Genomic DNA, 41,112 nt, shown 5'->3' with positions numbered 1-41,112 from the left:
ATGACTCTGACCTTACCTGTTCCCACCCCAGCCCTCCCGAGCATCGCCCGGATTGATCCTGGTCCAGGTGCGATACTGGTCAGTTCGCCAAGCTCTTGAGCAAAGATCAAAGGCCTGGCCAGATCTGGCACTTTGCTAAAAGGCTTTTCCACCGTTCTGCTGTAGCCACCGGTCAGCCACCAGAGCATCTGCAGCTCCTCTTCACCAAGCCTGATGCGGCGATAAAGCTCTTTCACCACACTATTTTGCCCCGCCACGACCCTCTCGATCGCGGTTGACGTTTCAGTGCACAGCTCCTCAAAATGAACCTTGATTTTCTCGGGCTGCATTGTCGCAAGCTCGTCAGCGTCGACCTCGAACTCAACCTTTGGAGCTGACAGGATGACCTCATCGTCGTTCTGCCGGATATGCTTGCTGGCCGACAGAGCGACAATTGCATTCTCTGCCAAGCCTACTAGATCCATCGGCAAATCTGGCCGCCGCAACCCTCCGACTGCCGTAGTCGTGATCACCAATGCGGCATCAGGCATAGTGCCCAACAGGCGCTCCAACGTCGCCGCTGCAAGCACCTGCAGCTCTCGCACGTCCCGCGCGCCGTCAAATTGCGGATCATCTCCAGAAATGGTTGAAATGACAGTTTTATATTCGTCATCCAGGCTCTCGCCCTTCCTCCCAAATGCCGGGACGGCCGTCTGGAATGCAAGTCGCGCCAATACCTCGATAGTGACGTGATTGGCCTTTCCAGCCTGCTCCACTAGGCCGTTCCACCGCATATCGCGCCGATCACCATCATCCATGAATGCGTCGGAATACCATCTGGCAAAATTACTGCTCATCCCCTGCAGCTTGGCCATTATCATTTCTCCAGCCTAGCGACTGCGGTCGCTACTTCGTTGATAAGATTTCGCTCACCAGCTCGAATCAGCGCCCGACCATATCGCTCAGGCTCTGGCAGCTTCAGTTCGTCCCTTTCAAGCAGGCAAAGATCCAGCGCAATCTTGCGACGCTGCCCGCTCGTCAGGCGCCAGAATCGATAAAGCAGGTCCCTGTTGTCAGATTCACCCATGGCCGCCTCCGCATCTTGGGCGTCAACCGTTTCCGGGCCATTACTCTGAGAAACCTTGCGACACACCGCCGGCGCGGCGATCTCGCACGCACCGATGACCGGCAGTGGCTCCTCCTCTGGGACTAGGATGCTCGCGCGGAAAACTGTTGCCTTCTGCTGCGTCAAGATTGGGACAAAGATCTCGGGATTGTCCTGCAAGCGCCGCTGATGAAGAGACACTTCGATGCGACGATCTGCACCAGCCCCCTCCACCTCCAAATTGATCAAATTATAGCCAGGAAGATAAGGCTGCTCGGCTCGTGACGGGTTAATGGCACCAGCGCCGATTCGAACGTAGTTGTCCGCCATCACGGCCCGCTGCTTGTGCTTGTGACCAAATAGGTGGAACGAAGCCCGGCCGGTGAGCGCGTCGTCTACCGCATCTCCATCCACAAGCCAGTCGATCGGATGGTGAACCAGCACCATATTCGCTGTATTCGGGATGGGATCCAACACAGTTTGCTTGGGGCCCAAGTACAATGTACCCTGCACATCATCCCTACCGTCTCTGCCTGACAGCAGCGTGGACGTGAGCCCATGAATGCGCAGTTTCACGCCCCCCTCTAACTCAATGTCCTGATGCCAGAATGGTTTTGCTGGCCAAATCTGGCACATAAGTGGAGCTGCAAACTCATTATAGGCGGCATGTGGCAACAGGAGAGACTGCCCGCTCGCTTCATGACTCAGCTGCTGCGAAAGACGCCATTCCCTATCGGCAGCTGCGGCAGTCGCGACGACGTGCTGCGCATTCTGGGTCGGCACGTTCTTCGCGACGACCGATCTATCAACGTCGTGATTACCTGGAACAACAAAAATCCGTTCAAGAGGACACTTCGATATCTCAGCAAGCTGCTGTATCCACACCCAAGCTGTCGCATACTCGTCCGGAGCCCCCTTGAAGGCCACGTCGCCACCAATGAGGATTGCGCCAATCGGTCCGAGCGCTCGAACCTGCTCGGCGAGATCGCGCATCATACGGGTACGGATCGCGGAATCTGGATCCTGCTCGGGCACCAGACACTGCGGCGACTTAAAGTGGATGTCGGAGATATGTAGCATCAACATCTTCGGCGCGATTCCTTTAGCGACCAAGTCAAAATGTAGTATTCGCGTGAAAAGTACACTTCATATGGGTTAACTTCAAGCCGAGACTGAAGTCTACAACCTCTGCGCACAAACGCCTCAGGAGGAACACCACCACATCCCCCATTTCCTCAAACGCTTTGTATTCCGCCGTTCCCCACGCGAGAGAGAATCGACGGATCACCCGTCCAGCCTGTGGCGAGGCTGCGAGCCGATACATGTTACGGGTCGCATCCATGTCCAGTGCGGATTGCGAAGCTAGATTAGCGTTCATATGCGTTTGAATGCGAAAGACATCCCCCTTACGCGCTCAGGACAGAACCACTTCGCAAGCCATCGCTATCGAGATGTCACCCCAACCCTAGCACCAGAACAGGTAGCGCCGCGCGGCGACTGTGATGGACACCAGTCGCCGCCAAAAGAGCTAAGCAAGCTCATTCCCACTCGATCATCAACAGCTCACGCAAGTCCGCGTGGTTAAAGGGATTTGCTTTGATCGACATAGGCCGTTACCGTCGCTTTTACCGTCAGAAAAACAGGTCCTTTGCTGGCGCGGGTTTACGCGGCATCGGCTCATCATCAATCAGCGCTTAGGATACCGCAGCAAGTCGCGTGGCGAGCAAGTCGGCCTGCTCGGCAAACTTCTTCGCATCGGTCTTCTGCAACTGCGCCAGGTTGTGCAGCTTCCAGCGGATGCCCGGCAGTTGTTCGAGGTGTGCGATGTCCAGCAATGACCACTCCGGCGTGCCAGCGGCCAGCGACAGCAGGAAGCGCCGCTCGTCGTCGTCCAAACCCTGCTGGATTTCGCGCACCATGCGTTCTCGCGCGTCGAGCAGCGCATCAAGCGGCACCGGCTCGGTCGTCATGCCTTGGAAGTTGTGCTCGTAGTCGTGCCGGATGTCCCGCAGCGTCGTGAACAGCACTTCGTGGATCGGCCGATTGCTGCTGGCCAGGTAGACCACGAAGGCGCGCCGGATGCCGGGCGTGATGCCCTCGTGCGCAAAGAGCTGCATCACGTCGAACAGATCACGCGGATGCTGCCGATCCAGCGCCGCCACCAGCTTGCCGCCGTACACGTCTTCCAGCGACACCACCGGAATCTCCAGATCGGCCATCAGCACATCGCAGGCCATCGGCGTCAGCGAGGCGCGGTGCACCGGCTGCACCGTGCCACGCATGACGAAGTTGACTTCGACCTTGACCTGAATCGAGCCACGACGCACCAGCAACTTCGTCTCCCCTGCTGCTGCCGCCGGCGCGTGTGTCTGGAACCCTCGCTTCTTCAACCGTTCGGCAGCTTGCCGGACGGCCTCGCTGATGCGCGCCAGCGCCTCATCACGCGGCAACGTGTGATCGGGAAAGACCAGATCGAAATCTACCGACAGGCGCGGCATGTCACGCACAAACAGGTTGATCGCCGTACCGCCCTTCAGGGCAAAGGTATCGTCAACAAACACCAGCGGTGCCACCTGCGTCAGCAGGCGCGCGGTATCGAGATAGGTCTGGTTCATGGCTTGAGCACCAGCAGGCCATCGGCCGAGCGGGACACCCAGGGCCGGTCGCTGCCTGTCGGCAGCGTGGACGGGTCGAGCTTGGCCACCCAAGGCAGCGACGCCTCACGGCCGAGTTGCAAGCACAGCCGCACGGTCTTGACGTTCGTGCAACGCTGCAACAGCTCGCGCAGCACATTGGCGCGCAGGCTATAGGCGCTCTCCACCAGTTCGCGGGCTTCCTGTAAGGGCTGGCGCACGCCAACCTCACTCAACAGTTCCAGCAAGGCGCGCTCCGGCGCGGACACCTGCGGCGCCCCGCTGCGCTTCTCGAACGGGCCAACGTGCAACAAGGCGGCCGGCTGCTCGTCGAACAGCCGTTTGCGGTGGTATTCAGCTGGGAATCGTTCCGTGAACCATTCCGGCAAGCGTGCGGCCTTCCAGCCATACAGATGCAGCACCGGCTGCTGCGCTACGTACTGCCGCACACCGTACCAGTCCAGCGCCGACTTGCCGCCGACGTGCAGCCCCTCGAACTGGCGCTGCAACAGCAGCAGGCTGGGATGAAGCGCCGGGGGATCGTTGGGGCGGCAAAACACCCCCCGCGCCAGGCGCGTGAGCCACCCTGCCCGGACGTAGTGAACAGCCAGGTCAGCAGAGATGCCCAACGCCGCCAAGTCCAGCGAGGTCAGCGGCGTTCCCGGTGCCAACCGGGTGTAGAGCACATTTAATCTGCTTGAATTAGTCGTAGCCACACTACGATATATATATCTTTTCCAAGAAAACGTCAATTTGATGTGGAACCACCAATCGTAGGCTGGATACGACAATGGAATCTAATCCACACAATCACCCTTTCGGCATAGCCGTGCGGGAAGAAGGTCGGGTGTCATCTCCCCTGCCCCGCCGGAATCCTCGATCCCCAGCGATAAACGCCTCCAGCATGTGCGGGATCAGCGTCATGGCATCGACCGTCTCGCCATACGCCTGCGCGTGCAGCGTGGCGTAGCGGTCAAGGTCGGCTTTCAAGCTGACCGGGCACGCAAAGGTCAGCTTGATGCTCTCGGTCTTGGGCAGCGGCCCGAGCCGCAGATTCTTGGTTGTGCTCATTGGATCGCCCCCCGTTGGAAGAACATCGGCTGGTAAGGCCGCAACACCAAATCGCGGTTGACGATGATGCGCACCGGCAGGCCCGGCCGCGTGGTCAGCGTCGGCTGGATATTCATGTTGCGCCGGGTGATCTCTTGGCCGACCTGATTGATGCTGTCCTGCGCGCTGTCGCGCCCGGCAATCACGATGCGGTTGCCGTCCTGCCGGTTCTCCGGCGCGGCCAGTTCGGCGCCCACGCCCAGCAGCGTCGTCAACACCGCGCCCGCAACGATGCGATTCCAGTGCCAGTTCACGTCATCCTCCAGGCCGGCGTAGCCGGCCGGATCGGTGCCCACTAGGTTGTCGAGCGTCAGCGAAGACGTGTCGGGCAAGATGATCCGGTTCCACACTACTTGCACGCGGCTCTGCCCGTAGCTGACCTGGCTGTTGTAGCGCCCAAGGATGCGCGCCCCCTGCGGAATCAGCAGGAACTTGCCCGTGGCTGTGTCAAAGACCGGCTCTGTCACCGTGGCGATCACGTCGCCCGGCAAGTCCGACTTGATGCCTGTCACCAGCGCGCCCGCGATCACGGTTCCAGCCATCACCTGATAGGGCGACGCCGGCAGCGCCAGATTGCCGGAATTGCGGGTTTCCGTAGAACCGGCTTTCAGGAACGCCTCTTTCTGGTCTTGCCGGTTCTGCACGGCGGTCGGGTCGGCGGGCTGGGCCGCCGTCGAGGCAGGCCCGGCAGCGAGAGGATCGAAGGCCGCGAGCGTGCTTGCAGCACCCGGCGCTGCCTGCGCGACCGTGGCGGCGGTCTGACCTTGGCCGCCCGAGCGGAAGAACACCGACGAGGCCGCCGCCGCGTCCGCCTCCTTGCGCAAGGCATCCTCGGGATCATGGCCTGGCGGCGCATAGGCCGGCGTCACCGGCTGCTGCGAAGCGACGATGGCAGGGCCAAGGTCGCCTGGTAACGGCGGCCCTAATTCCGGCACTTTTGGCGGTAGCTTCGAGTAGTCCGAAGGCAGGCCATCCAACCCTTCGGACTTCGACACACGATCGACGTTGTAAAGCTCGGTCTGTTCATTGGCCCCGCGCCGCTGCGGTTGCAATGACCAGATCGTGGCCCCGAGCACGGCGACCGACAGGCCGCCAACGAGGATGGCCAGCACGCGCCGGTTCAGGCGCATGACGGGGCGTGGCTGGGCGCGCAGCGGCACCGCCTCGGGCGCAACCTTGCCCGCCTGCGGCGTGGCGAGGTCGGTAGTGTCGTCTTGGCTCATGGTCAATTCCTCCGCGCAACGCCGTCCGTGCGCTCGATCCGTACCACGTCGCCCTTGTCACCGCCCAGGCGCAGTTCGGCCGCGCCGAACAGCCGATCCACGATGTAGTACGGCGAGCGGAAGCGGTAGTTCACTAGTTGCCCATCACCTTGTGGCCCAATGACGAACAGCGGCGGCAGCTCGCCTTGCGCGATACCAGGCGGGAACTGGATATAGACCTTCTCGCCGTCATCGAAAGCGCGCAGTGGCTTCCACGGCGGATTGCTGCCCGAGACGGTGTAGCGGAAACGGATCTTCTCCAGCGACAGCCCGCTATCGACCGGCGCGGCGGCACTGGCCGCCTGCGCCTGGCGCTGCAAGGCCAGCATCTTGTCCTTCGGGTACTCCCAGGACACCGACGCCATCCACGTCTTCTCGGTCGAGGTCAACTCGATCAGGTAGGTGCGTCGGCTGGTCGTGATGACCAGATTGGTCTTCAACCCCGAGCGAATCGGCTTGACCATTACGTTCACGCGCAACGCATCACCGCTGCCGCTCGATGTGTCGCCCACGATCCAACGCACGGTATCGCCGGCGGCGACCGTCACCAGCTCCTCACCCGGCTGGAGCGCGATTACGGTCACGCGACCCACGGCCGCATAGACCTGATACAGCGCACCATCGGTATAGGGCCACACCTGAATCGCATTGACGTAGCCCTCGCGCGTGGGCGCGATGCGTGCCTCGGCGTTGGCCCGAGACACGCGCACGGTCTCGTCCGCCGGCTCCGGCGCGGGCTTGGCAGCCTCGGACTCGGGCAATGGCTTCAACTGCGCTGGCATCGGCAGCACCTCGGGCACGGCCACCATCTCCACCGGCTTGGGCGGCTCCGGCAGCGGCTGGGCCTGCACGGGCTCATCGAGCGAGATGGTCGGCGGCGGCTTGCCCTGTGTGGCGCAGCCCGCCAGGGCCGCAAGCGCCAGCACGGAAACATAAATACGGAAAGACGATTTCATGGTTTGGCTCCTTCGGAAGAATCCAGTTCACGCGCCCAGGACAGGCCGTTGACGTAGATGCCCAAGGGGTTCTTGCGCAGGCGCTGCTCGGTGCGCGGGGTCTGCTGCACGATGGAAATCACGGCGTTCCAGCGTTCAGTCCCTGCGGCAGCGCCGTTGACGAAGCGCTGCTCCGTCCAGCGCACGTTGAAAGACGTGTCGCTGGCGCGAGTCACGCTGGTGATCTGCACCGTCACCGACTCCTTGCCGATGCGTGCGAACGGGTCGCTCACGCGCGCGTAGTCGTTGAGGACGGCCGCGCCTTTGTCGGTCGTGTAGTCGTAGGCATCGAGCCAGTTCTGGCGGACAACGATGGGGTCGATTGACAACGAGCGCACCAGACCGATGAAGCGGCCCAGGTGGTACGCAGTCTGTGCATCGCTGGGCCGGTACGGCGTGGCGGCTTCGCCGACCGCGCGCACCTGGCCGGCGTTGTCCACCTCCACGACGTAGGGTGTCACGATGGACTGCGCCGAACGCCACACCAGGCCGCCGGCCATCAACAGCGCGAGCGTCAGGCAGCCGAAGGCCATCAGCCGCCAGTTCTTCGCCTGCACGCGCGGCGAGCCGATGCGGTCGTCCCACACCTGGCCGGCAGCTTGGTACGGCGTGGCAGGCTGCGGCGTGTCGGCATAGCGCACCTGCGGTTTCTTGAATCGCATGGTCAGTTCTCCTTATGAATCGCTTCAGTCGTCGGAGCCGCGCAGGCTCGGCCCTTGGCCAGAGCCGCCGCCATCGCCACCGCGCAGCGCGTGGGCGGTGGTGGTCGCGGCATGGGTGATTTGTTGGCGGCGGTGCAGCCGCTTGGCCCAGGCAGGTTGTTCCGGTGCCTGGGCCGCAGTGGCACTTGCCGGGGCGGGGCCACCTGACGCTCCCGCATCCCCATTCCAGCCTGCGCGGAAGGGAGCGGCCATGCGTTGCCCGGCAGCGGAGGCTCGGGACGCAGCGCCTCGCCCAGCTGCCTGCGCACCCGTCTTGACGACGCTGCCCAGTCCCGCCATTGCGCCTTTCGCACCACCTCCTGCGGCGGCGGAGCCGGCCTGGAATGCCGACTTCGTACTGCCAGCCGCCGATGTGGCCGCACGCGCACCAGCGCCGGCCAGCTTGGCGGCTGCCGGTGCCATGCGCGCGCCAGCCGCCACCGCACCACCGACGCCGGTTGCTGCAGCACCGATAACGACGGCCGTGCCGGCTGCACCGACAGCGGCACCCGCCATCGCACCCGCGCCGAGCTGCGGCGCACCGGACACGAGGCCTGTGGCGATGCCAGGGCCGAAGATGCCCAGCGCCAGCAGCGTGAGTGAGGCCAGCATGATGACCAGCGCGTGGTCGATGGACGGCTCGGCGGGATGAACCTGAAACTGAGAGAACAGGCCCGATCCAATGCCCACGATCACGGCCAACACCAGCACCTTGACGCCGGAGGCCACCACGTTGCCCAAGACCTTTTCGGCCAGGAACGAGGTCTTGTTCCAAAGCGCGAACGGCACCAGCACGAAGCCCGCGAGCGTGGTCAGCTTGAACTCAATCAGCGTGATGAAAAGCTGGATCGCCAGCACGAAAAAACACAGCACCACGATCAGCCACGCGAGGAACATCACCACGATGGGGTCAAGGTTCACGAACACTTCGGGGAACCCGGCCATGTCGCCGATCTGCTTCAGGATCGGCGCACCCGCGTCAATGCCCATCTTCGCTAGGCGGCCCGGCTGCAAGAAGTTCTCCATCGTGATGGCCGAACCGGTGGCGGTGATACCCAAACCCGCAAAGGAGCGGAACACGATGCTGGCCAGCCAGTTGAAGTTATTGAGAATGTAGGCGAAGGCACCGACGTAGAGCACCTTGCGCAGCAGCTTGGCGATCACGTCCTCGCCCTGGCCAGTGGCGTGGCTCATGGCCCAATACAGTCCGGCGATCGTCATGTCGATGACGATCAGCGTGGCCGTGAGGAACGCCACTTCGCCCCGCAGCAGCCCGAAACCCGAGTCGATGTAGGTGGCGAAGGTGTTGAGGAACTGGTCGATGATGGTCACGTCATTCATGGCGTGCCCTCTGGTTCATCGAAGCTGGGCGGGATCGGCGGCAGGTCCGCCAGCGTCCGGTATTCGTCCGGCCCGGACTGGCCGGCGAAGAAGCGCCGCCGGAATACCTCAGCTGCGGCGCGGCAAGCGTCCTCGCCCGTGGTCGGCATAACCTGTTGTGGATGGGCCGCGCATTGCGCGCGCAATGCCTTGAGCCGCACGGGATCGACGGACAAGGCATCCGCAAGGTTGTCGGTCGGCTGCTCGCCGCACGCAGCCAGCAGCACGACAAGCATCACAACAGACGGGGCGAGGACACATCGCATGGCGACCTCCCGTCAGTCGCGGTAGAAGTTGATGGACTGCGGTGTGTACGGCGTGCCTTCACCGAGGAAGCGTCGTCGCACCTCGCGGGCACGCTCCGTGGCCGCCGCTTGTCGCGCCAGCTCCAGCGAGGCGGCCCGGTCTTGCGTGATCTGGAGCCGCTGTGACTGGATCGACTGCTTGGCCTGCAAGGCCAGCAACTGGTTCATGGCCTGCATGGCTTGCAGCGCACCCTCGGCCGACTGGCTCTTGCCCACCAAGTCGGCCAGCACGCTTTCGTCATCGCTCAGGTTCTGCGACGCCTGGGCCTGCATCTGCATGGTGGTTTGCAGGCCGTTGAGCGTGTTCTTCCAACGCTCCTGCGCATCGAGGTACATCTGATTGCCGCTCACCGTGGCGGCGTATTTCTCGGGGTACAGGCGTGCGAACTCCCGGTCGATGCTCGTCACGTCGTAGGCCAAGCCCTTGGCCTGCGCGATGAGGCGCTGGGTGGTCGCCAGGTTGGCGCGCAACTGGCCCACCACGCTGGACGGCAGGCTGGCCAGGTTGCGCGCCTGGTTGATGAGCATCTGCGCTTCGTTCTGGAGCTGGCGGATCTGGTTGTTGATCTGCTCCAGCGTGCGAACGGCCGTGAGCGTGTTCTGAATCAGATTGGTCGGGTCGAGCACGATGTCGCCGACGCCGAACAAGGCATGGGCGGGCTGCGCGATACCGAAGGCGAGCACGCAGGCAGCGGTCAGCGCGGCGAGTTTCGAGGCATGGGTTTTCATGGCAGGTTCTCCTGGGGGTGGTCAGCGGTACGGAGGGAACCCGGCGCAAGGCCGGGGAACGAGGGCAGCAGGTCAGCCGCCCAATTGAGGCCGCGATGGCGCAGCCACGCGCCCGCGAAGCTGGGCGTGCCAGCGTCGGCGAGCACCGCGTCCATGTCGCGCTGGTCCTGCGGCGTGGACGCGCCCGCAAACGCCAGCGCCGCCAGCCCCAGGTCGAGGTCGAACAGGCGGTTGCCGAGCCGGGATTGGTAGTAGTAGTCGCGCTTGGGCTGCGCGGTGGCGACGATATCGATCTGCCGCCTGTTGAGGCCGAAGCCTTCGTAGATCGTGCGAATCTGCGGCTCGGTCGCCTGCGGGTTCGGCAGGAAGATGCGGCTGGCGCAGCTTTCGATGATCGCGGGCGCGATGCTCGAATCCTTGATGTCCGCCAACGACTGCGTGGCGAAGATCACCGAGACGTTCTTCTTGCGCAGCGTCTTGAGCCACTGGCGGATGCGTGCCGCAAACACCGGGTCATCGAGAAACAGCCACGCTTCATCGAGGATCAGCAGCGTAGGCGCACCATCAAAGCGTTCGTCGAAGCGCGCAAAGAGGTAATGCAGCACGGCCATGACGGCGGCCTTGCTGTGCATCAGTTCTTCCATCTCGAAGCATTGCACGTCGGCCATGCCCAGCCGGTCATGGTCGGCATCCAGCAGCTTGCCGTGCGCGCCACCCAGCACATACGGCGCGAGCGCCTGTCGCAGTGCATTCGATTGCAGCAGCACCGACAGGCCTGTCATCGTGCGCTGCTCCACCGGCGCACCGGCCAGGCTTCCCAGCGCCGACCAGATAGCCGTTTTCTCGTCGGGGCCGACGGTCACGCCTTCGTGCAGCAAGCGGCCTTCGATCCATTCGGCGGCCCAAGTGCGGTAGCCCTCGCGGTCGATGCGGGCGAGCGGCTGGAAGGCGATTTCGCCATCCGTGCCCAGGTCGTAGTGCTCGCCGCCCAGCCCGAGGATGGTGGCCCGCATCGAGCGGCCCATATCGAACGCGAAGATGCGCGAGCCGGGATAGCGGCGGAACTGCATCGCCAGCGTGGCGAGCAGCACCGACTTGCCCATGCCCGTGGGACCAGCCACCAGCGTGTGGCCCACGTCGCCAATGTGCGTCACCAGCCGGAACGGAGTGGCGCCATCGGTGCGCGTGACGATCAGCGGCGGGCCGTCGAGGTGGTCGTTCTTCTCCGGCCCGGCCCACACGGCAGACACCGGCATCATGTGCGCCAGGTTCAGCGTCGAGACGATGGGCTGGCGGACATTCGCATAGGCGTTGCCGGGGATAGACGACAACCACGCATCCACGGCGTTGAGCGTTTCGGGGATGGTGACGAAGCCGCGTCCCTGGATGACCCGCTCCACCATGCGCAGCTTCTCGTCGGCTGCGCCGGCGTCCTCGTCCATGACGGTGACGGTCGCCGTCAGGTAGCCGAAGGCGACTTGATCGCTGCCCAACTCCTGCAAGGCCGCGTCCGCGTCGGCAGCCTTGTTGTTGGCGTCGGTATCGACCAGCGGTGATTCCTGCTGGAAGATCGTTTCGCGCAGCAGCGCGATGACGTTCTTTCTTTTCGCAAACCACTGACGGCGCAGGCGCCCCAGCTCCCGTTCCGCCTCGGATTTGTCCAGGCACAGAAAGCGCGTACTCCAGCGGTATGCAAATCCCAGGCGGTTGAGGTCGTCCAGAATTCCCGGCCAGGTCGAGGTCGGGAAGCCGCGCACCGATGCCACGCGCAGGTGCTGGTCGCCCAGCATGGGCGCCAGGCCACCAACCAGTGCAGAATCGGTCAGCAGCGCGTCGATATGGAACGGCACTTCGGGTACCGCCAGCGAGTAGCGCCGCGTCGAGACGGTCGAATGGAGGTAGGTCAGCGTCTGGCTGTCATCGAGCCAGGTGATTTCCGGCATCACGCCATCGAGCAGGTCGAAGACGCGATCCGTCTCCGCGCTGAAGGCTTGCAGCCGCTCGCGCCAGTCCACGCCATTCGTCGGCGTGTTCTCGTAGAGCATCTTGGCTGCGCGGGCGCGCGACTCCTCCGGCGGCAGATACACCAGCGTCAGGTGATAACCGCTCTCGAAGTGGTGGCCCGATTCCTCAAAGGCGGCCCGGCGCTCTTCCTCCACCATCCACGAAAGCGGCTCGGGGAACTCCGAGCGCGGGTAATCGGCGGCGGGACGGCGCTCGGCTTCGATGAAAAGTGCCCAGCCCGATCCCATGCGGCGCAGCGCGTTGTTCAACCGCGCCGACGTGGCGACCAGCTCGCCTTGTGTCGCGCTGTCCAGATCAGGCCCGCGAAAGCGTGCCGTGCGCTGGAATGAGCCATCCTTGTTCAGCACGACGCCCGGCGCGACCAGTCCGGCCCACGGAAGCCAGTCGGCGAGCAGCGCGGGCCGCTGGCGGTATTCGACGAGGTTCAGCATGGCATCACCTCACACGTCCAGCAGCGATCGGTGCTTGATGTGCCGCGCGAACACGGCCATGAACTGCGGATCGACGCGCGCGCCCCACACCGCCAGCGAATGGCCAACGATCCAGAGCACCACGCCGGGAATCCACAGTTGCAGGCCCAGCCCGACAGCAGCGGCCAGCGTGCCGTTGGCGATCGCCACGGTGCGCGGCGCGCCGCCCAGCAGAAGCGGCTCGGTCAGCGAGCGATGCAGCGGCACCTCGAAGCCGTCTGCGAAGGTGTCTTGGGCGCTCATACGACAGCCCCGCCAGAGAAGCTGAAGAAACTCAGGAAGAAGCTCGAAGCCGCGAACGCGATGGACAGGCCGAACACGATCTGGATCAGCTTGCGGAAGCCGCCCGACGTGTCGCCGAAGGCAAGCGCGAGGCCGGTGGCGATGATGATGATGACCGCAACGATGCGCGCCACCGGCCCTTGAATCGACTCCAGGATCGACTGCAAGGGGCCTTCCCACGGCATCGAGGAACCGGCGGCCTGTGCGGTTCCAGCCAGGAGCAGCAGCAGCGCGGCCAGCAGCAGCCCTTGCCCCGCAGGGCGAGCAAGGCTGCGCAGTCGCGCAAGGCGCAAAGCCGGATTCGGAAAAAAACGGAAAGCAGGAACGATCATCTGCGTCATGGCAGTTCTCCAAGTGAGTCAGGGGATGGGGAGGTCGCCGCAGCGGGTGCGGCATCGGAAAGTGGCGACAGCTCGGAAAGCGGCGTTTTCAGCGCGTCCGCCCCCCAATCCACCAGCCGGTAGCCCATACCGTCAAAGCCGACGACACGGGCGATGCTCTCGATGCGGCGCTTGCGCCCGCGTCCGGCGATATGGATCACCACGTTGACCGCCTCGGCGATCAACGCACGGGGTGGGTTCACCGCCACTTCGAGGATCAGTTGCTCCAGGCGCAGCAGTGCCCCGAGCGCGGAGCCCGCGTGGATCGTGGCGATACCACCGGGGTGGCCCGTGCCCCACACCTTGATGAGATCCAGCGCCTCGGGGCCACGCACCTCGCCAACGACGACACGATCCGGGCGCAGGCGCATTGACGAACGCACCAGCTCGGTCATCGACACGACGCCATGCCGCGTGCGTAGCGGAACGTGGTCGCGCGCCGCGCATTGCAGCTCCACCGTGTCTTCGAGCACCAGCACACGGTCGCCGGTGGCGGCGACCTCGGCGAGCAAAGCATTGGCGAGCGTGGTCTTGCCGCTGCTGGTGGCGCCGGCGATCAGCACGTTCTGCCGCTCGCGCACGGCGCGAACGAGAAAGCCCGCCTGTGCGCTGGTCATCATCCCGTCGATGACGTACCGCTCCAGCGGGATCACGCCGATGGCGCGCTTGCGCAGCGCGAAGGCCGGCCCCGGCGCGGCCGGTGGCAGGATGCCCTCGAAGCGTTCGCCCGTTTCGGGCAGCTCGGCGGACAGTAGCGGCTGGCCGCGATGGACTTCCGCGCCGACGTGGGCGGCCACCAGGCGGATGATTCGCTCACCGTCCGCCTCGGACATCTCCACGCCCATAGGCGCTCGGCCCGACGACAGGCGATCCACCCAAAGGGTGTGATCCGGGTTGAGCATGACCTCCACCACGTCCGGGTCTTCGAGCGCAGCGGCGATCAACGGCCCCATCGCCGTGCGCAGCATCTGGATGCGCCGGTCGAGCGAGGCCGCTGCGGACGAGCGCGGTTCGGGCGGGAATTGCGGAACGACACTCATGACGCACGCTCCTGTGCTTGCGCAGCCGCCGCCGCGTCCTCCATCCGCATTGGGTCTGGATGCAGTTCCTCCACCACGTCGCGCACCAGGCTGCGCCCACGCAGCAGGTGGCGGCCCAACTGCTCCACGAATTGCTCGAAGCGCGCCTTGCCTTGGGCGCGCGCGGCCTCTTGGTGCGCTTCGGGAACTGGCGTGCTGACGGTCAGGTAGTAGCGAATGAACAGCGCCAGCGTTTCGATGGCGATGTTCTGGTCGCGCTCCATGCGCTCGGCCTGGCGCGAGAGGCGATCCAGCCGCTTGGCAATGGCCGCCTCGCGCTGGTCGGCGGCATCGGGCGACAGCCACGATGCGAGCGCCGCCGCGACGATGGACGACTTGGACACGCCTTTCTTGGCGGCCAGCTCGTCCAGGCGCTTGGCGTGCTCCGACTGGATAAAGAGATTCAGGCGGTATTGGCTCATAGCTCGATTCCGTCGTTTGGGTTCAGCGATGCCAGCCGGGCCGTGCGCTGCATGGCAGGGTCAAGCTGGCGAGGAAGGGGAAGTGGCAGGTCGTCGTCATCGAGCAGTGCGAGGTCGGCTGCGGACGCGGCCAGCTCAGGGTCGTAGGCGACGGTTTCGGAGAGTTCGGGCTGACGGCGCGGGCCGCCGTCGTCGGCGCTGCCCATGTCATCAATGGGAACGGTGACCGGTGCGACTGGCACGGCAGGAATCGCCAGCGCGCTCCAATCGTCCGGGCGCAGCGGGGGCACGTCGGAGTACTGCCCGTCCGCCAGCGCAGGCGGCGGCAGCACGCGGCGGCTGAAATTGGTGTCCGCGTAGTAGCGCAGCTTCTTGGCCTTGATCGGCGGACTGCTGCCCACCATCACCACGGCCTCGTCGGGCGGAAGCTGCATGACCTCGCCTGGCGTCAGCAGCGGGCGCGCGGTTTCCTGACGCGACACCATGAGGTGGCCCAGCCACGGCGCGAGCCGGTGGCCCGCGTAGTTGCGCTGGGCGCGCAGCTCGGTGGCCGTGCCCAGCGTCTCGGAGATCCGTTTGGCGGTGCGCTCGTCGTTCGTGGCGAACGTCACGCGCACATGGCAGTTGTCGAGGATCGAATGGTTCTGGCCGTAGGCTTTGTCGATCTGGTTGAGCGACTGCGCGATGAGGAAACTGCGGATGCCGTAGCCCGCCATGAAGGCCAAGGCGGTCTCGAAGAAGTCCAGGCGCCCCAGCGCCGGAAACTCGTCGAGCATCAGCAGCAGCTTGTGGCGGCGTTCGATGCCGTCGGACCCATCGAGCGATTCGGTCAGCCGCCGGCCGATCTGGTTGAGGATCAGACGGATTAGCGGCTTCGTCCGCGAAATGTCCGAAGGCGGCACCACCAGATACAGCGACACCGGATGCTTGGCCGCGATCAGGTCGGCAATGCGCCAGTCGCAGCGAGACGTGACTTCGGCCACCGTGGGGTCGCGGTACAGGCCGAGGAAGCTCATGGCCGTGGACAGCACGCCGGAACGCTCGTTGTCCGACTTGTTGAGCACCTCGCGCGCAGCCGAAGCGACAACCGGATGCGGCATACCTCCTTGATCCAGGCCCAGGTACGGCGTGGTCATCATCCGATGCAAGGTCAGCTCGAACGGGCTGGCCGGGTCGGAGAGGAAGTTCGCAACGCCGCGTAGCGTCTTGTCCTCGCCCGCGTAGAGCACATGCAGAATGGCCCCGACCAGCAGCGCGTGGCTGGTCTTTTCCCAATGGTTGCGCTTCTCCAGCGCGCCTTCGGGATCGACCAGGATGTCCGCGATGTTCTGCACGTCGCGCACTTCATGCGCGCCGTGCCGCACCTCCAACAGCGGGTTGTAGGCGGCCGACCTCGCGTCGGTCGGGTTGAACAGCAGGCAATGCGAGAAGCGCGAGCGCCAGCCTGCGGTGATTTGCCAGTTCTCGCCTTTGATGTCGTGGATGACGGCGGATGCGGGCCAGGAAAGCAGCGTCGGCACTACGAGGCCAACGCCTTTGCCGCTTCGCGTGGGCGCGAAGGTCAGGACGTGTTCCGGCCCTTCATGTCGCAGGTACTGGCGGTCGTGCTGGCCGAGGAACACGCCGGCCGGCTGCGTGAGGCCCGCCCTACGAATGTCCTGCGCGTTCGCCCAGCGGGCCGAGCCGTAGGTGGTGACGAGCCGCGCTTGGCGCGAGCGCCAGACCGACATGGCAATGGCAACGCACACGGCGACCATGCCACTGGCGCCGGCAATCGCGCCGCCAGTGTCGAACACCTCCGGTGCATACGCGCCGAAGAAGAACCACCACTCAAACAGCTTCCAAGGGTGGTAGATAGACGTGCCAAGAAAGTCGAACCAGGGCGAGCCAAGGCGTAGCTGATAGCCAAGGGCCGCTGCTGTCCATTGTGTGGCGCCCCACACGCCGGCGATCACGATGCCGAACACTACGGCGATCTGACCGAACAGCACGTTCGTCCCTTGCATGACCTGGCCTCCGATTTCTCCTGCGCTGATTCCTCATGGGAAAAGCGGCACAAGGGCGTGCCGCAGGCGTCAGGATCGGTGCCGGGTCAGTGCCGGTCAAAGACCGTTTCGGGCAGAAAGGTCGAGCAAAAAGACAGAATGCGCGCGATGGCGAACCAAAGAAAAGCGCCGCAAGTGCAGGCGCATTGCGGCGTGTCGAGCAGAAAGATAAAGTCGATGCGACGAACCGCCAACAATCAGAACTTGGGGGATTCCTTCGGTGGTGTGTATGGGGTTTCGCCGTCGCCATAGAACCGCTTGCGCGTGGCCTCGGCTACCCGATTGCACAGCACGTCGCCCAGCTTGGGGCGATCTGTCTTGCATTGCTGGCGCAGTTCCTTGAGCCGGTCGGGGTTGGCCGCCAGTTCTTCCACCGTCGGGATATTCGCTTCCGATGTGTTGGCCTTCTGAGGCGTTTCGGACTGGCCGCAGGCAGTCAGCGCGGCTGCAAGCAAGAATGGGATGATCCTTTTCATGGCGCAGGTTCCTCCAGGGAATCGGAGTAATGGCCCGGCTTGGGCCTTGGGGCTTCCGGTGACTCGATGGCCTGCACGCGCTCAATGAACCGTGCAAGCACATCGAACGGCTGACCTTCAGCGTGCAGCAGGTAGGTCGTCAGCGGCGGCACGCGCAAAGCCAGCGGTCGGGCCACCACGCCCGAGTCGGGGTTGGCCGCAATGCGCGCTGCGCCCGTAAATCCAAGCCCGAGGCCGGCCGATACCAACGCCATCATCAGATCGCACGTAGCGACCCGTTCTGCGACCAACGGCTCCATGTCGGCCCGGCGCAGCACCCGATCGACGAATTTGGCATGGCCTTCGCACACTTTCGGATCACATAGAACCAGCGGATAGCGCAGCAGTTCCTCCAAAGGGATGCGCTTGAATGCAAGCAGCGGATGCCGGGCTGGCACCGTCACTATGAACGCGTCCCTCCAGACTGGTATGGCGACGATGCCGTCGCCCACTTCGTCGGATTGGGCAAACCCTACGTCGTACAGATCGTCATGCAACCCTTTGATCTGCTGCGACAGCGGCACCTCGAAGAAGCGGATTTCGACCTCGGGTTCTTCTAGGCGACACAACGCCAGCAAGGTCGGCAAGCGCGACGGCGTGATGCCATCCGACAAGGCCACGCGCAACTGCCCATGAAAACCGTTTGCTGCCGCTTTCACGCTTTCACGCGCTTGTTCCAAGGCAGCGAACACACGGCGCACATGCTCCAAGAACAATGTTCCGGCACGGGTCAGCCGTGTACTGCGCGTGGTACGGGCAAACAGCAACACGCCTAGTTCTTCTTCCAGCTCCTTGATGGCGCGCGACAGTGGCGACTGCTCCATATGCAGCCGCTCGGCTGCACGGGCAAAGTGCAGTTCTTCTGCAACAGCGAGGAAACAGCGTAGATGTCGGAGCTCCATTGTTTTACCTCTTGCCAACGCTTCCTGCCCGATCTTCACGCATGCCTTATGACCGGCAGCAATCTTGAAAAATTCGCATGAGATGCGTAATTATCACCCAAACATGAAAATTTTGTACAATCCTGCCATTGTTTGACCTCCAAGGCACCCACGATGCCCACCGACAACAACGAAGGCGAAATCCTCACCATCAGGCAGGTAGCCGACTACCTGAAGGTCACGGAACGGACGATCTACAGGTTGGCCGGGGCCAAGAAAATCCCAGCCTTCAAAGTTGGAGGGACGTGGCGGTTTTCGCGCGCAGACATTGACAACTGGATCAAGCAGCAGTCCTTGGAAGGACTCGACGCTGCGCGCGAGGGTGTCCACACGGCCAATGGCCAAACCAACGATGGAGTGCGTAAGTAATGCTTGGATTGACTCTTCGGGATGAGTTTCGGGGCAAGCGCCTCAAAGGGACGGCCATTGAGCTTTCCAACGACTCGAACACGGGTGCCACCCAGATCGCCGCACAGGCATTCTTGGAGATCACCTATCCCACCCACGATCTGCTGAAGGGCATCGAAGCCGTAGGCCCCAACCAAGGGCGGCCAGTGGTCGTGATCGGCGAGCGCGGCCTGGGTAAGTCGCACTTGATGGCAGCGCTCTACCACGCGGTCAACGATGCCGCATCGACGGGCGCATGGCTCAACTCCTGGTCAAGCACGTTGGGTGATCCCGGCATCGGCAAGATAGCACTGCGCGATGGCATGTTGGTCATTGGCGAGAGCCTGCACCGGCAACGCTACAAGTTCCTGTGGGACTTGCTGTTCGAACGCCACCCTCGCGGCGAATTCATCAAGGGCAAGTGGGAAGGCATGGGAGCGGCCAAGACCGACATCCCCTCAGACAAGCTCATCATCGAGCTGCTTGAGCATCGGCCCGCGATGCTCCTCCTCGACGAATTCCAGACTTGGTACGACGGCCTGACCAATACCAAGCAGTACCCCTGGAAGCAATGGGCGTTCAACTTCATCCAGATCCTGTCGGAGATCGCCAAAGAGCGCCCCGACCTACTCGTGTTGGTGATCTCCGTGCGCAATGGCGGAAGCGATGCTTACCAGCAGGTGCACCGCGTCAACCCGGTGGCCATCGACTTCAAGGCGGGAGGCAATGCCGAGCGTATCCAGCAGGATCGACGGCGGATGCTGTTGCATCGCCTGTTCGACAACCGTCTGCAGATTGCAGACGGCACCATCGAATCGCTGGTTGCGCAACACGTCTCCGAATACTTCCGCCTGCTGGATGTGCCGCCCGCCGAGCAGGATCGCAAGCGCCGTGAATTCACTGAGTCCTGGCCTTACGCACCGCACTTGCTGCGCCTGCTTGAGGAACAGGTGCTGATAGCCACGGATGCGCAAGAAACGCGCGACATGATTCGCATCCTGGCCAACCTCTACAAGAGCCGGGGCGAAGCGGTGCCTGTGCTCACTGCCGCTGATTTCCGGCTGGATGACGATGCCTCGGGCATTGGAGCGCTGCTGGATTCAGTGTCCAACGAACACCACCGCACCCTGCGCGAAAAAGCGCAGCACAACATCATTTCGGTGACCGAGGCGGTGTACGACCACGCCAACCTTGCCCCACACCTGCAAGAAATCCTGAGCGCGCTGTGGCTCCGCTCCATCGCCGTCGGCAATCTTGCCGGGGCCGATCCTGCCACGTTGCAGGTGGACATCACCCGCAGCAAGCCGGTAGATGGCAATGCCTTTCAGGTCGAACTGGCGACCATTGTCGAAAACAGCTTCAACATTCACCAGGATGGTCCACGGTTGGTCTTCCGCGAGGAAGAAAACCCCCGCGCCAAGCTGATGGCCTGCGCGCGCAACGACAAGCTGTTCACCGATGGTTCCGATCAGGTGCAGCTTGCCAAGCAGGTGCGCTACGTCATCGGAGGCAGCGATGAGGTCGCTAAAACCTTCCGCGTGATTGCCCTGCCAAAATCGTGGCAGAACGATCCGTGGACATCGCTCGACGAAGCCGAGCAGCCGGAGCGCTGGGATGACCGGCTGCCCATTCTGGTGCTGCCAGATGAGCCGGAAAAAATGGACCAAACACTGGGCCGCTGGCTCAAGGACCACCTGCAAAAGCGCCGCAACACCATTCGCTTCTTGTTGCCCCGTGCCGGCTCCACCAACGCCTTTCAGGACCGTGACCTCCTCATCCTTGCCCGCGCCGAAATGAAGGCTCAGGAATGGAGTGGGCAGAACCCCGAATACAAGAAACTTCATAAGGAATTTGAAGGCACGCTGCGCGAGAACCTGAAGAAGCGCTTCGATCGGTTTGCCATCCTGCACCGCTATGACCACCAGAACCCGCAGCAATCCCTGTTCAGTGTCGAGCACCTGAAAAAGCAAGGTGCTCAAATCCCCGAGGGCATCGAAGAAACCCTGACCAACGACCTCTTTGTCCCCGAAGATTTCGAAGACCTCGTTCTTGAAGCCGCCTCGGAGAACGCCCCCCTCGGCAAGCTGCTGCGTGAACTGCAAGAGCCTCGCCCTGCTGGTCAGGATTGCATCCCCTGGCTGGGGGAAACCGCGATGAAGGAACGCATCCTGCGCTTGTGCGCGCGCGGCAAGATCGCCATCAACCTGCGCAATCTGGAGCACCTTCAAACCCACGCGGGCGAGGACGAGGAAACTGCATGGCGGCGCTTGCGCCCCAAGCTCTCCTACACCGGGCGTCAGCTTGATGAAGTGTTCCTGATGGAACCCTCGGCGGTGCCCGCGACCGGAGGCACCACGCCACCCGCGCCGCAGCCGCCTGCAGGCGGCAACGGTGGATCGGGCGGCGATACTTTTGGTGGCGGCACTACCACTCCGCCCGTCTCCCCTTCCGGTGGCGACAACACCCCCGGCGGTGGTGCATCACCGAATGGCGGCGACATCTTTGGTAGTGGCACAAGTACCACTACCAAATCACGCACCCCGCTCTCTAACCCGCCAACCTCGCCGCTCAACCTGATCGGCAAGCTCGAAGGCTGGGGCATTGGCCCAGCCACGCCTGTGGCAGAAGTCTCGATCAAGGTGTCTGCTGGTCAGAACACGCAGATTACGGGCGCGCAACTCAAGGAACTGCTCAAGAAGCTGCCTGATGGCATGACCTTTGAGCTGAGTCTTGAGAAGGAGGACAACTGATGGCGTTGGATGCTCAAATCTTGCAGCGCCTGACCCAGGACAGCCCGAGAGAAGCGTGGCGCATCATTACCGATCGGGTGCTGGAGATTGCCTCGAAACCGCTGGCCGAAGGCAATGCCCCCAGCGAGGTGGTCAAGCGAGACCGCGAAATTGCCGAGCTCGATTTGTTTCTGGCCTCCAGCGGCTGGGATCTGTGGCGGGTCTTTGGCCAACCCGAAATCTGTGGTGTTGAACGTACCTCAAACCGGCTTACGCGTTGGTGGAGCGAACCCGGCTATGGCCACAGCGTCGCGCGCGCCGTGCTGATTCTGGATGCCCTCTCGCTGCGCGAACTGCCCTGGCTGCTGCAAGGGGCCAAAGAGCGTGGATTCACCCTGCACACAGTGGGCGCCACAGCATCTGAACTGCCCAGTGAAACCAACCCGTTCGCCCGCGCATTGGGGCTGACCAGCCGTAGCCAGCTACAAGCCAACGGCGGCGGTTTGGCCCACAAGCTGCAACCGGCGCAGACCGAAACCATCGACTTGCCGTGGAAGGACTGCGAGGGTTTGGTGGACAACGCCTCGGGTGCGAAGAATTGGGTGTTCTGGCATCACTGGCCAGACGTCAAGCTGCACGACTACGGCGCGGGCCAAGGTCTGGAGCTGCTGACCAGAGATGCCGCGCAGCAACTTTCCAGTGACGACTTTTGGAGCTTTATTGAGCGCCTCGCCACTGGGCGGCGCTTGGTCATCACATCCGATCACGGCTACGCCGCCACGGGCTACTTCCCCGATGCCGATGGTGAGGTTGCCTCGCACCTCAAGCAGACTTTTTCAAGCGGTCGCAGCAAGGCAGGCAATGGCGACGCAGGCCCCTTCGTTCCTCCCGTCGCCTTGCAAATCGACAGCCCGCATGGCGCACACCTGCTGGCGCTGGGGCGCAGAAAGTGGCGCAGCCAAGGCGGCTACCCGACTTTGACGCATGGTGGTCTCTCGCTGCTGGAAGTGCTGTCACCTTGGCTTGAGATAAGTAGATGAACGGGTTGGAACATTTTTTTCGGAGCATGGGCTAATGGCACAAGCTGATTTATTGGTTGATTTGGTCAAAACCGCGACCAGTGGGGATCAGCTTGCCTTCCGCAAGGCCGCAGAAGGATTGATCCAAGAAGAAAAACAGAAGGGACACCGTTTGCTCGCGGAGCGACTGACCAAGGCATTGCAACCCAATGTCACTCAAGCTGCCCGCTCCCCGGTCACCAAGATGAGCGGCAGCGCCCCACAAAAAGATCTGTTTTATGAAACCACACCAGAGCGCAATCTGGATAGCTTAATGCTGCCTGAAAAGATCAGGGTGCAGATAAGAGAGCTTGTGGAAGAGCAACATCGTGCAGAGCTACTTCATGCACACAACCTTCGTGCCAGAAACAGCATTCTGCTCGCAGGCCCCCCCGGAAATGGCAAAACAACGCTGGCCGAAGCGCTGGCGTTCGAGCTGATGTATCCCCTCATCGTCGTCCGATACGAAACTTTGGTGGGAAGCTATCTTGGTGAAACTTCCAGCCGATTGAAAAGCGTGCTGGACTACGCTAGGACACAGCGCTGCGTCCTATTCTTTGACGAATTCGAGACACTGGGCAAAGAGCGCGGCGACACCCATGAAACGGGAGAGATCAAGCGCGTCGTCAGTACCTTGCTGATGCAGTTGGATGAAATGCCAGACTATGTAGTGGTGGTCGCTGCCAGCAATCACCCTGAACTTTTGGACAAAGCCGTCTGGCGGCGCTTTCAATTGCGCATTGAGTTGCTAACACCTACCCGAGCACAACTGACGCAATACATCGCCTCGATTGGCCAGCGGTGTGACGTGAATTTTGGATATGAGCCGGCAACCTTGGCGAAGCACCTGTTGGGGTTGAATTTCGCAGAAACCGAAGAGTTTTGCCTTAGCGTAGTTCGCCGCGCCGTTCTCGACATGAAGACGGAAAATGCCCAGCAAGTGACCAAGCTGAAGCTGGAGCAATGGAAAGGCCGTTTGAAACCAACCACCGGCAAAGGCGCGGCGACTGTCAAGGAAGCAGCCAAAGAGGGAGGAGATAGCTGATGGCAACCTCTCTTCCTCTTCTCGTATTCCCACAAGCGAGAACCATCGCACCACCCGCAGGTAACGGATTTCCGTCAAGTCAGCCCCATGTTCCAGGACATGGAAAACAGGTGGCTCGACTAGGCACGCAACTGACCACACTCCAACAGGAATTTGATCGCTATAAAGCCAGCGTTAGCGGCTCCGTGGCTGGATTCGAGCCTGAAACCGTTCTGGTGATTGAAATAGCAGGCAGCGTCAATGAGTTCCGACAGGCCGTCGAAGCCATTGGACTGGAGTGGCTGGGGGAATGGGATGTTGATGACATTCCCCCCGACGAGGATTTTTTTGAAGTCAACACCAAAGGGGAGCGTGCGAACAAGGCGGTCAAGGGGCGGATGTTCCTGTCTCTCAGCAATGAGGCAGGGATGCGGCAACTCCTGTCGCTATGGGAGCAATGGAAGAACAATCAGGCGTTGCCGATGGGGAAAACCAAGTGGCGCGATGTGTTCAATCAAACTGTTCAAATCCGCCGCTGGGGCATTGAAGAAACCCTGCGCGAGACAGGCATGCTGGGGCGCTGGAGAGATGCCCTCGACCCCAACAACTCGGAGGAATCGATCCACTGTCAGATCGAGCTGTTCTATCGCAAGTCAGAAGACAGGCGCAGACAAAGCGAGCGCAATATTGCCGCATTGCTGGAAGCGGCTGGTGGCCGAGCATTGAGCAGCTTCATCGACATGCCAGAGATCGCCTTTCATGCGGTCAAGGCAGAATTGCCCGTAGAACGTATCCGGCAGCTTTTATACGATCTGGATTCCGAGGCGCACGATACCGACATTCAGCTCTTCAAGTTTCATGGTGTCATGTATTTCCGTCCCACCGGGCAAAGTCTCGCCGTAACGGAAGATGGCGAAGGCGTTGACACTGAAATTGCCGAGGGAATAGTTGAGCTGCCACCTGTTGCAGCCATTCTCGATGGCGTGCCCAACATCCAGCACCAAGCGCTGAAGGGGCGCCTATTGCTGGACGATCCGGATAATCTTTCTTCGCAGTATCAACCAGGAGAAAGAAAACACGGTACGTCAATGGCTTCTTTAGTTGTGCATGGTGAGCTGGTGGATGGCGAACCTGACCCATTGCCACGTCTGGTGTATGTGCTTCCCATCATGCAGCCAGATCCTCATTCCATGAACCGAAGCGAGCATGTGCCCGATGAGGTTTTTTTCGAGGATCGCATTGCGCGCGCTGTCAGGCGAATGTTTGAGGGCGAAGGCGCAGTGCCAGCGCAAGCACCCGGTGTTTGCGTCATCAATCTCTCCATTGGAGACCCGGCACGCCCCTTTATCCACACGCCCAGCCCTTGGGCTAGGCTGCTGGATTGGTTGTCATGGAAGTACCGTGTGCTTTTCTGCGTCAGTGCAGGGAACTATCAGGACGCCATCGACATTGCTTTATCGGGGCCGGACTATCTGGCATTGACCGACTCCCAAAGGGTCGATCATGTGCTGAAGTGCATTCAGGCCCAACTGTCCGTGCGGCGAATTCTATCCCCGGCAGAATCCATCAATGCCATCACGGTGGGAGCGACACACGCCGACGGCGTTGACAATTACTATCCGGGGCAACGTACAGATCTTCTGCCCAACACGGTGCTGTTTAGCCCTGCTGCTCGGCTGGGGCATGGGTTTCGTCGTTCCATCAAACCGGAAGTATTATTTCCAGGTGGCCGACAACTGTATCGCACTCCAATGCTGGACAGCCAGACGGTCTATCACGTGGATAGCAGCATTGCCGCGCCAGGGCAGAAAGTAGCATCGGACAGCAACCAAGCCGGTGCTTTTTCTCAGACCATTCATACGCGCGGCACCAGCAATGCTACAGCGCTTGCCACCCGCAGTGCCGCACGTATTTATGAAGTGCTGGATGCACTGCGCGCGGAAAACGAAGAGAACATTCCGCCAGGGCTGATTTCCGTTCTCATCAAGACGCTATTGGTGCATGGAGCCAAACAAGATGGCGATGCCAGCAAGGCAATCACTGCGGCACTGAAAACATCCGATAACTCACGCCAGTTCAAAGAGCTGTTGGCACGTTACCTTGGCTATGGCGAGGTTCAAATCGAACGAGTACTGGCATGTACCGAGCAGCGCGGTACGGTGCTGGGCTGTGGCGAGATTCGTGAGAATGAAATTCACGAATATCGGTTCCCCCTGCCCCCAGACCTTTCCGGCAGTCAGGCGTGGCGCCGGTTGGTAGTGACGTTGGCATGGTTCAGTCCAATCAACCCAGACCACCGAAACTTCCGTGAAGCCAAGCTGGAACTATCCCCCGTTGGCGGCTGGAGTGGTGTACCCCTCAAGCTGGCGCGCCAAGATGCAGATCACAACCAAGTGTTGCGTGGAACCGTGCAGCACGAGGTGGTGGAAGGCTCTAAACAGATCGCTGCATACCAAGATGGTGACAGCATTCTGCTGCACGTTGCCTGCAAGAAAGATGCGACGGCCCATCTTGACGATGCCATTCCTTACGGCCTCGCTGTGACCCTGGAGGTTGGCGAGGGCATTCAAATTCCAATTTATCAGCAACTTCGCACCCGACTGCAGCCGCAAGTCGCTGTCGGCGCAGTTGGAGGACAGCCTTGATGGCCACCAAAAAAGAACTACTCGCACAGCAAGTCGCCAAAGCCGTAGGTGCGGGAAAACCTGTCGCGCTGGAAACCGTCGATTTCAACGATCCCAACCGTCCCAAGACCTGCCTGGAGGTTGATTTCCCCATCCTGCCCGTCAATCAGGTAGCGATCATCGAAGGCAACGCGGGCAAGCCGATTTACCAGATGTCCAAATGGTGGGCGCGGCGACGCTCCAGCGTGTTCCGCTCGATGCTGATCGCGGCAGCCACCAAGGCCCCGGAAGACAAATCGCACGCGGCCAAGCTGGTGTGGGATAACTACTACGCCAACCACCAGAAGAAAGGCGCGTTCAAGCACCTGAAGGTGGCGGACATCTTCATGGGCGGCGGCACCACGCTGGTCGAAGGCTCGCGCCTGGGTATGCAGATGGTCGGCAACGACCTGAACCCGGTGGCGTGGTTTGTGGTCAAGCAAGAGCTGGCCAATGTCGATCTGGAGCAGGTAAAAAAGCTGCTCGCCGACATCGAGGCCGAGGTCAAGCCGCAGATCATGCCGTACTACTACTGCGACGGCCCGGAAGGTGAGAAAGGCACGTGGACGCATTTGCCGACGAACAAGGCCATGCCCGCCGATTTCGACCCGCTCACCATCCCGCAGGGCGAGCGCAAGGACTACCGTTACGAAGGCCCGGAGGCGATCTATACCTTCTGGGCCAAGCACGGCCCTTGCCAGGTGACGGGTTGCGGCCACCGCACGCCGATCATGACCAGCCCGGTGATGGCGGTGAAGACCATCAGCGTGAAGCACTGGGAACACACATGCAGTAAATGCAGCGGCGAATTCCACGTTGAAGAGGAAGCCGCAAGGATGGCGCCGGATGCGCCGCTGGTTGTCGCGCCGGATGAACACCCGTTCTCCGTGCTCGACAAAAGGCGCGGCGTGATCTGCCCGCACTGCGGCCACACCGCGCTGGTGAATCTGGGCAAGGGCAAGAACAAGAAGGTGGAACTGAGCCTGCTGGTGCATCCGCAATGGCTGGCGGGTGAAGCCAAGCAGGATGCGAATAACCAGCCCTACGGCGGCTCGGCGCAGGACGATGTGGCCGCTACAACGCGCTGGGACAGTGCGCGCGCCTCCAAGATTCGCCTATTGGAGGTGCGTGGCACGCTGCCGGAGGTAGTGACCTGCCCAGAAACGAAAATCACCTTTAAGCCTGATGTCGGCACGGTTCCTAAACGGTCTAACTATGCCTGTGCTTCCTGCGGCACAGTGCAGGATGTAATGAACTCCATCAAGGCGACCAAGAAGAGCGGGCAAATGGCTGCTTACGCGGTGCAGGGCTATGCACCCAAGCGCGATGCAGCGGGCAAACCCTACAGTGGCCGCTTCTTCGCGGCCTACGGCGAAGCGCACGCGCGGCAGTACGACGCCGCATTTGCTGAATGGGATGCACGCAAGGACACCGACCTGAAAGACTACTGGCCTCGCTCTGAAGTGCCATATGGGTTCATGACCGCAGTTGCCAACAGCGACATCCGCGAGAACTATGGCTTTACTCACTGGTGGACGATGTTCAACCCGCGCCAATTGCTGGTGCAGGCGCAACTGCTCAAGGCCGTAGTAGAGGTTGGCACCTATGACTGGCAGGTGCGGGAGTATGTTCTTGGTGCGTATCAGCAATATTTGCGCAACCAGAACATGTTCTGCTTCTGGGACATCAGTAGAGACTGCCTTGCTCCCCATCTGAGCAACAACAATTATCACCCGAAGAACAATGTCGTCGAGAACTGTGTGTTCCCTTTGCTGGGCCGCGGTAACTGGGCTTCTTGTGTCGAGGGAATCATCGAAGGCCGCGAATGGGCAACTCAGCCGTGGGACTCGTTGAGTAACGAAGCGCTGAAGCGTCGCGACCCCGTGTTGGCTGACCAGTTGAGCGGCAAAAGCGAAAAGGTCTTCCCCAGTGACCCAGTGCTGGATGTGGCCGTGCATCAGGGCTCGTCCACCGATCTGGCGCAGCTTGAAAACTGCAGCCTCGATCTGGTCATCACCGATCCACCCTTCGGTGGCCTGCTGCACTACTCGGAGCTGGCCGACTTCTTCTACGTCTGGCTGCGCCTGGCGCTCAAGGGCAAGTACCCAGAGATATTTGGCGCGGAGTACACGCCCAAGTCGCTGGAGGCGGTTGCCAACCGCGCCCGCGAGCCGGAAGATCCGGATGGTTTCTACCAACGTCTGCTCACCCAGTGCTGGCGCGAGGCGCATCGCCTCTTGAAGCCCAGTGGCATCCTGGCCTTCACCTTCCACCACAGCGAGGACGAGCCGTGGGTGGCGGTGCTGGAGTCGTTGTTCGATGCCGGGTACTACCTCGAAGCGACCTACCCCATCCGCTCCGACGAAACCAAGGGCGAAGGCGAGTTCGGCTCCAAGACCATCGAATACGACATCATCCACGTCTGCCGCAAGCGCACCGAAGAACCCAAGCCGGTGAGCTGGGGCCGGATGCGCCGCGAGGTGATGGCCGACGTGCGCCAATTGCAGGCCATGCTGGAGAACCACGCCAAGGAAGGTCTGCCAGCGGCGGACATCCAGGTGATCCGGCGCGGCAAGGCGCTGGAATACTTTTCGCGCCACTACGGCAAGGTGTATGTGGATGAAGGCCGCACCATCTCCGTGCGCGATGCACTGGTGGGTATCAACCAGCTCATCGACGAAGACGCCGACAAGGGCAAGGAGCCGCCGCCCGTGAATGCCGAGCCGATGACGCGCCAATTTCTGCGCACCTTCGGCACGGCCACGGAGATGAAGCGTGACCAGCTGCAGAAGTTTCTGCGCGGCACCATCACCACACCGGATGACTTTGAGCAACGCGGCTGGTGCAGCGAAGAGAAGAAGGTGTTTACGCGCACCGCGCCGCTCGATTTCGCCCGAGATTGGCAAGGCAAGCACAAGCGCAAGCTCACCTCCGATCTGGATCAGGCTTTGGTGCTGATCGGTGCCTGTGTCGATGGCAGCGGCATCAATGCCTCGGACACGCTGACGAACGACAACTTCAAGCCGCACATCGCGCTCAAACCGCTGCTGGAATGGCTGCAGAAGAACGGCTCGGATCAAACCACCCGCAACGCAGCCTCGCGCGCGGTGTCGATCTTTTCGGCCTGGCAAGCCAGCCAGGCACCCAAGCCACTGCAGGTTTCGTTGTTCGATGACGATGGGGAGTATGCGCAATGAGGCAGGTGCTCGATACGGTATGGCAACGGCGCGGCACCAGTTGGCTGTGGGACGAGGAAGCGCGCAACACCGTGTGCGCGGCGGACGAGGTTTGGAGCCTGCGGCAGTTTTTGCAGGCGGCAGCCCCCGGTGCGCAGGGCTGGCCGGATGACCTGCCCAGCAACGGTGGGCAAACGCTGGTGGTGGCCGGGCTGGAGGGCAGCCTTGATTTGCTGGCTCCCGATCAGGCCGACATCTGGCTGGGCGACACAATCAAACGCGCCATCCTGTCATTTCAGGATGAATACGCAGGCGAAGCAGCCTTGATCTTCTGGCTGCCGCAGGGCCAGGGCCGTTTGCGCGTGCAGGCCTCCACCGACGCAGTGACCTGGCTGTGCGAAGCGCCGCATCGGGGTCAACTACTCGACTTTGGCCGCCTTCTGTGGGGTGAGGCCAACGAGTATCCGCAGGAAATCCTGCTGCGCGAGGGTGCGAAAGCGGCCGGCCTGTTTCACCTGCGGATTACTTGAGGCCAGCGCGTGCAAGCAGACGATTTTCAGGATTCGTTTCAGCCCGGCGAGCGCATCACCCACACCGAACTCGGCCCAGGCGTGGTGCTCGAACCCGCGCACGATGGCTATCTGCGCGCGTTCTTCGGCGTGGTGGGCGAGCGCCGCGTACCGGCCAGTTCGGTACGCCGCGAGCGCACCCGTACCGAGCGCATTCTGCAATCGGTGGCAGGCGGCTCCGACCGAGCACGCAAGGCATGGCTGTCTTACGAAGCGCACGCACTGCCGGTGATGGAAAGCGCCTCGGCGCTGACCTCGGCGCGCATTGATCTGCTGCCGCACCAGGTGGTGCTGACGCACCGCATTGCCACTGCCTCACCACGGCGTTACCTGATCGCCGACGAGGTGGGCTTGGGCAAAACCATCGAAGCCGCGCTGATTCTGCGTGAACTGGCCAGCCGGGGCGAGCTGACCCGGGCGCTGATGGTGGTGCCCGCAGGCTTGGTGAACAACTGGCACCGCGAATTGAACGAGGTGTTCAATCTCGACTTCGAGGTGTTTGGCTCCGAAGGCGACATCACCGACCGCAAGACCAATGCATTTGCCAAACACGACCGGCTGATTGCCAGCATCGACACCTTGAAGCGCCCTGCCCGTATCAAGCGCCTGCTAGATGCGCCACGCTGGGATCTGGTGGTATTCGACGAAGCGCATCACCTGACCGCCCACCGCACGGGCGGCAAGGTGCGCAAGACGGAAAACTACAAGCTGGCCGAAGCGCTGAAGGATCACGCGCGGGATCTCTTGCTTCTGTCTGCTACGCCGCACCAAGGCAATCACTTCCAGTTCTGGATGCTGGCGCAGCTCTTGAACCCCACGCTGTTTGGCAGTCCCGAGGACATGCTGGAAAACCGCCATCGCCTGAATACGGTGATGTTCCGCCGCACCAAGGCTGATGCATGCCAACCCGATGGCTCACCGCTGTTTGCCCGGCGCTGGGTGCATACCGAGTCCTTCCTGATGAACCAGGAGGAGCGGCTGTTTTACGAGAAACTGCGCGAATATCTGGAAGACGGGTTCGATCTGGCCCGCCGCCAGGGCAATCAGGGGCGCGCACTGGGCTTCTTGATGGCGATCTTCCAGAAGATCGCGGCATCGAGCTTTGCCGCCGTGCGCCGCACGCTCAAGCGCCGCTTGTTGATGCTGACACTGCACGAGGCGTTTCTGCGCGACAAAGAGCTGGACATCGAAGGCCGCGAACGCCTGACCGAGGAAGCGCGCGAGCTGATTCACGAGGAATTTGGCTTGCCGCGCGACAGCGTTGGGCGCAGCGAGGTGGATCGCGTGTTGGCTGATCTCAAGTACCGGCTGGTGAAAAAGCTGGATGAAGAGGCGCTGGAAATGGCCTCCGACCCCTATGGCAGCGAGTATTCGGCTACGCACGCCGAAGAGGCAGCGTCTGCTGTGGTGGATTTGCATCTGCCCGAGGAGCGCCTGCGCATTGGTGACTTGCTGCGCATCTTCCCGCAGCAGCGCGAGACCAAGGCACAAAAGCTGCTCGATGGTTTGGGGCATCTGTGGCGGCAGAACGCCAATGAAAAGATCGTGATCTTCGCCACCTACCTCCGCACGGTCGATCTGATTGCCCGCGAGATTGAACAGGCTTATCCCGGCCAGGGCGTGGTGGTGCTGCGTGGCGGCGACCACGGCGCCAAGCTGGCAGCAGAGCGGAAGTTCCGCCTGAAAGACGGGCCGCGTGTGCTGGTGTGTACAGCGGCTGGCCGCGAGGGCTTGAATCTGCAATTTGCGCGCATTCTGTTCAATTTCGACCTGCCGTGGAACCCGATGGACATGGAGCAACGCATCGGGCGCATTCACCGCTATGGACAGAACCACACGGCGCAGGTCTACAACCTGGTGCTGTCGGACACCATCGAGGGGCGCATCTTCCTGCTGCTGGACGAGAAGTTGACTGAAATTGCACGCACGGTCGGCAAGGTCGATGACCAGGGCAATGTCGCCGAAGACCTTCGGGCGCAGATTCTGGGACAGCTTTCCGAACGGTTGAACTACGACCGCCTGTACCAGGAGGCGCTGTCTGACCCTGAACTGAAACGCACACAGGTGGAGCTGGAAGCGGCACTGTCCAATTCCCGCGAGGCACGGCAGGTGGTGTTCGACCTGTTTCAAGACCTTGACGGTTTCAGCCTCGATGACTACCAGCCCTTCTCGGATGTGTCCTCCAGCCTGGATCGGCTGGTGCGTTTTCTGTCGGCGGCCGTGGCAGACCGCCAGCAGAAGCTGCTGAAGGTGGACGAAGAAACCTACGACCTTGTGACAGTGGATGGCACGCGCCGTGCACGGTTCACACTGAACCGCGATACCGCCACCAGCAGGGACGATCTGGAACTGATGGGCTTGGATCACCCCTTGGTACAGGAAGAGCTTGGCCGCTGGCGCAGCGTGACGCCCGAAGACATCGGCATTGCGGTGGCTGGGGATGTTGACGAGCCGGTGCTGCTGTCCTTGTGGATGGTGGAGGCGTCTGCCGGCAACGGTGAGCGCCGTGTGGTGGTGCAGCCCATCGCAGTCAAGCAGGACGGGACACGGGTGCCGACTATTGAGCGGCAATGCGAACGGTATCTGCAAGCATCGGCGATCTCGCCGAGCTTTACACCGGAGCAGCGGCTGGCACTGTTTGCCCACACCGTGGAACCAACTTTGCAACGTGAGTTGAAACACAAGGGCGCGGCAAATGGAGATGGCAGCTATTCGGCCGAGCTGATTGGATACGTTGAGATACTGAAGACGCCCGCCTAAAGCAGAAAAGCCACGCTGAATCCGGAAGGGCGAGAGAGTTCTTCAGATAGTGAGGTTGCGCTGCTTTCCAATCTCCCATGACACACCATTGCCGCGTACCGTCGCGGCAAGCTGCTGGCCCAACCGCTGCTCGATCACCGGCTTCCACGGCACCAAGCTGAAGCCCATGCCGTCATCGAGCATCGCGTAGCGCCCGCTGGCGAGCATGACGCTGCGCCTGTAGATGCCGGCCACACGCTGCCCATCGGCCACTGGCCGATGCTCCAGGCCGGTGTCGGTGGCGATGTCCTTCGCGGCCTGCGCCAGCTCCCGATTGCGCAGCGTGCCCAGCAGATTACGCGCCAGGATCACGCGCTGCCCTCGCCGTTCGGCCAACCCCTGCTCGGACAGGAAGTCGGCACGCTGCTGCATCGCCTGCTTGGCCTCGCCGCCAAAGCCCAGGTCGCCCAGGCCCGAGCCGCCACCGATCAACTGCTGGTCGAGCCAGGTGGCACCGATGACACGGGCCTGCCGCTCGATGGGCAGGTGCGATTTCAGCTCCACGGCTACGCCGCCCAGGCGCTGCGCGTCGTAGCGGCGGCCCTGTTCGGGCAGGTCGCCAGGCACCTTCCATAGCCCTTCGGCCACACGCTCCACGATGCCGGTGCGGCGCAAGGCTTCGAGCCGGCGAATGTGGGCTGCCACGACCTCCTGCGGATCACGGCCCGGTACGGCCTGACCCTGTGCGACGGCCAGGTGATGGTCGGTGCGGTACAGGCCACCGCTTGCCAGCGCGGCGATGTTGCGATCGGCCGCACGCACGTCGGCCGCCCCCCTCACTTCCACCACGGCGCCGGCCGGATAGTTCGCCAGCTCGTCGCGGGCGTTGAGCGCGACGTAATGGGCCTTGCCGTCCACACCGTCGATGACCAGATAGCCCCGGTCGCGCAGCTCGTCGGCCAGCCCTTTCGCGGCCACGCGCCCGAGGATAGTCCGGCCATCGTCTCCCGGCTCGAACACCGCCAGCTCGCGCGGCTCGCCGCGCATGGCCCGCTGCATGGTGCGGATGATGTCGCCACGCTCGCCCAGGGCGCGCAGGGTCTTTTCCGCGTCGGCATGGACGGCCCAGGTGCCGGGCTGCGTTTCATCGGCCAGGCCCAAGCGCTGCAAGCGTTGCAGGCGGCCAATCAGCAGCAGACGCTGGCGTTGCAGCCGCGGTTCGTTGAACCGTTCGATCTGCACTCTGCCATCGTCGCCGGCCTCGCGTTGCAGCGTGCGATCCAGGCTCGTCCACCGCTCCTGATTCACCTCGCGCTGCAAGGTCTGCTGGATCTCCAGCTCGGTGCGCGGCCCCAGCCATTCGGTCGCCAGTTCGGCGGCGCGATGGCGAAAGCCATCGGCGATGTAGTCGCCAGCGATGATGAGGTCTTTGCCGGTATCGTCGCGCCCGCGCACGATCAGGTGGGCGTGCGGGTTGTCGGTATTCCAGTGATCGACTGCCACCCAATCCAGCCGCGTGCCCAGGTCGGCTTCCATACGGTTCATCAGATGCCGGGTGTAGGTGCGCAGGTCGTCCAGCTCGGCGCCGTCCTCCGGGGAGACGATGAAGCGGAAATGGTGCCGGTCGTCGGAAGCTCGCTCCTTGAAGGCGCCAAGGTCGGCTTCGTCGGTCTGCGGCCCGTAGGCCCGGCCCGGTTCACCATCGCGGCCCGCGCGGTCGCGCTCGATGTAGCGCAGATGTTTCGCCAGCGATTGGGGGCTGGCGTTACGCTGATTGACCAGCAGCGTCTTGATGGTCACGCGCCGCGACATGGGCGTCAGCTTCGCGCCGGCGAAGCGCGCCGCCGTATGGCCGCGCCCCAGGCGCGAGCCGGGCCGCTGGCCGGCGCCCTTGCCACTGCCGCCAGGACGGCGCACTGAAGACTTGCCGCCGCTGGCCTTGCCCGCCTGCTTGAGCACCTTGGAGACGAAGCCCTGGCCCTTGCCTCGGTTCTTCGGGGCGCTCGGACGCACCCGGAAATCATCGTCGCGGCGGTCGGTCATGGCCGCTCTCCCTGCAAGCTATGGCGTGTCCGGGCGTGCGAAGCACGCGGACATGCCTGCATCGGCGCGGGACTCGCGCCCCACGCGGCACGGCGGCGAAGCCGCTGCGTGCCGCGCCACCCCCACGTGCAGACTGGCTTTGCGGGCCGACAGGTGCCGCACCCTTTTGTCTTGCCTTCCGCCTTTGCCCCTCGCTGTCGCTCGGAGCAGCCGCGGCCCGGCGGCGCTGCTGCGCGAGCAGCCAGCGCGCAGGCGAACGCGGACACGGCCGCAGGCCGGGCGCGTTCGAGGCAAGACGCCTGCACATGGGATGGCTGCGCCGGAGGCAGCGCGAAGTGCGGTGCGAATGCACGCGCACTGCACGCGCGACAGCATGGCGACGGACAGCAGCACGACACGCCCGATGGCACGATGAGATGCACGGCAACGTGCAGCGAGTCGGCGGCCATCATGGGCGGGACTCCAGCCAGACCGGATGCGCGACGCCGATCACGGCGGATGCGCTGACCGGCCCGAAATACCGGCTGTCGAACGACGCCGGGTTGGTCACACTCAAGAGGAACAGTTCCCCGGCTTCGAGGCGACGGCATTGCTGCCAGGATGGCAGCGGCCGGCCCCAGCGGTCGGCAGGCAGCACGGCGGCCGAAGGCACGCCGTCGATGCGGACGACGCGGCCAGTGATGCACACCTCCTGCGGCGCGACGGCGCCCACGCGCTTGAGCAGCGGCACGCGCGCCGGCAGGTAGCCGCGCTGCGCTGCCAGCGCGGCGGCGTCTGGCGGCAGCGTGGTCAGGACGATGCCGCCCACGGACAAAGAGCCTGGCAGCGAGCCGGTGCCGTGGCCCAGCGGATCGACGCTATACCAGCCGACCGCCACGCTATCGGACGGGTTGTAGATCAGGCGCGGCAGCGGATGCAAGAAGGACGCCCAGGCCAGCGCAGCGAGGCCGCAGGTGGATATGCCCGCCAGCACGAGGCGAGCGCGCAGGCGCGAACGAGGACGCGGCGGAATGCCCGCTGCACTGGCAACGGCGGATGGAAGCGTCATGGCAGTGCCCTCCCGATGAGCCAGGCGGCGTGCCGCTCTGCTGTGTATTCGGGTAATGCCAAACGCGCCGCGAGCCGGTTGGCGAGCGTGCGCCAGTACGCGGGCGAGACAGCGGCGGGTGCGATACTCAACGCCTCGATGGCGTCGATGCGCTCCAGCGCGGCGCGCACCTGGTTCTCGCCCTCGGCGTGCAGCAGCAAACGCGCACCCGGCTGCACGCCAGGAATGCGCTGCGCCGCATCGAGCGGCGTGCAAGCCTGCATCACCATGAGCTGCCAGCGCACAGTGCCGTAGTCGTTGGCCTGCCAGCGGACACGGCACAGAACCGCGTTAGGCAGGAATACGGCGCAGCGCCGCCAGCGGTCGAGCCGGATGATGCGCGCAGGCTCGCCGAAGCGCAGATAGAGCTTGAAGCGTGGCTCGATGTAGGCCAGCGCCACGCGCGTCAGCAGTGCGCTCGCTGGCTGGCCAGCGAGCGCGGCCGGTGATGGTTGCAGCGCAGCCGTGGCCGCGACAGCGGCAGGCGAAGCGAATGCGGTCATGGCGTGCTCTCCCTGCGGTGTTCTGGAAACTCGCGCTCCAGCAGGCCGCGCAGCAGATCGGCCACGGTCACGCCTTGCGTGAAGGCCGATACCTTGATGCGCGCGCGCATCGCGGGCGTGATGTCGAGCGTGAGGCGAGCCGTGTAGAGGTCGCCCTTGCCCAGCGCATCGGCGTCGCCCTGACGAATCCACGCCTCGGCGTGCGGATTCGCGGGCGGACGCGCGCCGATGCCGACGCGCTTGGCCGTGCGTTTGCTGTTCGGTGGCGGCTTCGCGGTCATGCCGGCCACCGCAGCAGTTCATCCACCAGCGCGGTGATTTCGCGGGCGGCGGCGCTGTCGGGCGCCGTCTCGCGTGCCAGCCGGCCAGCGGCCACGCTGTCGGCGAACACGATGCGCTGATGCACTTCCGCGCGCAGCGTAGGAAGTGGCTGGTCGGCAAGCGCCTGGCGCGCTTCGCGCCCGATGATGGTGGTGCTGACGCGCCGATTGATGACGAAGGCCGCGCGCAGCGCGGGCCGAAAGACTTGCGCCTCGCGGATCAGCGCCACCATCTCGGCGCTGGCCCACAGGTCGTAGGGGCTGGGTTGCACGGGGATCAGCACGTGCTCGGCCGCCAGCAGCGCAGAGCGCGCCAAGGCGGCGATGCGTGGTGGCCCGTCAATGACGACGTGATCGGCCCGCCTGGCGAGTTCTGGCGCCTCCTGATGCAGCGTTTCGCGTGCGAGGCCCACGGCGCTGAACAGCCGTGGCAAGCCTTGCTGGCTTCTGCGCTGCGTCCAATCCAGCGATGAACCCTGCGGATCGGCGTCCAGCAGCACGACGTGCTGGCCGCGCATCGCCAACTCGCCGGCGATGTGCGTGGCGAGCGTGGTCTTTCCCACGCCGCCTTTTTGGTTGAGCAAAGCGACGATCATGGCCTAGCCCTCCATGCTGGAAAGCAGGGCTTTTGCTGCTGTGCTTGTGGCCGCGTGGTGGTTGTCCACCGCAGCGGCGCTTCCCTACTAAAAGTTAGAGAAATGAAGTTAGGAAAGTTAGAGGACGCGCAAACCCAGTGCTGGCGCGGGTTTGCGGCCGATCGGCACGCCTGATAGCACGATAGTCCCACGCCTAATAGCACGATACCCCGCACGCCTGATAGCACGACACCATTCACAGGCTGTCCCGGAGTTATCCCCGTGCCGTATGCGGCACGGGCCGGAACGTCAGCAGTTCCATGCCGTTGTCGGGCATCCGCTCGATGCCCAGGACGTAGCCGGGCAGCGACTGCCGCGCGACGAGCGCGCGCAGGTCGCAGGCGAAGTCGTAGGGCTTGGCGGTGCTGCCCGATTTCTGGTGCAGGTAGCGAAAGTCGAACTGCCAGCCGTATGCCTGCTTGCCGCCGTGCTTGCGCACCAAGCGGTACAGCCAGCGCTCGATGCCGCCGGTCAGCCGGAAATACGCCGGGTCGATAGTCAGCACCAAAGCGGTATCGAGCACGCCCGCATAGAACCAGTCCGGCAGGATCAGCTCGATGCCCTGCGGTGTGCCGCTGGCATCGGCCAGTTCCTTCCATTCGTTGATCCACGAGAAGCGATGCAGGCGCCGGCCTGTCGTCTCGCGGATGGATGTGGCCACGGTCGTGGATTGCAAACGATCGAGCGCGGCCTTGAGGCGCTGGTAGTCGCGCAGCGACTTGCCGCGCCCGATGAAGCGCAGGATCTCGTAGGGTGTGGCTTGCATCAGCCGTGACGGGCGCAAGCCCGCGTCGCGCGCTTCCACGATCTGCGAGGCCGCCCAAATGAGTAGATCGGCGTCCCAAATGGTGGCAATGCCATGCTCCTGCGTGCCTTCCACGCGGATCGTCACATTGCCCGCGCGAAAGTCGATGGGCTTGACCCGCTTGGACTTCGCCAGAGAGAAGAACGGATAGGCCATCAAATCCTGGCTGTCGCGCGGCGCCATGCCTTCGCCCGGTAAGGCGCGGAACAGGTCGAGCTGTTCGTGTTCCTGCATCGGCTGCTGCCGCGCGGGCAGCGCAGGGCTGGACATGGCAAAGGCCACCCGCGCGCCAGCGATCAGCGCGCACGGCTGTCCGCCGCATGGTGCTCGGCGTACTCGGGATCGGAAGTCGTCTCGAAGCTGCGGTCGGCCGCCCATGTGTCGAGGTCGGCCACGGCGTACATGACGCGGCGGCCGAACTTGCGAAAGCGCGGGCCACCGCCGATCACGCGCTGTTTCTCCAGCGTGCGCGGCGACAGGCGCAGGTACTCGGCGGCTTCGTCGTTGGTCAGGTAGCGTTGAGGCTGCATGGACGCAGTGACAGCAGTGGCGGCAGGCCGCAAGGGAGCGGAACGCATGGCGTGAACCTCCATCGGTTGAAAACGCCGGCTGCACCAGCGCAACCGGATGGAGGCAGTCTCAGAAAACCAAGCTGTTCTGCTCAGGGTCGTTTTGCGTCACCATCAGAACGACCCTTCTCAAGCGGCGAAAGTTGTGCTAGCTGGCGATAGCCGCCGCGCATCAGTGCATCGCCTCGCCGCACCAGGCGGCGCACCTTCGAGCGCAGGCCACCGTCGCTGTACCAATCGGCCAAGGCATCCACGCCGAACAAGCCTTCACCGACCTCGCGCAAGGACGCGCCCGCCAGGGTGGCGTCGAGCGCTTGCAGGGTATGCAGTTCCAGCAGCGCGGCCGGTGTTGGCCTGGGCTTGGCATCGGAAATGGCTGCGCCCGGCGCATAGCCGCGCGCAGGCGCGGTAGTGCCGCCGCGATAGGCATGGACCACGGCCATGCCGTCTTGCAGGCCGGGTGCCAGCGCGAAGCGCAGGCAGCGACCAGGACTGCGCGCGATCAACGCCAGACCCTTGCCATCATGCAGCAGGTGTTTATGGCCGGGGATGTGCCAGAACGCGAACGCGGCGGCGTCCAGTGGTGGATCGGCATCCGGGTAGAGCTGCACCACGGCATCAGAGCCGGGCAGCCAGGCCGGATGCGCGTCGCGCGCATCCAGGGCTGGGTCTTCCAGCAGGCGCAAGCCCCAGCGTTGCGCCGCCTGCTGCGCAGCTTGCAACCGGCGATGATGGCGCAGCCAGTCAAGCCGGTAGTCGGGATTCCTGCGCAGGTATTCCCAAGCCAGCGCGAGCGCATCGAGCCACAGGACAAACAGGTACGCCGCAGTGGGATACCAGTGCGCGAGGTGATGGGGATTGACCATGACGCCTCCTCCCTGAGAACAGGATTCGCCGTCACGGAAAGGACTACGCGCTACATCGCCATCGTTGGAAAAATGGGAGGTTCAAGATAGGTGGAAGGGGTCAAGACCGAATGGTTCCGATGCGTTGCAGTGTTTGTCTCAATACGGCGGCGGCGGCACTCCGAACTTGGAGCGCTGCATTGACCAGCCTGCCGCAACCCGCGCCACGCATCATGACTGTTTCGATCAGACTGGCCGGGGTATGCCGCAAGAATGCCGATTGAGACCTGACCGGCATGACACCAGACTGAAAAAATCACAGTCAGCCTTGTTCAGTCCGGGATAGCCCCGTCGCGCTGGGCCAGCCGGGTGTATTCCGACAGCGTGTGCGTCGGGCAGAAATAGAGGTCACGCATCACGGGCTGCTGGCGCGGCCCGACGATGACGGCCAGCTCGGATAGCTTGACGGTGCCTTGCGCCGGCATCCCGATCCCCAGGTCGATAAGTCCCCAGGCGGTGTCGCCATCGGCGGGATCGAGCGCGGCCAGCAGCCAAGTCACATGCGCGTCCGGCGTGAACAACCGGACCACGGGCACCGGGTCGATGGCCCGGCCAGCGGCGCGGGCCTGGCCGTGGGCCAGCAGACACACACGGTCGTCCTCGGTGATGAGCGGATTCATGGCGATTCCCGTCGGCTGCACGAATCCGCCAAAGCGTGAAGGCGCAAAACCGTATCGGCGGATTTGGGCATGAACACGATTGTGATTCCGTGGGTCTGCTCCTTTGTCGGAGTCCGTAAATACGGATTTCTGCAGAAGCGTAAAACGGTGGGGTTTTGATGAATGAGTTAAAGATAACGTGGTTTTAATTGTGCGGCGAATCGACGCTTCTGTCCATGCAGAAGCGATCCGTCCAGCCCGGCCGACCGGCTGGCTCCACCACCCATGACGCCGAGTTGGCTCACGCCTTCGGCGCTGCGGTGCGTGCGCTGCGGATAGAGCGCGGTATCGCGCAAGAATCGCTGGCGCACCTGGCTGGCGTCGAACGTTCGCACATGGGCAAGATCGAGCGCGGCGAGCACATGCCAACGCTGGCGATCATCTTCAAGATTGCCGGCGCGCTCGAATGCAGCACTGCGGTGCTGATGAGCGAGGCTGAAAGCCAGCTCGCATCGGCAGCCCTGCCGTAGGCTGGGCGGGGTCGATCCGGCGCAGGCCAGTTCGGCGGTGTTCAAGGGGCGCCAAGTGCAGCGCGGCGGGGATGGGCCTTGCGCCGATCCCCTGGAGGCAAGCGTAGCGCGCAGCGCCGCAGGCGCGAAGGCGTGAGGGATTGGAGTCGAATGGCCGTGACGGCAAAGACGGCACGGGGCGCAGCCCGCAAAGCCCGGTGGCGCAACGCGCCGAAACGCCATGCTTTGATCGCAGCCGCAGGTGCTGGCTTCCCCCACCATGAAGATGCGACCCGAAAAAGGCCACGGTGAGTTCAACCCGTCGACGCAACGGCTTGGCTCAGCTTAGCGGCTGGCGTCTGGAAGCCCAAGGTCTTACGAGGTCTTTCGTTGAGACGTCTGGCGATCTTGTTCAAGAATGCCTGCGAATGGCG

The 41,112-nt window shown here is 63.0% G+C and carries 37 protein-coding genes; 9 read left to right on the top strand and 28 right to left on the bottom strand.

What is annotated here, in order from left to right; genetic code table 11:
• From QRO91_RS11190 to QRO91_RS11100, 19 genes are all read right to left on the bottom strand, one after another.
• Nucleotides 1-854: GTPase-associated system all-helical protein GASH (locus QRO91_RS11190; RefSeq protein ID WP_285310395.1), on the bottom strand; the 854-nt coding region annotated here is incomplete at its 3' end.
• 2 nt (nucleotides 855-856) lie between these two features.
• Nucleotides 857-2,170: a metallophosphoesterase gene (locus QRO91_RS11185; RefSeq protein ID WP_197650077.1), complete on the bottom strand. Its 1,314-nt coding sequence runs from the start codon at nucleotides 2,168-2,170 to the stop codon at nucleotides 857-859.
• A gap of 608 nt (nucleotides 2,171-2,778) precedes the next feature.
• Nucleotides 2,779-3,699 (bottom strand): nucleotidyl transferase AbiEii/AbiGii toxin family protein, encoded by a 921-nt coding sequence (locus tag QRO91_RS11180; protein WP_099605279.1) that lies wholly within the window; start codon nucleotides 3,697-3,699, stop codon nucleotides 2,779-2,781.
• On the bottom strand, nucleotides 3,696-4,433 hold the full coding sequence (locus QRO91_RS11175; RefSeq protein ID WP_099605280.1) for a type IV toxin-antitoxin system AbiEi family antitoxin: 738 nt from the start codon (nucleotides 4,431-4,433) through the stop codon (nucleotides 3,696-3,698). The genes QRO91_RS11180 and QRO91_RS11175 overlap by 4 nt, the downstream gene beginning before the upstream one ends.
• Nucleotides 4,434-4,527: 94 nt before the next feature.
• Complete coding sequence (locus tag QRO91_RS11170; protein ID WP_099605281.1) at nucleotides 4,528-4,788, bottom strand: DUF2274 domain-containing protein; 261 nt, start codon at nucleotides 4,786-4,788, stop codon at nucleotides 4,528-4,530.
• On the bottom strand, nucleotides 4,785-6,050 hold the full coding sequence (locus QRO91_RS11165) for a TrbI/VirB10 family protein (RefSeq protein ID WP_197650076.1): 1,266 nt from the start codon (nucleotides 6,048-6,050) through the stop codon (nucleotides 4,785-4,787). The genes QRO91_RS11170 and QRO91_RS11165 overlap by 4 nt, the downstream gene beginning before the upstream one ends.
• A gap of 2 nt (nucleotides 6,051-6,052) precedes the next feature.
• Entirely contained in the window at nucleotides 6,053-7,045 is a 993-nt protein-coding gene (gene trbG, locus QRO91_RS11160; RefSeq protein ID WP_099605283.1) for a P-type conjugative transfer protein TrbG, read from the bottom strand.
• Nucleotides 7,042-7,746 carry a conjugal transfer protein TrbF gene (trbF, locus tag QRO91_RS11155; RefSeq protein WP_099605284.1) on the bottom strand — a complete coding sequence of 235 codons (705 nt, stop codon included), beginning with the start codon at nucleotides 7,744-7,746 and terminating at the stop codon, nucleotides 7,042-7,044. Before trbF ends, trbG begins: the two co-directional genes overlap by 4 nt.
• A gap of 24 nt (nucleotides 7,747-7,770) precedes the next feature.
• On the bottom strand, nucleotides 7,771-9,126 hold the full coding sequence (gene trbL / locus QRO91_RS11150; RefSeq protein WP_099605285.1) for a P-type conjugative transfer protein TrbL: 1,356 nt from the start codon (nucleotides 9,124-9,126) through the stop codon (nucleotides 7,771-7,773).
• Nucleotides 9,123-9,431, bottom strand: a complete 309-nt coding sequence (locus QRO91_RS11145) for a hypothetical protein (protein WP_099605286.1) — start codon at nucleotides 9,429-9,431, stop codon at nucleotides 9,123-9,125. The genes trbL and QRO91_RS11145 overlap by 4 nt, the downstream gene beginning before the upstream one ends.
• A 12-nt stretch (nucleotides 9,432-9,443) precedes the next feature.
• Nucleotides 9,444-10,199, bottom strand: coding sequence for a P-type conjugative transfer protein TrbJ (trbJ, locus tag QRO91_RS11140; RefSeq protein WP_099605287.1), 756 nt, complete (start codon nucleotides 10,197-10,199; stop codon nucleotides 9,444-9,446).
• Entirely contained in the window at nucleotides 10,196-12,655 is a 2,460-nt protein-coding gene (trbE, locus tag QRO91_RS11135) for a conjugal transfer protein TrbE (protein ID WP_099605288.1), read from the bottom strand. Before trbE ends, trbJ begins: the two co-directional genes overlap by 4 nt.
• A 9-nt stretch (nucleotides 12,656-12,664) precedes the next feature.
• A complete protein-coding gene (locus tag QRO91_RS11130; protein ID WP_099605289.1) occupies nucleotides 12,665-12,937 on the bottom strand; it encodes a VirB3 family type IV secretion system protein in 273 nt (90 codons plus the stop codon).
• Nucleotides 12,934-13,317 (bottom strand): TrbC/VirB2 family protein, encoded by a 384-nt coding sequence (locus QRO91_RS11125; protein WP_099605290.1) that lies wholly within the window; start codon nucleotides 13,315-13,317, stop codon nucleotides 12,934-12,936. Before QRO91_RS11125 ends, QRO91_RS11130 begins: the two co-directional genes overlap by 4 nt.
• Nucleotides 13,314-14,396, bottom strand: coding sequence for a P-type conjugative transfer ATPase TrbB (gene trbB / locus QRO91_RS11120; RefSeq protein ID WP_099605291.1), 1,083 nt, complete (start codon nucleotides 14,394-14,396; stop codon nucleotides 13,314-13,316). Before trbB ends, QRO91_RS11125 begins: the two co-directional genes overlap by 4 nt.
• Entirely contained in the window at nucleotides 14,393-14,857 is a 465-nt protein-coding gene (locus tag QRO91_RS11115; RefSeq protein ID WP_099605292.1) for a ribbon-helix-helix protein, CopG family, read from the bottom strand. The genes trbB and QRO91_RS11115 overlap by 4 nt, the downstream gene beginning before the upstream one ends.
• Nucleotides 14,854-16,863 (bottom strand): conjugal transfer protein TraG, encoded by a 2,010-nt coding sequence (locus QRO91_RS11110; RefSeq protein WP_285310394.1) that lies wholly within the window; start codon nucleotides 16,861-16,863, stop codon nucleotides 14,854-14,856. The genes QRO91_RS11115 and QRO91_RS11110 overlap by 4 nt, the downstream gene beginning before the upstream one ends.
• Before the next feature lie 236 nt (nucleotides 16,864-17,099).
• Nucleotides 17,100-17,378 (bottom strand): EexN family lipoprotein, encoded by a 279-nt coding sequence (locus tag QRO91_RS11105; RefSeq protein WP_099605294.1) that lies wholly within the window; start codon nucleotides 17,376-17,378, stop codon nucleotides 17,100-17,102.
• Entirely contained in the window at nucleotides 17,375-18,319 is a 945-nt protein-coding gene (locus QRO91_RS11100) for a LysR family transcriptional regulator (protein WP_099605295.1), read from the bottom strand. Before QRO91_RS11100 ends, QRO91_RS11105 begins: the two co-directional genes overlap by 4 nt.
• Before the next feature lie 153 nt (nucleotides 18,320-18,472).
• Between QRO91_RS11100 and QRO91_RS11095 the strand changes: the two genes are divergently transcribed.
• From QRO91_RS11095 to QRO91_RS11060, 8 genes are read left to right on the top strand one after another with little or no spacing between them, the layout of a single operon-like run.
• Nucleotides 18,473-18,727, top strand: coding sequence for a helix-turn-helix domain-containing protein (locus QRO91_RS11095; protein WP_099605296.1), 255 nt, complete (start codon nucleotides 18,473-18,475; stop codon nucleotides 18,725-18,727).
• A complete protein-coding gene (locus tag QRO91_RS11090) occupies nucleotides 18,727-21,495 on the top strand; it encodes a DUF499 domain-containing protein (protein ID WP_099605297.1) in 2,769 nt (922 codons plus the stop codon). Before QRO91_RS11095 ends, QRO91_RS11090 begins: the two co-directional genes overlap by 1 nt.
• On the top strand, nucleotides 21,495-22,514 hold the full coding sequence (locus QRO91_RS11085) for a hypothetical protein (RefSeq protein WP_099605298.1): 1,020 nt from the start codon (nucleotides 21,495-21,497) through the stop codon (nucleotides 22,512-22,514). Before QRO91_RS11090 ends, QRO91_RS11085 begins: the two co-directional genes overlap by 1 nt.
• Nucleotides 22,515-22,548: 34 nt before the next feature.
• A complete protein-coding gene (locus tag QRO91_RS11080; protein WP_099605299.1) occupies nucleotides 22,549-23,577 on the top strand; it encodes an AAA family ATPase in 1,029 nt (342 codons plus the stop codon).
• Nucleotides 23,577-26,201, top strand: coding sequence for a S8 family peptidase (locus tag QRO91_RS11075; protein WP_099605300.1), 2,625 nt, complete (start codon nucleotides 23,577-23,579; stop codon nucleotides 26,199-26,201). The genes QRO91_RS11080 and QRO91_RS11075 overlap by 1 nt, the downstream gene beginning before the upstream one ends.
• Nucleotides 26,201-29,416 carry a DUF1156 domain-containing protein gene (locus tag QRO91_RS11070; RefSeq protein WP_099605301.1) on the top strand — a complete coding sequence of 1,072 codons (3,216 nt, stop codon included), beginning with the start codon at nucleotides 26,201-26,203 and terminating at the stop codon, nucleotides 29,414-29,416. Before QRO91_RS11075 ends, QRO91_RS11070 begins: the two co-directional genes overlap by 1 nt.
• A complete protein-coding gene (locus QRO91_RS11065; protein ID WP_099605302.1) occupies nucleotides 29,413-29,925 on the top strand; it encodes a hypothetical protein in 513 nt (170 codons plus the stop codon). Before QRO91_RS11070 ends, QRO91_RS11065 begins: the two co-directional genes overlap by 4 nt.
• A gap of 9 nt (nucleotides 29,926-29,934) precedes the next feature.
• Nucleotides 29,935-32,724 (top strand): DEAD/DEAH box helicase, encoded by a 2,790-nt coding sequence (locus QRO91_RS11060; protein WP_285310393.1) that lies wholly within the window; start codon nucleotides 29,935-29,937, stop codon nucleotides 32,722-32,724.
• A 42-nt stretch (nucleotides 32,725-32,766) separates the two neighbouring features.
• On the opposite strand, the gene QRO91_RS11055 is transcribed toward QRO91_RS11060, so the two are convergent.
• The 9 genes from QRO91_RS11055 to QRO91_RS11015 all read right to left on the bottom strand — a co-directional run bounded on the left by QRO91_RS11055 (nucleotide 32,767) and on the right by QRO91_RS11015 (nucleotide 40,190).
• A complete protein-coding gene (locus QRO91_RS11055; RefSeq protein ID WP_099605304.1) occupies nucleotides 32,767-34,746 on the bottom strand; it encodes a relaxase/mobilization nuclease and DUF3363 domain-containing protein in 1,980 nt (659 codons plus the stop codon).
• A 448-nt stretch (nucleotides 34,747-35,194) separates the two neighbouring features.
• Nucleotides 35,195-35,794: a S26 family signal peptidase gene (locus QRO91_RS11050; protein WP_099605306.1), complete on the bottom strand. Its 600-nt coding sequence runs from the start codon at nucleotides 35,792-35,794 to the stop codon at nucleotides 35,195-35,197.
• Nucleotides 35,791-36,336 carry a DUF2840 domain-containing protein gene (locus QRO91_RS11045; protein WP_099605307.1) on the bottom strand — a complete coding sequence of 182 codons (546 nt, stop codon included), beginning with the start codon at nucleotides 36,334-36,336 and terminating at the stop codon, nucleotides 35,791-35,793. The genes QRO91_RS11050 and QRO91_RS11045 overlap by 4 nt, the downstream gene beginning before the upstream one ends.
• Nucleotides 36,333-36,617 carry a chromosome partitioning protein ParB gene (locus QRO91_RS11040; RefSeq protein WP_099605321.1) on the bottom strand — a complete coding sequence of 95 codons (285 nt, stop codon included), beginning with the start codon at nucleotides 36,615-36,617 and terminating at the stop codon, nucleotides 36,333-36,335. The genes QRO91_RS11045 and QRO91_RS11040 overlap by 4 nt, the downstream gene beginning before the upstream one ends.
• Nucleotides 36,614-37,252: a ParA family partition ATPase gene (gene parA, locus QRO91_RS11035; RefSeq protein WP_099605308.1), complete on the bottom strand. Its 639-nt coding sequence runs from the start codon at nucleotides 37,250-37,252 to the stop codon at nucleotides 36,614-36,616. The genes QRO91_RS11040 and parA overlap by 4 nt, the downstream gene beginning before the upstream one ends.
• A 253-nt stretch (nucleotides 37,253-37,505) precedes the next feature.
• On the bottom strand, nucleotides 37,506-38,366 hold the full coding sequence (locus tag QRO91_RS11030) for a replication initiator protein A (protein WP_099605322.1): 861 nt from the start codon (nucleotides 38,364-38,366) through the stop codon (nucleotides 37,506-37,508).
• A 26-nt stretch (nucleotides 38,367-38,392) separates the two neighbouring features.
• Nucleotides 38,393-38,674 (bottom strand): AlpA family transcriptional regulator, encoded by a 282-nt coding sequence (locus tag QRO91_RS11025; protein WP_099605310.1) that lies wholly within the window; start codon nucleotides 38,672-38,674, stop codon nucleotides 38,393-38,395.
• Nucleotides 38,675-38,757: 83 nt separating this feature from the next.
• Nucleotides 38,758-39,531: a DUF2285 domain-containing protein gene (locus tag QRO91_RS11020; RefSeq protein WP_099605311.1), complete on the bottom strand. Its 774-nt coding sequence runs from the start codon at nucleotides 39,529-39,531 to the stop codon at nucleotides 38,758-38,760.
• Nucleotides 39,532-39,842: 311 nt separating this feature from the next.
• Complete coding sequence (locus tag QRO91_RS11015; protein WP_099605312.1) at nucleotides 39,843-40,190, bottom strand: DUF2958 domain-containing protein; 348 nt, start codon at nucleotides 40,188-40,190, stop codon at nucleotides 39,843-39,845.
• A gap of 215 nt (nucleotides 40,191-40,405) precedes the next feature.
• Between QRO91_RS11015 and QRO91_RS11010 the strand changes: the two genes are divergently transcribed.
• Nucleotides 40,406-40,699 carry a helix-turn-helix domain-containing protein gene (locus QRO91_RS11010; RefSeq protein ID WP_099605323.1) on the top strand — a complete coding sequence of 98 codons (294 nt, stop codon included), beginning with the start codon at nucleotides 40,406-40,408 and terminating at the stop codon, nucleotides 40,697-40,699.
• Nucleotides 40,700-41,112: the final 413 nt, after the last annotated feature.

The sequence above is a fragment of the Stenotrophomonas maltophilia group sp. Smal32 genome, assembly GCF_030237085.1.
Lineage (GTDB): Bacteria > Pseudomonadota > Gammaproteobacteria > Xanthomonadales > Xanthomonadaceae > Stenotrophomonas > Stenotrophomonas maltophilia_Q.
Note: the sequence above shows the minus strand (reverse complement) of the source record. Positions and strands in the feature narration are given on the sequence as shown.

Bases quoted from the DNA above. Each gene is read 5' to 3' on its own strand.
- QRO91_RS11185 (WP_197650077.1), bottom strand. From the start codon at position 2,170: ATGTTGATGCTACATATCTCCGACATCCACTTTAAGTCGCCGCAGTGT.
- QRO91_RS11180 (WP_099605279.1), bottom strand. From the start codon at position 3,699: ATGAACCAGACCTATCTCGATACCGCGCGCCTGCTGACGCAGGTGGCA.
- QRO91_RS11170 (WP_099605281.1), bottom strand. From the start codon at position 4,788: ATGAGCACAACCAAGAATCTGCGGCTCGGGCCGCTGCCCAAGACCGAG.
- QRO91_RS11165 (WP_197650076.1), bottom strand. From the start codon at position 6,050: ATGAGCCAAGACGACACTACCGACCTCGCCACGCCGCAGGCGGGCAAG.
- trbG (WP_099605283.1), bottom strand. From the start codon at position 7,045: ATGAAATCGTCTTTCCGTATTTATGTTTCCGTGCTGGCGCTTGCGGCC.
- trbF (WP_099605284.1), bottom strand. From the start codon at position 7,746: ATGCGATTCAAGAAACCGCAGGTGCGCTATGCCGACACGCCGCAGCCT.
- trbL (WP_099605285.1), bottom strand. From the start codon at position 9,126: ATGAATGACGTGACCATCATCGACCAGTTCCTCAACACCTTCGCCACC.
- QRO91_RS11145 (WP_099605286.1), bottom strand. From the start codon at position 9,431: ATGCGATGTGTCCTCGCCCCGTCTGTTGTGATGCTTGTCGTGCTGCTG.
- trbJ (WP_099605287.1), bottom strand. From the start codon at position 10,199: ATGAAAACCCATGCCTCGAAACTCGCCGCGCTGACCGCTGCCTGCGTG.
- trbE (WP_099605288.1), bottom strand. From the start codon at position 12,655: ATGCTGAACCTCGTCGAATACCGCCAGCGGCCCGCGCTGCTCGCCGAC.
- QRO91_RS11130 (WP_099605289.1), bottom strand. From the start codon at position 12,937: ATGAGCGCCCAAGACACCTTCGCAGACGGCTTCGAGGTGCCGCTGCAT.
- QRO91_RS11125 (WP_099605290.1), bottom strand. From the start codon at position 13,317: ATGACGCAGATGATCGTTCCTGCTTTCCGTTTTTTTCCGAATCCGGCT.
- trbB (WP_099605291.1), bottom strand. From the start codon at position 14,396: ATGAGTGTCGTTCCGCAATTCCCGCCCGAACCGCGCTCGTCCGCAGCG.
- QRO91_RS11115 (WP_099605292.1), bottom strand. From the start codon at position 14,857: ATGAGCCAATACCGCCTGAATCTCTTTATCCAGTCGGAGCACGCCAAG.
- QRO91_RS11110 (WP_285310394.1), bottom strand. From the start codon at position 16,863: ATGCAAGGGACGAACGTGCTGTTCGGTCAGATCGCCGTAGTGTTCGGC.
- QRO91_RS11105 (WP_099605294.1), bottom strand. From the start codon at position 17,378: ATGAAAAGGATCATCCCATTCTTGCTTGCAGCCGCGCTGACTGCCTGC.
- QRO91_RS11100 (WP_099605295.1), bottom strand. From the start codon at position 18,319: ATGGAGCTCCGACATCTACGCTGTTTCCTCGCTGTTGCAGAAGAACTG.
- QRO91_RS11095 (WP_099605296.1), top strand. From the start codon at position 18,473: ATGCCCACCGACAACAACGAAGGCGAAATCCTCACCATCAGGCAGGTA.
- QRO91_RS11090 (WP_099605297.1), top strand. From the start codon at position 18,727: ATGCTTGGATTGACTCTTCGGGATGAGTTTCGGGGCAAGCGCCTCAAA.
- QRO91_RS11085 (WP_099605298.1), top strand. From the start codon at position 21,495: ATGGCGTTGGATGCTCAAATCTTGCAGCGCCTGACCCAGGACAGCCCG.
- QRO91_RS11080 (WP_099605299.1), top strand. From the start codon at position 22,549: ATGGCACAAGCTGATTTATTGGTTGATTTGGTCAAAACCGCGACCAGT.
- QRO91_RS11075 (WP_099605300.1), top strand. From the start codon at position 23,577: ATGGCAACCTCTCTTCCTCTTCTCGTATTCCCACAAGCGAGAACCATC.
- QRO91_RS11070 (WP_099605301.1), top strand. From the start codon at position 26,201: ATGGCCACCAAAAAAGAACTACTCGCACAGCAAGTCGCCAAAGCCGTA.
- QRO91_RS11065 (WP_099605302.1), top strand. From the start codon at position 29,413: ATGAGGCAGGTGCTCGATACGGTATGGCAACGGCGCGGCACCAGTTGG.
- QRO91_RS11055 (WP_099605304.1), bottom strand. From the start codon at position 34,746: ATGACCGACCGCCGCGACGATGATTTCCGGGTGCGTCCGAGCGCCCCG.
- QRO91_RS11050 (WP_099605306.1), bottom strand. From the start codon at position 35,794: ATGACGCTTCCATCCGCCGTTGCCAGTGCAGCGGGCATTCCGCCGCGT.
- QRO91_RS11045 (WP_099605307.1), bottom strand. From the start codon at position 36,336: ATGACCGCATTCGCTTCGCCTGCCGCTGTCGCGGCCACGGCTGCGCTG.
- QRO91_RS11040 (WP_099605321.1), bottom strand. From the start codon at position 36,617: ATGACCGCGAAGCCGCCACCGAACAGCAAACGCACGGCCAAGCGCGTC.
- parA (WP_099605308.1), bottom strand. From the start codon at position 37,252: ATGATCGTCGCTTTGCTCAACCAAAAAGGCGGCGTGGGAAAGACCACG.
- QRO91_RS11030 (WP_099605322.1), bottom strand. From the start codon at position 38,366: ATGTCCAGCCCTGCGCTGCCCGCGCGGCAGCAGCCGATGCAGGAACAC.
- QRO91_RS11025 (WP_099605310.1), bottom strand. From the start codon at position 38,674: ATGCGTTCCGCTCCCTTGCGGCCTGCCGCCACTGCTGTCACTGCGTCC.
- QRO91_RS11020 (WP_099605311.1), bottom strand. From the start codon at position 39,531: ATGGTCAATCCCCATCACCTCGCGCACTGGTATCCCACTGCGGCGTAC.
- QRO91_RS11015 (WP_099605312.1), bottom strand. From the start codon at position 40,190: ATGAATCCGCTCATCACCGAGGACGACCGTGTGTGTCTGCTGGCCCAC.
- QRO91_RS11010 (WP_099605323.1), top strand. From the start codon at position 40,406: ATGCAGAAGCGATCCGTCCAGCCCGGCCGACCGGCTGGCTCCACCACC.